Origin of the sequence: Flavobacterium rhamnosiphilum (assembly GCF_004349195.1) — a bacterium.
GTDB classification, from domain to species: domain Bacteria; phylum Bacteroidota; class Bacteroidia; order Flavobacteriales; family Flavobacteriaceae; genus Flavobacterium; species Flavobacterium rhamnosiphilum.
This window is the reverse complement of the sequence record NZ_SMLG01000001.1, coordinates 1-57,671: the sequence shown is the minus strand read 5'-3', so window position 1 is coordinate 57,671 and position 57,671 is coordinate 1. Positions and strand designations below refer to the sequence as shown.

The window sequence follows — 57,671 nt, the reverse complement described above, 5'->3', positions numbered from 1 at the left end:
TTTTTTGGAATCTACCAAAACAAAATTTTCGGTGTGAACCATATCATATAATTCACTTGGTTTTCCCAGTTTCACAGCCAAATAGGATTTTCTGGCCATTGCGTAAATTTCTTTTTTGTCTCCGGTTACTAAGTTCCATTTGGCATCATCAACATGGTGTTTTTTGGCGTAAGCCTTCAAAACGGGAACGCTGTCAGTCTCCGGAAAAACGGTATGTGATAATAATTTCACCTTTGGATTATTAGCAAAAGCTTTTTGAATATCGGATAAATTGGTGGTCATCTTTGGACAAATGGATCCGCAGGTGGTAAAGAAAAAATCAGCTACGTATATTTTGCCTTCATAATCTTTTTGGGTGATGGTTTTTCCGTTTTGGTTGACAAACGAAAAATCAGCAATCGTATGGTACTTGCTTTTGTATTGAATGGTGCTGTCCACTAATTCAGGATTTACATCCGCAGGATTATAAATGGGAAGTGTTTTTTTTGGCTTTAAAGCCGAATAAAATAAGGATAAAATGATTGCCGAAAGAACAATGAAGACCCCGAAAAAGAGTCGGTTTTTTTTGAAAAACTCTAACATAACGCTATTTTGATGCAAAAATACGAAAACGGGATTTGTTTTTAATTCAAATTAACACAATCTTATTTTGGGTAGATTCCTTCGAAATAAAGGATATGAAATTAATGTCTGTTTTGATTAAACCTTTTAGAAATTTAGAAGTCAAATAGAGATGTATTCGTAAATAATAGATTTTAACCAAAAATCAAATAATTTATTAATAGCTTTGTTAAGATAACTAAAAAACTAAAAAAAATGAAAAAAACCAGCAATAAGCAATTGCTTTTTGTGATTCCTGCAATTATGGGTTTTGCGGTGAGTCAAGCTCAGAATGCTCCGGCTGCTAAAGAACCGGGAATCAATGTTAATTACATGGATAAGGACGTAAAGCCCAGCAATGATTTCTTTCGTTATGTAAATGGAACTTGGTTGGATAATACGGAGATTCCAGCTGATAGAACCCGTTGGGGTAGTTTTGATGAATTGCGTCAAAAAACTGACGCTGATGCTTTGTCAATTCTAAAAGAAGCTACAACAAATCCAAGCTATAAATCGAATACAGATCAAGGGAAAGCGGTTAATTTATACAAATCTATTCTTGATACCGTTGGAAGAAATAAGTTAGGTATTGCGCCTTTGAAACCGTACTTGAAAAAAATAGCCGCGGTTAAAAACGCCAAAGATTTAGAAGCATTATTGATCGAAATGGAACCTATCGGTGGCATTGGATTTATGGGTGCCGGCGTAGGAACTGATGCAAAGAACAGCAGTAGAAACGTGATTAATTTAGGCCCTGGAGGCGTAGGTTTGCCAGACAGAGATTATTATGTTTCTGAGGATGCCGATTCAAAAGAAAAACGTGCTAAATATGTTTTACACGTTGCTAAAATGTTGCAATACCTAGGTGATAAACCTGCAGTTGCAAAAATAAACGCTGAAAAAATCCTGACTCTTGAAATTGCCATGTCTAAACCAAGATTAGACAGAGTGGAACGCAGAGACCGTCGTAAGTCATACAATCCAATGACATTGAGTGATTTGAGTAAATTAACTCCGTCAATCAACTGGAATAATTATTTCACAAAAATTGGGTTGGCAAAAGTAGATACAGTTATTGTATCGCAACCAAAATACATGACTGCTTTAGAAACTATTTTTAAAGAAAATAAAGTAGAAGACTGGAAAGCTTACATGCGTTGGAGTTTGTTGAACAGGGCTTCCAGCCAATTGTCAACTGAAATTGAAAACGCAAATTGGGAGTTTTACGGAAGAACGTTAACGGGTGCAGTAAGTCAAAGACCACGTGACGAAAGAGCACTTCAAACCATCAACGGAGCGGTTGGAGAAGCTTTAGGAAAATTATATGTAGAGAAAAAATTTCCGGCTGAAGCCAAAGCCAAAGCGGAGAAAATGATCAAAAATATATTTTCAGCTTTCGAAAACAGAATCAATAATTTGTCTTGGATGTCTGCAGAGACAAAGGTAAGTGCGCTTGCTAAACTGCATAAATCAAGAATTAAAATTGGTTATCCTGATAAATGGAAAGATTATTCAGCCTTGACGATTAAAAGTCCAGAAGAAGGCGGAACCTATTTTGACAATGCTAAAAGCATGTCTCAATGGCGTTTCAATGAGAATATTGCTGAGTTGAACAAACCGGTTGATAAAGATAAATGGGGAATGTCTCCACAAACGGTAAATGCCTATTACAATCCTTCAAACAACGAGATTGTATTCCCGGCAGCGATATTACAACCGCCTTTTTACAATTATCAAGCGGATGAAGCCGTAAATTATGGCGGAATTGGAGGTGTTATTGGTCATGAAATTTCACATGGTTTTGATGATTCAGGATCACGTTACAATGCTGACGGAAACTTAGTAGACTGGTGGACTGCAGAAGATTTGAAACAATTCTCTGCTTTAACGGGAGCACTTGCGGCTCAATACAGCGCTTTGCAGCCTATTCCGGGAACTTTTGTAGATGGTAAATTTACTCTTGGTGAAAACATTGGAGATTTAGGTGGAGTAAATGCTGCTTATGATGGTTTACAATTGTATTTGAAAGAAAACGGAAATCCGGGATTAATCGACGGATATACTCCAGAACAACGTTTCTTCATTTCTTGGTCGACTATCTGGCGTTCAAAAATGCGTGATGAAGCCTTGAAAAACCAAGTAAAAACAGACCCGCATTCTCCAGGAATGTACCGTGCTTATGTTCCTTTACAAAATATAGATACGTTCTATAAAGCATTCGATATTAAAGCAAATGACGGAATGTATATTGCACCTGAAAAGCGTGTAAGAATCTGGTAAGAATAAAGACAAGTATAAAAAAAGTTCCATTTGACACTGTCAGATAGGACTTTTTTTGATTTTATCAATAATTTATTTCCGTCCTTTTCTCAACGAATAATTCACCATATACAATCCAAACAACGTAACTCCACCGCCTATGGCAATGGCTGCATTGAGTACTTCACCAAAAATCACAGCGCCTAGAATCACGGCTATAATTGGGTTGATATACGCATAAATACTGCTTATTTCAGCAGGAAGATTTTGAAGTGCATAGATAAAGGCAATGAAAGTAAGTACCGAACCAAAAATAACTAAATAGGCAATCGACCACCACGAAATCGCTGGAATAGCACTCAAACTAACCGAAGTTCCTGTTGCTCCATTGTACGCAAAAAGTAAAATACTGGATATAAACATTTGCAGTCCCAAACTAAAATACGGATTAAAACTGGCTGCTTTTTTCTTCGTATATAACGAGCCAAATGCCCAAGTTAAGGTTGCGATTAATGACAGTATAATCCCAAATCTAAAATCAGGAATCATAAAATCACTCAAATGATCATAAAAGATAACGCAGACGCCACCAAAACTGATAATTAAACCAATAACCGTTAGTCTTGCCAATCGTTCTCCTCTAAAAAAAGTAATGATTACAATCCATAAAGGAACAATAGCTCCTATGATTGCTCCCAGTCCGCTGCTGATGTACTTCACACCCCAAGTGCTTAATCCGTTACTCAATACAAAATTAAGGATGCTTAAAATAACAATGGTTTTCCATTGTTTTCCTTGCGGCCAAGGTGTTTTTTTGAACAAGAAAAAGGAAATATACAGCAATCCGCCAATGAATTGTCTAATGGCAGCAAGTTGTAACGCCGGCATGTGTTTTACGCCCTCTTTTGAAGCAATCCAAGTAGTTCCCCAAAAAAAACTGACCCAGCATAAAGCCAAAATAGGTAATCCAATGGCATTAATTTTAGACGAAAAAGCATTCTTAATTTTAGTTCTCACATTATAAATTTGGTTTAGTAAAAGTATAATTTAAAACGTTTTCTAACGTATCACTCAGAATTATTTTTCCACCAGAATTATTTTTATAATTGAACTTTGGCAAAGCCAAATTCAAAGCCATAGCTTTTTGAGTATAATAAATTTCTCGAGAAGGATGGTAAGGAGTCACCGCATTAAAAGTTTGGTTCCAAGCATTCAATGCAATGATTTTTAGAATAATACCGATGCAATCTTCCTGATGAATTAAATTAATTGGTGCATCCGGATTGTCCAAATTCTCACGGCCAGCCAGAAATTTTATAGGATGACGGTCTTCGCCAATTAAACCGCCAAAACGCAATACTGTAGTTTTGAAATTACTATTGCTTAGCAAAAGCTGTTCGGTCTCCAGTAATTGTTTGCCGCTTTCAGTATCTGGTTTTGGGATTGTTTCTTCAGTAACAAAAGCTTCGTCATCATTATAAACCGATGTCGAACTGATGAAAAGCACGTTTTCAACAGACGATTTTTCTATAAACGGAATCACATTTCTGATCTTGGAAACAAAATTTTCTGTCTCTGAACTGCGAAGTTTCGGCGGAACATCGATGATTAAAATTTTAGCATTTTCCAGAAAACCAGTTAGATTTCCAGCAGTTTTATTTTCTGAAAGTGCAATTAAAAAAGGGGCAATTCCGGCATTTTCCAATACCGCTAACTTCTCTTCCGAAGTCGTCGAGCCATTTACTAAACAGTCGTTTTTCAATAAGGCTTTCGCCAAAGGCAAACCCAGCCAACCGCAACCCAGAATACTAATTTTTGTCATTTTTATTTTTTGTAACCAATTCAGTTAAATTTATATGCGGTCACAATTTGTGACCGCATATTTTTTTAAGTTATTTTAAACAAATATTCTTTAAGGTCACATTTTGTGACCTTAAAGAATATCTCATCACAATTTGTGATGACTTAGTTTCATTATAGTTTTTTCAAACTGTCTTTTACAACAGGATTTGCAATAGCAGCATCCAAAGTATTTGCAACCACTACCGGACTTGGCTTTATTTTTTGTTTGATTACCACAGCATCATTCAGTACAAAAGGCGTTGGCATCATCCAGTTTTCTCTTTTTGTTATTTCAAATAAAGGGTTCGTCAATAAATCAAAAGAGCTTTCCATTAGTTCCATATCAAAAACCGTTGAGGCATTTACGCTGAACTGCATTTCTAAAGGTGCGTTTCCAACGACATAATAACTCAATATTTTCTTTCCTTTTCGTTGGTAAAGGGAATTTTTCTGACCTAATGTGGTCACGCCATTTGCTTTGAAATTATGAATAGCCATTTTTTCATTGGCAAAAATATCATAGCGATTGACGTTTCGATTCGGGGAAATTTTTATTTTCAAATACCTTTGATTACCAACCACTCGGTCTTCCAGAAATGCTATACTTGGTTTCAGCATGTCTTTTTTAGGAGCTTCGGCAGCATAGGTAAACCCAGAATTGTATTTGCTGAACAATGGTGTTTCATTCAAAGCGGTTGCTTCTTTTGGGTTTTCACCCAAATAGCCTTTGGTCCAGGGATCAAGATTGGTGTCATACGTTGCCCAATTGGCTTTGTCCGTATCGGCATTGTAGACATACAACAAGCTGTTTGATTTGGCTTTCCCATATTCGTAACCTGATTCGGAATGTGCTTTCGCAAAAAAGCCAATGGCAAGCACAAAAAACACTAAAGACCAGATTCCCTTTTTGGCGAAAGCCCCAAAAACAGGCAACAATAGTCCAAAGGCCAAAACGGTAAGAATAGCACTTCCAAACAGCACTTTTAATCCCAAACCAATAGGGAACATCTGGATGAAAGGCGCTACGATTATCAAAGCCGGAATGCTAAAAGCAAGACTTAATATTTTACGGGATTTTTGGGTAATGATAAATGAAGCAAATAAAAATAATCCAAAATAAACCGGAATAATCAAGAATCCGGCTCCTTGTAAACTAAAAGCAATGGCTCCATTAATCACAATCCAAATAAATAATGGTGCTACATAATGGTTCATGGTCACTTTCTTGGCAGAAAAACGGTTGTAAAATGCTAACGTTATCGCTAAACCCAGAAGCACAAATGCCGCAATGTAGGCATGTCCGTTATAGGTAAATCCGTTGAGTAAATCATTGTATTGCGGGTACAAAATCAGCAATGCTTTCCAACCAAAAAAAGTAATTAATCCAGTACCGATCAAGGAACTTAAAAACGGTATAAATCCTCTTCCAATTTCGCGGAATGATAAAATACGTTTGGCTTTTCCTAAAAACAACAGGAAAATAAATAGTGCCAATGCGATTACCACCATTGGTAAAACCCAGCTAAAAGGATAGCTTATAAAAGTATACGGAATGGTAAAATACACGTAATCTTCACTGGCTTGCGTCGTATTTAAATCGGCATTTGAGAAATAATTCAACAACGGCATTAAATACATGCCTTGATGCGCAAGCGTATTTTTATTCAAATGATTGATGTCATCCTGAGCGGTATGATAGTTAAAATGATCATCGATGAAAGCAAAATTATACCCTTGAATATTGCCTTGTTCTCTGAAAACGGTCAAATCTGTGTCGTTGGGTAACATTTTATAAATGCTGTACATCAAGGAATTTGAAACTGGAAAAGTCGTTTTTGCGGCAGCAAACTCTTTTACTAATCCGGCATTTCCCTTGTTGGTTTCCATCAACATATAACTGGGTCCCGACGAACCACGCGCTTCAAAATTAAGCACCAAGCCTATTTCTTTTGCCCAATGGTGTTTGGTTACAAAAAGTGCTGCGCCATTTAATCCTAATTCTTCTGCATCTGAAAACAGAATGATAATGTCATTTTTATGAGGGGTTTTGGAATATAAAAAAGCACGAACACTCTCCAGGATTGTTGCTACACCGGAACCTGCGTCACTTGCCCCTTTGGAGTAGGAATGTGGCGCGCTATCATAATGGGAAAGCAATAACAAAGCTTTAGAGTTAGAAGTTCCTTTTATTCGAGCCAGTATGTTTTTTGATTGCACTAAATTTCCCCAATCGCTCAAGGTATATCCTTCCTGAACGGAAGTTTTCAGTCCTAACTTGTTCAGCTCTTTTACGAGATAATTAGCAACCACTTCATGTTCTTTGGAGCCTACATAATGGGGTTGTTTTGAAATGGCTTCGACTTGGGTTAAAGCTCTTTTGGTCGAAAATTCAGAAAGAGAGCCTTCTTCATCTGAAGTCCAATGCGGCATCATGGTAAAGTAAATCAGCCCTAGAATTCCTAGGAGAAATAAACTGGCAAAAATTGAGGAATAATCTTTTTTCATTTTTGGTTAGATAGGTTTGGGGTTGTGGTATTTAAATATCTTTTTTGACTAGCATATAATAATCATTGTCCAAAAGCATATAGCCTTGGTCATACAGGAAATAGTAGGTATTTCCGGTTTTGGTTTGTAAAATATTGGTAAAAAATTCAAAATCGAAACCTTTGTTCAGGAGTTTTGCCCGAGTGGTTTTTGATTTTCCTTCAACATTAAGTTCCGACAAAATACGGTAATTCTTGCGTAACTTATTGTTGATGTTGCGCATAAAATTAGTGCTGTCTTTGTTTATTTTATTATTGTAGGCATTACGGCAACCGTCACTGCAAAACTTTTTGTCCTCGCGGCCTACAATTTTCTCTCCACATTCTAAGCAGGTTTTATTCATGGATTGATTTTTTTAATTTCGTACAAATCAGTTCTGCGATCTTTTAAGATTCTGGCGCTTCCATGTTCGTGAAGCTCTTTAAGCAAATTCAAATCTACGTCTACAATCAAAGTCATTTCAGTATTAGTAGTTGCTTCCGCTTTTATTCCTGTGCTTGGAAACGCAAAATCCGAAGGTGTAAAAAGTGCGGTTTGTGCATATTGGATATCCATATTGTTTACTTTCGGAAGATTCCCGACACATCCGGCAATGGCCACATAACATTCGTTTTCTATAGCTCTGGCCTGCGCACAGTGTCTTACCCTTACATAACCACTTTGTGTATCGGTTAAAAACGGTACAAATAAAATATTCATTTCTTCATCGGCCATTAATCTCGCCATTTCCGGAAACTCAACATCATAACAAATCATGATGCCTATCTTTCCACAATCAGTATCAAAAGTTCTAATTTGTGAGCCGCCTTTCATTCCCCAATGCAAAACTTCATTTGGAGTGATGTGAATCTTATAATACATTTCAGAGGTTCCGTCTCTTTTACAAAGAAACCCAACATTGTACAACGTGCCATTTTCTAAATAAGGCATGCTTCCTGAAATGATATTAATATTATACGAGATGGCAAATTCCTGAAATTTTTTGCGAATGGGATCTGCATATTTGGCAAGCTCTCTAATGGCGTCAGGTTCAGCTAAATGATTGTAATCAGCCATAAGCGGGGCGATAAACAACTCCGGAAAAACGGCAAAATCACTTTTATAACCGGATACGGCATCAATGAAAAATTCAGCTTGTTCAAATAAAGCTTCTAAGTTTATTAAGGGACGCATTTGCCACTGAATTAATCCAAGTCTGATGATGCTTTTTTGGGTATTTATTAATTGTGGACTTTCGTCATAATAAATATTGTTCCATTCTAATAATACAGCAAATTCTTTGGAATCGATGTCTCCTGCCAGATAGTTTTTCATGATTCTCATCACGTGAAAATCATTGCTCAGCTGAAAGGAAAGAACGGGGTCGTGCAATTCTTTTAGTTTTACTTTTTCGATATACTTTTTCGGAGTCAGTTCTTGGGCGTATTTGTTATAATTTGGAATCCTTCCGGCAAAAACGATAGCTTTCAGATTCAGTTTTTCACACAATTCTTTTCGGGCATCATACAATCGTCTTCCAAGCCGTAAACCTCTATAATCCGGATGAATAAACACATCAATTCCATACAATATTTCCCCTTTTGGATTGTGCGTCGAGAAAGTATAATTTCCTGTTATTCTGGCGTAATTAGGATTTTTATCAACTAAAATTTCGGCTACAATTAATGATAGTGCAGCGCCCACCACTTTTCCGTCGGCTAAAATTACTAATTGTCCTTCTGAAAACAGACCAAGTAATCTTTCAATATCGGGTTCTTTCCAATACGAATCTGCCATTTCTGGGTAGGATTCCACCATAGATTTTTTTAACTGCTTATAGTCGTCAAATTCTAGATTTCGTAATTCTACTTTTTTTATTTTGGCTTGCATAAGAAGTTGATTTCCATCAAATATAATTAAATTTTCCCATTTACAAACGTTTACAAATAGTTACAACCGAAAGTAAACAGTTAGTAACCGAATACTTTTTGGAAGTCACCGCATCTTTGCAATGTTGATTCGAAACAATTTCAATTTCAATAAAAAATAGGAATAAAAAATTTACACACACTAACATTTAAATTTTACACGCCATGAGCACATTAAGAAACAAAGTACAGTTAATTGGACACGTAGGAAATGATCCGGAAATCAAAACTTTTGACGGAGGAAAAAAATTAGCCAATTTCACATTAGCGACAAATGAAAGCTATAAAAACGACAAAGGTGAAAAAGTAGAAGAAACCCAATGGCACAAACTTGTGGCTTGGGGAAAAACGGCTGAAATCATAGAAAAATATGTTACTAAAGGCAAAGAAATTGCCGTTGAAGGGAAATTGACCCATAGAAGTTATGATGATAAAAATGGCGAGAAACGCTATGTTACCGAAGTAGTGGTCAATGAGGTAATGCTTTTAGGGAAATAGTATTCAGTTCCCGATAGCTATCGGGACAGTCCCGGTTTTCGGTCTTAGTTTGCAGTTGTTGTAATGTTGTAAACTGTGACTGAAAACCAAACAAAAAAACCATCGATATCATCGATGGTTTTTTTTAACTAAAGTGTGGACTGCGACTAATCACTGACCACTATTTTTTTTTGCGTAAATCAAACTTAGGGCAATTTTTGCAACGCTTGTCTTCCCCTTTTTTATATTTTTCGCAACACTTTGACTTGAGGTTTTCTTTAGCAGATCCGTTTTTAAGGAGTTTTTTTTTATCCTTTTTCTTTCCCTTCTTTTTATCCTTTTTACTCAATTTCGGCAGCATTAAAATCAAGTTACACTATTTATTCTAAAGAGTGTTTCGCTATTTAGAGCCTTTAGATGTAGCACTGTTTAAAGTCAGCTGTTGAATATCTCTGTCAAATAAATACAAACCACCTTTATCATCACCAATTAGGTTTATTTTATCCAAAATAAGTTTAGCTTGAGCTTCTTCTTCGATTTGTTCGGCTACGTACCATTGTAAAAAGTTGTGTGTGGCATAATCTTTTTCAGAAAAGGAAATGTGAACCAATTCGTTAATCGAATCAGAAACAAAAATTTCATGCTTGTACAGTTCTTCAAACATTTCTTTGAAGGTTTCATAGCTCGTTTTTGGTGCTTTCAATTCAGAAACTCGAGCATGACCGCCACGCTCGTTTATATATTTCACCAACTTAAGCATGTGTGTACGCTCTTCATCAGATTGTGCATACATAAATTTTGAAATTCCTTCCAAACCATGAGTTTCGGCCCATGAAGCCATAGAAAGATAGGTTTGGGATGATTCAGCTTCAATTCGAATCTGATTGTTCAGCGCGTGTTCTATATTTTTTGATAGCATGGCAGTATGTTTTAAGTAAAGTTACAAAAAATAATTCGTTTCCTTTTTTTTGAAACCGAGAAAACATAATGCATTTGGAATAAATTTAAGCATTCTCGCTAAAAAATATTTTAATTAAGTTGATTTATATTCAATTATATCCATCTTTAAATTTACGCATAACATATTCTTTTGTGGCACTGTCGTAATAACCCAAAATAAAATAATCTTTAAATTTTATTATATTTTCTAAAGTCACTTCTTTATGCTGACTTAAAAAATAGGAAATATTATCAATAGCAAGTGGTGGTGATTCCTGATTGTTGAACTCAAAATTTTTGTCCCAGCTACTTTCAAAAAAAACAGTTTCTGTATGAATGTTTGGTGAAAAATTATTTTGCGGAAACATTTGCTCAAATTCATCATCGGATTGTCCAAAACTGACATTATTCCTTGAATAATGATCTACAAAATTATTTTTTGGAGTTCCTCCAAATGTAATTAAAGTGTGTTTTTTGTTTTTAAAAACCGATACGCCAATATCTAAATTAGACAAATACTGCAGGAATTTTTTCGTTTTGTTTAATTCTTTTGGCCTTCCATTCTCTCTTTGTATTAATAATGGGGAGTTTTTGAAAAGAATGGTATCATTTTTAGAAACAGTAATGTTTTTTATAGTCAAACCAGAATCATAGTCTTTTACATCAAATAAAAGCCCATCTGCATTGGCATTAACCTGAAATATTTTGTTTTCATAAAAAAAAGAGTTTGATGATCGAGCTGCTTTTTTTGGAATTGGTTGAGCGAAGTTTTTTTCGGTTATAGTATGATTTTTGAAATTAAGATCAAAGACTTGTGTTTTTTTAGGATTATGATCTAATGTTAGGATAATGCGCTCATCGAGCATATAAACTTTGCTTTTCTGCGTGCTTTTGAATAACGGATTGTAATCGTCAACTTCCATTTTTTCAATAGGAAAAGCTTCAATAACTTTATTAAAAGATATTCTTTGTGTGTTTTTATTTTGAAAAAGAAAGTCTGAAAAATCAAATGTTTTTTCTTCAGCTCCTCCGTTTTTAAAAGCATAAAGAGTTAAAGTTTGTTCTGATAGGTTTTTAGAAAGGATATAGAATAAATTATCCTTCTGGAAAGATGTTATAACATAATGATTTGAAGAAGGAAATCTAAATTTTAAAGCCTTAAAAGTTTTGTTTTCTAAATAATATTTGATCACTATAATTTCATTAAAATCCATTGAAGACCAATAAAGAGTTGGATTTCCATCTTCGCTAAAACTATATCCAATTATTGATTTGTTTTCTAAATTTAAGAACGAACCAGTATATTGATTGGTCAAGAACAAAGCGCTATTGTATTTTAAAATAGTAATATTTTGCGTGTTTGCTATAAAGGAAAAAACATCATGTGTTACTGTGTTTTCAGCATTTAAAATCTGACTGTTTTCTTCAGATTTCTTTAAATCTAAAGGATAGGAAGTCAATACTGTTTGACTAAACAATGCTGATTTGTAGATCAGTAGCAAGAAGAGTAAAGATTTTTTCATATAGCTTTACCTACAAAAATCATTCCGAAATTTTAACAAATAATTTTATAACGAACGATTCATCAATTCCTGAAAACAATCTACAAATTGTCCTAAATGTAAGCCATCTACTAATCCATGATGTACATGAATTGACATTGGCATGGTTCTCTTGCCGTTTTCAGCAATTTTCATTTTTCCAAAAGAAATCTTCGGACAGCTATCCGGGAAAGTATAACTTCGGGCATGCGATAACGATGTGAAATCCAGCCACGGAATCGCCGAAAAATGGATTACATTATCATCCGTAAATGTTCGGGTAAAAAGACCGGTCGTGTTTTGTATTCTTTCAATCTCCACCAATGCAGTCGCAGCAAAAACAGCAAAATCAGAGTTGTATTCGATTAAAGAAAATCCGAAACTGCCATTTTCACGGCCAATAGTTGCAGAAGCATTAATTTGGTCATAAATATATATTTGGTCATCCGAAATCCTGTAGCGAAATGATTCGGTGGTATTGACAGCAACCAACGTTTTGTGTAAATAGTAGGTAAAAAAGGATGCGTTCAGCGATTTTGCGGTAGCATAGGCTTTGGTACAATCAATTTCTACGGTTGCGCCAAAAAAAGGTTCTTCGAATTGTCTAAAAAAATGGAAATGCTCCTTTCTAGACCAGTTCTCTATATCTAAAAGTGTTTTCAAGATTTTGTAATTTTATTTAGGATTCAAAAATACAGTTATTCTTTTGAACCTTGAATTTGTTTTATTTTACTTTTGTCGTAAACAAACCAGAAAATTGATGTTTGTAATTCAGTGATATTCAAAAAAGTTTTTGATAAAACTGGGAATAACAGGCATAAAAAAAGCCCTAAAAGAAATTTCCTTTAGGGCTTTTTGAGATGAAAAAGTAGCTTATTTTACTATGAAAGTAACTCTTCTAACTAATCTTCTTGCATTTTCTGAAGTTTTATCAACTGAAGTATCTTCACCAGCAGCAATTACATTCAATCTTGATGCGTCAATTTTAGCTTTCACTAAAGTGTTTTTTACATTGTTAGCTCTTGCACTAGATAATTTATCATTGTATGCAGATCTTCCTAATTCGTCAGCATGACCACTAATATCAACTGAAGCAGATGGATTGTTTCTTAAATAGGTTAAGATAAAATCAATTCCTTCTGTAGAAACATTAGTAGGTGTAGATTTGTCAAAATCAAAATAAACCGCAACATAACCACCATTAATTAAACTTTTGATCAATTCGTTGTCGTATACAACACCAGTATCACCAGTTTTAGCAGCGTAATTTTTCAAGATGTAAGCTTCTGTTTCATCAGGAACATTATTGTTGTTTTTATCAATTGATTTTCCTTTAGTATCAACCATTGCACCTGCGGCAGTATTTGGCTCTTGATCTAAGTAATCAGCAACGCCATCATTGTCAGCATCAAGCATTTTTGTTTCGATAGCTGTAAGTCTGTTGTCGATAACATTGAATCTGTCTTCATTGTCAAGAACCCAGTCAGCATGTTTTACATTTTTACCTAAGTAAACTGTAATACCTGCAGTACCATTAAAAAGAATTCCGCCGAAACCTCTTGTACTTGATGAACTAGCGCCATCAAAAGCAAGGTTTTGTTTCGCATTAAGTATTGTAGTAAAATCTCCTGTTAAAGCAATTCTGTCAGTTAATTTGATTTGACCAGTTAAACCAGCCATGAAATTACCCACTCTGTCTTTTTTGTAAGAAGGCTCTTTTCTTTCTAACATTCCTAAACCAAAACCAGCATGACCTAACAAACCAATTCTATTGGTCCAAGTTTCAAAACTCATGATTCTTCCTAAGTTAGCAACACCCTGTAGGTTTACTCTGTAGTACTTAGTGTCGAAATCAACAGATTCCTTTTTTCCTGTGAAACTGTTTAAACCAAGATCAGCTTTCAAACCGAATTTGTTGTTAAACATGTAGCGAACTCCTAAATCAACAACGTAAGGGCTTACCAATGTTGTGTTGTAACCTGCAGTCATTGGCCTTTGAGGTTTGTTAAAACCACCAGCTAATTCAACAGACCATTTGTTAAAGTCATTTCCTGTGCTTTCTTCAGTTTCTGTTTGAGCACTCAAAGTTGTAATTGCCAAAGCAAAAACCAACGTAAGTATGATTTTTTTCATAATTTTATTGTTTTAAATTTCATGCAAAAATAAGACATATTGTTAGATAAGAAATTTTAAACAGTTAATTATGTAAGAATTAGTTTTAATTCTGTAAATCGAGTTGGGAATAGCGCTTTTAGCAATATTTTGTAATATTTTTATAGATTATATAAAAATATTAACTTTAAATTCAAGTGTTTTTGGTTGAAAATACTGTGATTAATGGTCAAAGAGGTTTAAAACAGGCCGTTTTGTTCCAAATTTTTTAAAACTTCAGTTATTTTTTCAAAAGTACTGAAGTTTTCGTGCTCCACTTTATGGTCTATTTTTTCGTGTGCCCAAGTCGTATGAAATGGAATATGAACGGCGTGTCCGCCAATGGCTAAAACGGGTAAAACATCCGATTTTAAAGAATTGCCAATCATGAAAAACTCGGAAGGTTGTATTTCCAGTCGTTTGATTAAGTCCGAATAATCAATTTCTTGCTTGTCTGACATCACTTCGATATGGTGAAAATAATGACCCAAACCTGAATTGTGTAATTTTCGGCGTTGATCCAATAAATCGCCTTTGGTGGCAACAACCAGTTTGTATTTCCCATGCAAAGCTTCCAGGGTTTCTTCTACGCCATCCAATAAAATAATCGGTTTTTCGAGTAATTCTTTTCCGTATTGAACGATTTTTTCAATGATTTCGATAGGAATTGTATTGTTCGAAATAATCATCGCCGCTTCAATCATTGAAAGAATGTAGCCTTTGATTCCGTAACCGTACAATTTAAGATTGTCGATTTCTACCTTAAAAAGCTCTTGCGATATTCCTTGATGGGACAAATAATCTTCCATCAAACCACAGAATTTTTTCTCGGTTTCATCAAAATACGTTTCGTTGATCCATAAGGTGTCATCGGCATCGAAAGCAATTACTTTTAGTTCCATTTTTATTTTATTTTGATAATAATTGAGATTTTACTTTTAATTTTCCGCTGTCTTGGAAAAAACTTTCTTCATTGAAATTGTTTTCGAATAAAAGGTAATTCGGATTCCCAAAAGTAAAATAATTCCTCCGATAATCATTTGTAGTGTGATTATTTCATCTAAAAATAACCAAGCTAAAATAGAAGTCAAAACGGCTTGGCCCAGCAAACTCAAAGACACTCGTGTGGCGCGCATGTGTTGTGTGGCATAACTGAGCGATAACCATGCTAATAGTTGGCAAACGACTGCCTGGACCAATAAGACCAGCCAGCCAGCATCGGAAAATCCAGAAAAAGGTTCTCCCAGCATTAAACAGAGAATTCCTAAATATATACTTGAAGAAATTAGGCTGATGGTCATAAACGAAAGCACATCCACTTTAGAAAGCACTTTTTTGCTGATCAGTAAGTAAATAGCATATAAAATACCCGATAATACGGCTAAAAGGAAAGCGGTGTCAAAATTCAGTTCGATGAAAAACTGGAAGCCAACCAACATAATCATTCCGAACAATGAAACTGCAGTTCCAATCCAGAAATTAGTGGCGGGTTTTGTTTTTAAGAACAGAAACGAACCAATTCCCACCCAAAGCGGCGATAAATTAGTAAGCAGTGAAGCCTGAGTGGCGCTAGATTCTTGGATGGCAATATTCCAAACGGCAACATCTGAGGCAAATAAAATTCCGCAAATTATGGCAGGAATTAATAGTTTGATTGTTGGAAGCTTGAATTTTTTTGTAATAATGACATAAGGCAATAGCAAAGTTGCTGCAATTGCCATTCTATAAAAAGCCGAAATCAGTCCGGGAGTTAACCGAAGTTTTATCAATATTGGAAAAATCGAAATGCAGAGTATTCCAACAATTAAAGCTAATTGCGGCTTTTTTATTTTCATTTTATAATTTACTTAATTGATTGTCTCTCCATTGGCAACGCCATCCGTATCCGGATTCACAAAAACCAGTTTTCCTTCGGCATTGGTGGTCATCAAAATCATTCCCTGGCTTTCTACGCCACGAAGGTTTCTTGGAGCCAAATTTACTAAAACAGTCACGCGTTTTCCAACAATGTCTTCTGGTTTAAAGCTCTCGGCAATTCCCGATACTATCGTGCGAACGTCAATTCCGGTATCTACCTTCAAAATCAAAAGCTTGTTCGCTTTTGGCATTTTTTCGGCTTCCAGGATCGTTCCTGTACGGATATCCATTTTGGCAAAATCCTCAAACTGAATTAATTCTTTCTGAGGCTCCGCTACTTTATTCTCGGCTTTGTTAGCGGTTTTAGTCGCTTCCAGTTTGTCTATTTGTTTTTGGATTTCCTCATCTTCAATTTTTGCAAACAACAATTCAGCTTCGCCAATTTGATGTCCGGCAGGAATCAAATCAGAATTTTGAGCAATAGTATTCCAGTTTAACGGACTTTCTATTTTTAGAATTCTTGACAATTTTGTAGCTGTAAATGGCAAGAACGGTTCGCAAAGTGAACTCAATGCAGCTGCAATTTGCAACGCCACATACATTTGTGTTTGTACGCGCTCCGGATTGTCTTTGATAACTTTCCAAGGTTCTTCATCCGCCAAATATTTATTTCCTAAACGCGCCACATTCATCAATTCACTCAAGGCTTCACGAAATCTGTAACGTTCCACAGAACTTGAAATCACAGCAGGATAGGCTTTCAATTCGGTTAAAGTCGCTTCGTCTACTTCCGAAAGTTCGTTCGGTTGCGGAACAATTCCGTTGTAATATTTATTAGTTAAAACCACGACACGATTAATGAAATTCCCGTAAATCGCCACCAATTCATTGTTATTTCTCGCCTGAAAATCTTTCCAGGTAAAATCATTATCCTTAGTTTCCGGCGCATTCGATGTCAACGCATAACGCAAAACATCTTGCTGATTTGGGAATTCTTCTAAATATTCGTGCAACCAAACTGCCCAGTTTTTAGAAGTCGAAAGTTTATTTCCTTCCAAGTTCAAAAACTCATTTGCAGGCACATTGTCTGGCAAAATATAACTTCCTTCGGCTTTCAACATCGCAGGAAAAATGATGCAATGGAAAACAATATTGTCTTTCCCAATAAAGTGAACCAGTTTTGTGTCTTGATCTTTCCAGTACGGCTCCCAATCTTTTCCTTCGCGCAAAGCCCACTCTTTGGTAGATGAAATATAGCCAATCGGCGCATCAAACCACACATATAATTTTTTTCCTTCGGCTCCTTCAACCGGAACATCGATTCCCCAATCGAGGTCACGAGTTACTGCACGAGGCTCTAACCCACCATCAATCCACGATTTTACTTGCCCGTAAACATTCGGTTTCCAGTCATTTTTATGTCCAACGAGAATCCATTCTTTCAAGAAATCTTCATAACGGTCCAAAGGCAAAAACCAGTGTTTCGTTGATTTCAAGATAGGAGTTTCTCCCGTAATTGTAGATTTTGGATTAATCAAATCTGTAGCATTCAGCGTAGAACCACATTTCTCGCATTGGTCACCATAGGCTTCTTCGTTGCCGCATTTTGGGCAAGTTCCCACCACAAAACGGTCTGCCAAGAATTGATCTGCTTTTGCATCATACAATTGTTCGGTCACTTCCTCGATAAAGTCACCTTTGTCATACAGTTTTCTAAAAAATTCCGAAGCCGTATCATGATGAATTTTAGCCGAAGTTCTGGAATAATTATCAAACGAAATTCCAAAATCAGAGAACGATTTACGAATGATTCCGTCATATTTATCGATTACTTCCTGTGGCGTAATGCCTTCTTTTTTGGCTTTCATCGAAATCGCCACGCCGTGTTCGTCGCTTCCGCAAACAAACAAAACGTCTCTTCCCTGCAATCTTAAATATCTGGAATATATGTCAGAAGGCACGTAAACCCCCGCCAAATGGCCAATGTGAATCGGTCCGTTCGTATAAGGCAATGCCGCAGTAATCGTATATCTTTTTGGATTCTGTATCATGATTCAATTTTATTGAGTGCAAAAATAAGCAATAGAATTTTTATTTGAAGCAATTTCCCGCTATCCGTTGCAATCTTTTACTTTTTAAAGAAAAAAGTAAAAGGATTTTCACTGTTATCGGGGCTAAGGCAATCATTTTCATAAGAACGTTTTCGTCTTGTTTGTCATTTCGAGGCTTAATTCTTTTACAAAAAAAGTCAATGGTAGGAACGAGGAATCAAAAAAGAATTCCTAAAACTTGAAAAAACAATTTAGTTTATTAGATCAGAGTATGATTTTAGTGTGGTAAAAGTTGATTATTGTCGATTTAGTAGTTATTCTTCAAATAAATCACTTCCATTAATATTTAAGGAATTGACTGTTTTCATCATTGCGCTAATCTTTATTTCTTGTTTTTCTTTGATATGTTTTTTCAAGTTTTCAACATCTAAACCTGTACCATATACGACATCACGTTGTTTAATATTCTTAAATATTTAATGATTGCTTTTATTCTGTTTCCAACTAGAACAACAATTTGTGGGATTTCTTTTTTCGCTCTACACTCATGCAATGAATTTAGTTGTAATCGATTTTTTATAAGTGATTGTAAATAGTCGGTTGTTTAAAGCTGTAAATATTCTATATTTGTAAAAAGGCAGGTTTTTCTTTAAAAGTATTTACGTAATTAACCACAATTCTATGGTTTTTAATGCTATATAACTTAAATGAATAGATAGAAAGAATTGAAAGAAATGAGATTTAAGAAGAAAAAGTCAGCAGAATTAGAAAATACAACACAATAAATATTTTAAATAAAATACCAGATTTGAAAATTCAAGTTATGATTCTTAAATACTTACAAAGAACTAAAAAAGAAAAAAAATACATGGTTATTCATGTATTTTTTTTATTAATAACAAACTTCTGTAATTCACAAACTAAATTAATATATGAAGGTAAATATTTAGGTGGTTTTGCAAAATATGAATACTTTGAAACCAATGATTATGAAAGAATTAAACAAGGGTCTTTTTTATATAATTCAACAGATAGAAAAGTTATCATTGAAGGAAACTTTAATGATAATAAATTTAATGATAATTGGACTTTTGTTTATAAAGAGAATATAGGTTATAATAAAGAATTTAGTTATATAAATGGTAAATATATAGGAGGTAAAAAAAATGGTTTGTGGACATATAAATATAATAATCCTGATAAAAAAATACATAATGTGTCATCTTTTACTTTTAAAAATGACACGTTAATAGGTGAAATAGTACTTGACGATTTTAAAATTGAATTAGATTCATTGGGGAATTTTAATGGCTTAATAAATTTTAAAGGTCGAAGTAGGTCTGGTGACAGAACAGGCTTTATAATTGAATTTTACAAAAATCACATCATCAAATATATTGAAAAAGAAGAACAAGACGGAAGAGTTTTAGAAAAATATACACCAAATAGAGATAGTATAATTAATTTTATAAACAATAAAAATAAAAATATAATTAGTTTTGATTTATCAAATAAAGACAGATATTGTAACTGTAAAATTTTTGGATATGAGGGTAAAGATTATGAATTAATTGAAAATGTGACCTATAGCTATGTAGTGAATTTTAGAGAAAATATTCAAAAAAAACAATCAATAGCTATAGGTGCTGGTTCATTTTATAATGACTTCGTTTCTTTTGTTCTGAAATCTCCTGAATTATTATTTTTTAAAAAAGAGAATGAATAAAACCTTTTCAGTAAAATAACTCACGTTACGCAAAAGCACTATGAAATTTTATAGTGCTTTTGCGTAACGTGAGTTAGTAAATTAGAATTACAAAATGAAGCAGATAAAGTTGCAAAATCATTTGTAAAACCCGATGGCACATTTGCATATAAATAAAAACTAAAAAAATGAAGAAAATTGTTAGCTTATTTATTTTATTTACGCTTTTAACAGCTTGTGGAGAACAACCTAATTGTAATAATGAAGAAATTACAAATACAGTTTTTCAAATTTTAGAAGAAAATAATGAAATCTTAATTAATGAAAATGGTAATAGAGCATTTATATACAATGTAAGTGCCAAAGACTCAAAAATAGATAATATAATGACCACTTCCTTTGATAATAGTTTGAAAATTTGTAACTGTGAAGGAAATATTAAAATTGGAGATACAATTATTTATAAGGGTTCAATTAAATATACAGCTCAAAAAAATGAAAATGATGATTTAATTGTAAAGGTAGAATCTGTAAGTCCATTATCTGAAGAATATAAGTAATCCATTAAATCAAAAACTGAATGATTGTTGTATTCCATAATTTATTATAAAAAAATGAAACCAAAAGACAAAATAAACCTATCAAAAGATCACAGTATCGAATGGGGAGAATCAAGCTGGGATAATGGAAGTGATTTTTCGATAAGAAATAGATTTGATAATAATTCAAATGGAGGATTTAATATTAGAGGATCAAGTGAACTTCCATGGCATGATTTCAATACTATGATTTTAGAAAGTATCAAAAGAAATCATTTTACTGAGTTAGATATTACAAATATATTGATTGAAATAGCAAAAAATAGAATAAAATAATCACTATATAAAGGATCTCTGTGTAGCCTTTGCGAACCTTGGTGTTATAGCTTTTATGTAAAGATTTATGAAATTTTTTATGAAAACCTTAGCGCAACTTCACGAAGTTACCTCGTAAAATAGAACCAATTTAAACTAAGGTTTCAAGTTCTAAAAACCCGATAGCGCAGATATGTAATCTGTGCCCGCAAGAGAAATTAAAACTAATTGAATTAGTAAATAATCATTTTTAGAAATAAATATTGCCTGTCTTTTTGCCTTAGTTTGTCTGCGCGGATTGCAAATCAGCACTATCGGTTGGATTTGTAATCTGTTCTTACAATCAGTTTATTTATATTTGCAAACGTAATTAAAGTAGCGTATAAATTATGGCAAAAGGACCCGAAAAAAACACCAAAAATAAGGCTTTACATACCAAATTGCTAAATCGGAAAAAGGCTAAACTTCAAGAGGAGAAAAAAGAAAAAGCCTTGCGTTTGAAAGCTTTGGTTACAAAAATGAATCAGAAAAAGAGTAGTGACGAATCTGATGTCATATAAATCACATTGTATTTCTTTCCTGTAATAATTTACCCGAAATTTGCAGCACATATTCAAACACAAAACCTATGGAATTCGGTAGAATAATTATTTCAGAAACTGCAATGAACAGTGAAAATCTCCAAGATGTAATTCACTCTAATATTTCGGTAATCAATTTAATGCGTGAGGAAGGCATAAACGATGATTTGATTCACGAAGATGCTATAATGAGTTACTATTTAGATTATTATACCTCACAATATACCGAAGGAAATTTTGCTCAGTTTGTATATAATTCGGGTTGGGATAAAGAATTAAACGAATTAATCGAAGAAGGTTTGGCATTAATTGGCGCCGAAAAACATTTGGAATTGTTCCGACAGCAATCCAAAAAAGTAAAATTAATGAGCAGTGTGAAGTTGAATAAGTTCCTGAAAGGGAAATTGGAAGGCGTAAACCCTATCAGAGATTTGCTTAACAACGACGCTTTTTTTGAAATAGAAGAAAATCTAATTACTTTGAATGCTACTTTCTTAAAAACCCACCCAGATTTCGAAGTCCTTTCTGTAGATGACATGTTTGCAGCCTTAGAAGAATTTGTGGGTCATGAGATTAAAAGAGAGTAATCTAAAGTCAAAAGTCGCAAGTTTTAAAGTCTCATTCTTAATGCGTTTAGTTGGTTACTGACTTTATTCTATTGATTGTAAATCACATGCAATAATAATCGGGCAATAATCGGTGCATTTGACTTTAAGACATTAAGACTTGCGACTTTTGGACAAACTTTCCCTCATTTCTATCAAACATTTCCTTAAATTTGCTTCCATTATTATAAAAGTTAGCGTTAAAAAAATCAAGCTATGTTACAAATCGCATTTATTAGAGAGAATCAAGAAAAAGTAATCACCGCTTTGGCAAAGAGAAACATCGATGCTACAAGTGTTGTTGAAGAAGTGGTACAACTGGACGAAAAACGTCGCGCTACGCAAGTGGAGTTAGACGGAATTTTATCCGAATCTAATAAATTATCCAAAGACATTGGCGAATTGATGAAAGGCGGAGAGAAAGCGAAAGCCGCAATTCTAAAAGAAAAAACCGTTTTAAACAAAGAGAAAAGCAAAGCTTTAGCGGAAACGGCTGATGCGCTTGCCGCAGAACTTTTAGAAAAATTATATACGTTACCCAATCTTCCTGCTGATATTGTTCCTGTTGGAAAAACACCAGAGGAAAACCTAAACGTTTTTGAAGAAGGGGAGATTCCAGTTTTGCATGAAGGAGCGCAACCGCATTGGGAATTAGTAAAAAAATACGACATCATCGATTTTGAACTTGGAGTAAAAATCACAGGCGCAGGATTTCCGGTGTATAAAGGAAAAGGAGCACGATTACAACGCGCCTTGATCAATTATTTCTTGGATAAAAATACGGCTGCAGGGTACAATGAAGTTCAGGTGCCGCACATGGTAAATGAAGCATCTGCTTATGGAACGGGACAATTGCCGGACAAAGAAGGGCAAATGTACCATGATAAAACCGATGATTTATATTTAATTCCAACGGCTGAGGTTCCGGTAACGAATTTGTTTAGAGATGTAATCTTAAACGAAAATGAATTACCCGTTTTAACAACGGCCTATACACCATGTTTCCGTAGAGAAGCAGGTTCTTATGGCGCACACGTTCGTGGATTGAACCGTTTGCATCAATTTGACAAAGTAGAAATCGTTCGTGTAGAACATCCTGATAAATCATACGAAGCTTTGGACGGAATGGTGGAACACGTTAAAAATATATTGCAGGAATTGAAATTACCATACCGAATATTGCGACTTTGTGGCGGCGATATGGGATTCACGTCGGCTCTGACGTATGATTTCGAAGTGTTTTCTACGGCGCAAGATCGTTGGTTAGAAATCAGTTCGGTTTCTAATTTTGAGACTTTTCAAGCCAATCGTTTGAAATTGCGTTTCAAAGACAAAGACGGAAAAAACCAATTGGCTCACACCTTAAACGGAAGTGCATTGGCTTTGCCAAGAGTTTTGGCAGGAATTTTAGAAAATTACCAAACTCCGGAAGGAATTGTAATTCCTGAGGTTTTGCGTCCGTATTGCGGGTTTGATATTATAAACTAAAAATTTTAACATATAAGTCATATAAGTTTTTTGCAAAATTCTAAAATGGAGATGATGCAAGTCTTATATGATTTATATGTTTAAAAAAGAGATGTTTGACGAAACAAATTGCAATTAAAACAATGAAAAAACTCTTTCTATATATTACCCTGTTTTTTTCATTGATTTGTTTTTCGCAAAACGAACAATTAGCGCAGTATTATTATGACAAAGGTGATTTTGAAAAAGCAAAAATCAGCTACGAAGAGTTACTGCAAGATATTCCATTAAATTCACAGTATTTTTTAAGAATAATAGATTGTTCTCAGCAATTACAACAGTTTGAAAGTGCCGAAAAAGCCATTCAAGAAAGATTTGACAAGTACAATCAAGGGAATCTTCTGGTGGAATTAGGGTATAATTTTCAGTTGCAAAAAAATGATGCCAAGGCCAAGATTTACTACGATCAGGCTTTAGATCGAATCAAAAAAAATCCAAATGAAGTCTACGGAATTTCAAACGCTTTTGAGAAAAAAGTGTTGCTTGAATACGCGCTGAAATCGTATCAAACCGCTACAGAATTGGAACCGAATTTTAATTTCAATTATCAAATAGGATTGCTTTACGGTCAATTGTCTAATATGGAAATGATGATTTCCACTTTTCTGGACGAAGCGTTTGCGAATCCTCAGAACTCCATTAGAATCCAAAATCAACTGGTTCGTTTTATGGTAGACGAAGGTGACGCAAACTTCAATGAAATATTACGCAAAGCATTAATTCTAAGAACCCAAAAAAATCAAGATCTCTTTTGGAATCATTATTTGAGTTGGTTTTATGTGCAGCAAAAAGAGTTCGGAAAAGCTTTTATTCAGGAAAAAGCCATTTATAAACGCAATCCGGAATCGCTTGCCAATATTGTGAATTTAGGGCAACTGGCTATTGAAGAAGAGAATCAGGAAGCGGCTAAGGAAATTTTGGGCTTTGTATTGGAAAACACACAAGATTTAGAATTGCTTATCCAAGCGAATTCTTATTTGGTAACCATGAAAATTGAAAAAGCGTCCGAAAATGACTTTGCAGCCATCAGCACAGAATTAGACGGTTTGTTGAAGCAATTTGAAATAAGTCCTTTTACCTTATCTTTGCAGCTGATTCAGGCACATTTTACGGCTTTTAATTTAAAAAAACCGGAGGAAGGAAAGGCAATAGTCAAGAGAGCGCTGGAATTGCAATTGAATGATTATGAAGTGGCTAATGCCAAAATGGAACTGGCAGATATTTTGCTGTATGAAGAAAAATTCAACCAGGCTTTAATCTATTATTCGCAGATTGAATTGGATTTGAAGAATGATGTAATGGCACATGAAGCCAGTTTGAAAGCCGCAAAAACCAGTTATTTCAAAACTGATTTTGCGTGGGCTTTGAAACAATTCAAGGAATTGAAATCAGCCAATGCGCAGTTGATTGCGAATGACGCTTTGGAATATTTTCTGTTAATTAATGACAATACCGTAGCCGATTCGACACAAACGGCTTTGAAACAATTTGCCAAAGGAGATTATCTGTTGTATCAAAACAGGAATCAGGAAGCGGTAACGCAGTTTCAGACGATTTTGAAAAACTATAAAGGACAAGAAATAGAAGCCGTGACCTTGTTGCGATTAGGGAAAATATATGAAAAGAAAGGCGATTTTGCTTTGGCTTTAAGCCAATACCAAACGATTATGGATCAGCATAGCGACGGAATTTACATCGACGAAGCGTTGTATTTTTCGGCAGAAATTTATAACAAGCAATCGCTACCTGAAAAAGCGAAACCATTATATGAAAAGGTATTGTTCAATCATCAGGACAGTATTTATTTTGTGGAAGCAAGGAAGAAATTCAGGCAATTGCGAGGAGATACTAATTTGTAAAATGGCAATATCAATGTCAATTTCAAAATGCAAAACACGATTACAAATAGAATCTGGAGAATAGAACAGATAATTTCTTTAAAGTCTTAATACTTAATTCTCTAATCTTAATACTTTTAAATAATGATATTATACAACGTTACCACAAACATACATGAAAGCGTTCACGATCAATGGATGATTTGGATGCAATACAAACATATTCCTGAAATTTTGGCTACAGGGAAATTCTCTTCGGCTAGAATGGTACGGGTTTTAATTGAAGAAGAAATGGGCGGAGTAACCTATTCGGTTCAATATGCAACGGACAGCAAAGAAACTTTGGAGAAATATTACCAGGAAGATGCACCCGCTTTTCGTGAAGAAGGATTGAAATTGTTTGGAGACAAAATGCTTGCTTTTAGAACAGAATTAGAGTTGATTGCAGATTATTAAAAAGTGTTCAGTGTTCAGTTAGAAATCTACGAATCTTGAAGTTGTAATTTGCGACTTGAAGTTGGATTGAAAATAATATAATTGGAGGTCGCAATTTGCGACCTCCGATTTAAAGAAAATATAAATACGCTTTGTGTCTTTGCACCTTAGTGGCAAAACAAAAATATAAAAACACTTTGTGCCTCAGTGCCTTCGTGGCAAAACAAAAAACATGGAAAAAGTAACAGCCAAAAAACACCTCGGACAGCACTTTCTTAAAGACGAAAGCATCGCAAAAGACATTGCCGACACGTTGAACTTAGAAGGATATGATGATGTACTGGAGATAGGCCCGGGAATGGGAGTTTTGACAAAATATTTGTTGGATAAACCGGTGAACACGTACGTTATTGAAATCGATACGGAATCAGTGACGTATTTGGACCAAAATTATCCAAAATTAAAAGATAGAATCATTTCAAAAGATTTCTTGAAATACAATATCAACGAAATTTTCGAAGGGAAGCAATTCGCTATAATTGGGAATTTCCCGTATAATATTTCGACACAAATCGTATTTCGAGCCTTGGAATACCGCGATCAGATTCCGGAATTTGCAGGAATGTTCCAGAAAGAAGTGGCGCAACGTATTTGTGAAAAAAAAGGGACAAAAGCCTATGGAATCCTATCGGTTTTAGTTCAGGCTTTTTATGATGCCGAATATTTATTTACGGTAGATGAAAATGTTTTTATTCCGCCACCAAAGGTGAAATCAGGAGTTTTACGTTTGCGCAGGAAGAAAGATTACAGTTTGCCTTGCGGCGAAAAATTGTTTTTTACGGTAGTGAAAACGGCTTTTCAACAACGACGTAAAACGTTACGAAATAGTTTAAAAACCTTAAATTTGTCGGATAGTTTGAGAGAAGATGAAATTTTCAACCTTCGACCAGAGCAATTAAATGTAGAACAGTTCATAGCACTCACCCAAAAAATAGAAGCCGATGGAGTTTAAAATCAGCAAAGAATTAATTCAGGAATTAGAGCAACTCATTCAAAGTAAAGACGACCAGCAACTGGGAGTGTTATTGAATGATATGCACCATGCTGATATTGCTGAAATTCTGGATGAGCTTGATTTTAATGAAGCGACCTATATTTTTAAAGTATTAGACAGTGAAAAAACCGCCGAAATTCTTCTGGAATTGGAAGATGATTTGCGGGAGAATATATTAAGCAGGCTTTCGGCAAAAGAGATTGCGGAAGAATTAGATGAGCTGGAAACGAATGATGCAGCTGATATTATTGCGGAGCTTTCACAAGATTTGAAAGCCGAAGTAATATCAGAGCTTCAGGATGTTGAGCACGCTAAAGATATTGTTGACTTATTGCGTTATGACGAAGATACCGCAGGTGGAATCATGCATAAGGAATTGGTTAAAGTCAACGAAAATTGGAATGTGCTAACGTGTGTAAAAGAAATGCGCATTCAGGCCGAAAATATCTCCAGAGTCCATTCTATTTATGTGGTGGATGATGAAGACCGATTGAAAGGACGTTTGTCCCTCAAGGATTTATTGACCACTTCTTCCAGAACACCGGTAAGTGATGTTTACATCCGAAAACTAAACTCAGTTAAAGTAGATACCGAAGATGTTGAGGTGGCACGAATCATGCAAAAATACGATTTAGAAGCCATTCCTGTCGTAGACGAAATGGGACGATTAGTAGGAAGAATCACCATTGATGACATTGTAGATGTAATCAAGGATGAAGCCGATGAGGATTACCAGTTGGCAGCAGGTATCTCGCAGGATGTTGAAGCAGATGACAGCATATTTGAACATACAAAAGCACGATTACCTTGGTTAGTTTTGGCTCTTTTAGGTGGTTTTATCTCCGTAAAAGTACTGGGATTATTTGAAGGCGCGATGCTGGAACATGGCAATTTGTTCTTTTTTACGCCACTTATTGCCGCAATGGCAGGAAATGTTGGGGTGCAATCATCGGCGATTATTGTGCAAGGTTTGGCTAACAATACGTTGAGCGGATCCTTGTTTAATAGATTGGTCAAGGAAGTGTCCCTGAGTTTATTAAACGGAGTCATTCTGGCGACAATATTATTTTTAGGAAGTCATTTTCTGTTGAATGTCGAATTCATCATTGGAATTATTGTCACTATAGCATTGGTTTCTGTAATTATTATTGCCTCGTTAATAGGGACTTTTATTCCGTTATTGCTGGATAAATTTGGTATCGACCCCGCTTTGGCAACCGGACCATTTATCACTACCAGTAATGATATTTGCGGAATTCTGATTTATTTTTCGATAGCAAAAATGATTTTGGGATTTTAAGAAAGAAACAAGAGTATAGAACAAAGAGTATAGAAATTGTAAGTGCAAAATTTTAAAACGTTATTTAATTTTTGTGAAGTAAAACGGAACAGAAATAAAAGAATAGACGAAAATAATTGAAAGCAAATTGGATTCAAATATTTTTAAAAGAATCTAAAATATATAATAAAAACTAACACTTTTCCATATCGGCTCCCTCTCCTTCGGAGAGGGTCGGGGAGAGGAAAACCACAACCAGCATGAAAGTACACATCATTGGCGGAGGAAACTTAGGCGTTTCTATCGCATTAGGACTATCAAAATTTTCACCAGAAAACCAGGTTACCATAACCCGAAGAAACACATCCAGTATTCTGTATCTTGAAAAATTGGGCGCTACAGTTTCCACTAATAACATCCATCAGATTCAGGAAGCCGATGTCATTATTTTGACCATAAAACCATACCAAGTAGATACCGTTTTAGCCGAAATCCTTCCTGTGATTTCCAATAAAATCATCGCTTCGGCAGTGAGTGGATTGTCCATAGAAAATTTACAAAACAAAATCGGTACTTCTAATAGTGCGATCCGAATCATGCCCAATATTGCGGCACAGTTTGGCGCATCAGCCACCTGTATTGCGTTTCACGAAAAAGATAAAGAGAAGGCGCAAGACATAGTTTCTCTTTTTCAGAGTTTGGGAACTGCTCCTATTATTGACGAAAAATTGATGGATGCAGCAACCGTTCTTGCGGCCAGCGGAACCGCTTTTGCGTTACGTTACATTCGGGCTTCAATGCAAGCCGGAATCGAAATAGGATTTGACTGGCAAACCGCATTAGCCATCTCTGCACAAACCGTAAAAGGCGCTGCCGAAATGCTGCTGGAAGAAAAAGTACATCCGGAACAATTAATTGACCGTGTCACCACACCACAAGGCTGCACCATAGCCGGATTGAACGAAATGGAAATGCACGGATTCAGTTCGTCCTTGATACGAGGAATCAAAACGTCATTGAAACAAATCAAGGGATAAGCCTCTTTTGGGCGTGCCCCCATTACAAAAAAGGGTCTTCTCAGCGCAACCGTTGAGATGACCCTTTTTTGTAATGCGGTCTGGCTATCCGCGCTACTTTGGTAGCTTGCTTTTATCCTTCACGCGGAAAGAATTGATTTGTTTACATATTTCCACATCTGAAATCAAAAATCTGCAATCATTCGTCATAGCTTTGTTTGTAAAATTATTTTAGAGAATCTATTTATTTTTAAGTAATTTAGAATCAAAATCTTAGTGTTGCTGTATTTTTAAAACTTGCGTATATTTACAGTTGTAGGAAACCAGTTGACGAAAAAAACGCTAAAAAAATAAATTGACAATATGGACATAAATGTTAGAGAAAAACTAAATGGAATATTTGGATGTTTGTTTGCAGGAATATTTTTTTTAGGATTCATAATTCTATATGTAGGGATTGATGGAAATCTATTATTTGTTGCAATTGGAACTGTAATTTTATTACCATTTTTAGTTTGGTTTTTCCTTTTAAACTTAAAAGAAAAAAAATTTGATACGGAAAAGAAAGCAGAAATTCAGAAACTAAAAAAATACGGTGAAAAAATAATTGTCAATCTTGAAAACATTAAAATAAATTCAAATTCTTGGAGACAAGAAGTTAGAAAAACATCAAAATATGAAGATGAAGTTTCTCATGTTGATATTAACTATAATTTGATTGAAATGAAAGTTCCTTATAGAAGTGAATTCATCAATTATAACTTTCACATAGATATGGATACAACAAAATTGAAAATGCATTTTGCTATTAAAAGAGAAACTATTCTATACGTAGATTTGAAAGACAAAAACAAAAATTATTTAGATTTAGAATTTCTGAATTAAATAATTCGGGCTTCCTACAACACAGGTCTCTAGTCATTTGCAAATTCAGTGGAATTATCGTTTTAAATCGTATTTTCGTTTAGCCGAAAACACTCATTTTCCAAACTTGCAAACGGTTAGAGGCATGGGGACATTGCCTGCAATGCGCATACGAACCAAAATACAATATTGTGAAACCGAAAGTAAAATGAAATTACATGAAAAAATTAATACTAATTCTCATCACATTTCTTTTTGGATCCTATACTGTTTACTCTCAAAAAGTGTTTGACACACATATCCATGGAGAGACAAATCCTGACATTCAAATGCAACAACTAGAAACTTCAGGTGTTTACAAAGCTGCAATCAGTTCTTCATGGGATTTGCAAAATACGTATCGAAATAAATTCAAAATGGAATTATTGCATGGATTAATGTTGCCATGTCCAAATGGGAAAGTACCATACAGTAACCAACTTTGCTTTTCAAACGGAAAGGAATTCCCCGATATTAAATGGGTAGAACAGCAAATTAATGATGGTAAAATTGATTTTATAGGGGAGGTATTAAGCCAGTATTATGGGATTTCACCATCGGATAAATTGTTATATCCTTATTATGCGTTAGCAGAAAAATACAATCTGCCAGTTGGCATTCATACAGGTTTAGCAGGTCCAAATCATGGATGCCCTAATTTTCGAGTGGGTTTAGGTAGCCCAATCTTAATGGAAGATTTAATACTGAAATTTCCGAAATTAAAAATTTGGATTATGCATTCTGGCTATCCTTTTATCGAGGAAACAGTTGGTATTATGAGCGTTTATTGGAATGTATACACAGATATTTCTGTTATTGCAAATCCAGACAATATCCCTTACAAAGATTTTTACACCACAATGAAAAGATTAATAGATGCCGGTTTGGAGAACAGATTGATGTTTGGATCTGATAATGGAGATATCAAACAAGTGATAGAGTCTGTAAATAAACTTGATTTCTTATCTTCTGAACAAAAGGAAAAAATATTTTATAAAAATGCGGAACAATTTTTCGGAAAACTCCCAAAAAAATAGAAAGCATTAGCATCAAAAGTTTCAATAGATTTGGGTATTAAGCTTAATTTGAAATTGATTTTAATTATATTTATTCAATGGTGTTATTTTTATTTAGCGGGTTTCAAATTAAATTTCAACCATAAAAACCCAACAGTTCCCGCAATAAAGGAAGCAATCAAAATCGCAATTTTAGAATACGTAATCACTTCTTCTCCGTCGTTTTTAAACGCAAGCAATGTGATGAAAATAGACATGGTGAACCCTATTCCGCCCAGCATTCCTGCACCAATAATACTGCTCCACTTTAGGTCTCTTGGTAGGCTGCAAATACCTAAACTAACTGCCAGTAGTGAAAACAGCCAGATTCCCAATGGTTTCCCCACAACAAGTCCCAGCATAATTCCAATCGTGTTGGGGTGATTCAATCCCTCATGCCAATCTGAATTTATGGCAATGCAGGTATTTGCTATGGCAAACAATGGAAGAATAAAAAACGCTACCGGTTTGTGTAAAAAATGCTGTAATCGATACGAAGATGTTTTTTTGCCTCCATTTCCAAACGGAATTACAAAAGCCAGTAATACTCCGGTTATTGTCGCATGAACACCTGAATTTAGCATAAAATACCACATCGCAGCACCACCAATCAAATAGGGGAAGAGACTGTGTACTTTTCTTCGGTTCAGGATAAATAAGCCACCCATAATAGCAAAAGCAATAAACAAATTCAAATAAGCAATAGTGTCCGTGTAAAATATGGCAATTACCATGATAGCACCTAAATCATCGATCACGGCAAGCGCAGTCAAGAATACTTTGAGCGATGTAGGTACGCGATTTCCTAAAAGTGATAGGATTCCAATAGCAAAAGCAATATCGGTCGCCATAGGGATTCCGGCTCCATTTTGTGTGATAGTTCCAAAATTTAACAGTAAAAAGATTCCGGCAGGAACAACCATTCCGCCCAAGGCTCCAAAAATAGGTAGAGCCGCATTTTTAATACTGGATAATTCTCCTTGGTATATTTCACGTTCTAACTCTAAACCAATTAAAAGGAAGAAAATAGCCATTAAGCCGTCATTGATCCAATGCGTTATGGAATGACTGCCAATATTGGTTTCCCAGAAGGCAATATATTCGGTTTGAATGGGTGAATTGGCTAATAAAAGAGAGAGTATTGTTACAAAAAGTAATAAGAGTCCACCGGATTTTTCGCTTTCAAAAAAAGCGTTGAAGGTTTTCGTTAATTTCATTTTTTGGTTTTCATTTATTATAATCATCCGATTTATAATAAAAATTAAGAATGCTAATTTACGATTTTAGGAGCTAATTTCCTTTGATAAAACAATAAACCGTAATTTTTTTGTTAATTTGGAGGATCAAAAATATAATAATTATGGATATCAAAATCCTTCATATCGATAGCAATAGTTCCTTACTTTGGGATCAATTGCAGTATTCCGGATTTATTAATCACAGCGATTTTACTTCGTCAAAAGAAGAAATTGAAACCAAAATTCAAGAGTATCAGGGAATTGTTATCCGAAGCCGATTCAAAATTGACAAGACTTTCTTAGACAAAGCCACTAATTTAGAATTTATTGCACGCGTTGGGGCAGGATTGGAAAGTATCGATTGCGACTATGCAGCATCCAAAAACATTACGCTAATCGCTGCTCCGGAAGGAAACCGAAATGCCGTTGCCGAACATACATTGGGAATGATTTTATCCCTTTTTAATAAATTGAACCAAGCTGATAGCGAGATACGATCAGGGCATTGGAACCGTGAAAGCAACCGCGGCCATGAACTTGACGGAAAAACAGTGGGGATTATTGGTTACGGAAACATGGGAAAATCATTCGCCAAAAAATTGCGTGGTTTTGATGTGGAAGTCCTCTGTTATGATATTCAGGAAAATGTAGGTGATGTAAATGCGAAGCAGGTTTCATTAGCAGAATTTCAGCAAAAAGTGAATGTAGTAAGTCTTCACATTCCTTGGACTCCCGAAACAGATAAAATGGTTGACAGTGATTTCATCAATGGATTTTCCAACCCCTTTTGGATCATAAATACCTCTCGGGGCAAGAATATTATCACTGCTGAAGCGGTTGCGGCCATGCAATCCGGTAAGATTCTCGGTGCTGGTTTGGATGTTTTGGAGTATGAGAAATTGTCTTTTGAAACCCTTTTTCATGATAAAAACACACCGGAGGCTTTTCAATATTTGTTGAAAGCTAAGAATGTGATTTTGAGTCCGCACATTGCCGGCTGGACATTCGAAAGCCATGAGCGATTGGCGCAAGTTATAGTTGATAAAATAAAAGCAAAGTATTTTGGTCAAGCCAAAGAAGCGGAGCCGGAGAAACGGGTTACGGGAATTGGCGGTTTCTTTTTTAAATCAAAAAATCCGAAAGAACTGGTAGCTTGGTACGGAAAACACTTGGGTCTAAAAACGGATCAATATGGTTCCACTTTTTGGTGGAAAGACAAAGATGGGAATGATTGTTCTACCCAATGGTCGCCATTTGCGGATGATACCAATTATTTTGCGCCAAGCGAGAAACAGTTCATGCAAAACTTCAGAGTGGATGATTTAGAAAAATTATTACAAAAATTATCGGATGAAGGTGTAACAATTGTGGGTGATATGGAGTCTTATGAGTATGGAAAATTTGGATGGGTTCTGGATAGCGAAGGAAATAAGATAGAACTTTGGGAACCAATCGATACAGCATTTCAATAAATTTTATATTTTTAATCACTGAAAAACAATCTTATAACAATCAACCAATCTATGGAAAACTCGAAACATGAAGAATGGAATAATCCACGACCAGTTCAACAAGACAATAAAAAAATTGCAGCAGGGTTGCTTGCTATTCTTTTGGGACCTTTAGCGATTCACAAATTTCTTTTAGGGTACACTTCAGAAGGTATCATATGGTTGGTGATTAGTTTATGCACTTGCGGAACAGTAACCGGTTTACTAGGACTTATTGAAGGTATAATATATTTAACAAAATCAGATGAAGAGTTTTACCAGACCTATCAAGTTGGTAAAAAAGGTTGGTTTTAAAACATAAAAAAATCCCGTTCTTAGAACGGGATTTCTTTTTTTTATTTCAATTTGGTATCAATCTTCTTTGTCATTTAATTTTCGTTCCAGTTCAGCCTGAAACTCTTCCATTACGGGCTTCATGGTGCTTTCCGGAATATCTGCAATTCGGATGTACATTAATCCATCAACAGCATTGTTAAACAACGGATCGACATTAAAAGCGACTACTCTTGCGTTTTGTTTGATGTATTTTTTAATCAAAACCGGTAAACGCAAACTTCCTGGCTCCAGTTCATCAATAATTTTATCAAACTTATTCAAATCCGATTCGGTTTCATTAAAAATGAAATCTTTGTCGGCATCTTTTAGTTTTACTTTATATGCTTTCTTTGGGTGTACGTATTGTGCAATGTACGGATCGTAATAATTTGACTTCATGAATTCAATCATCAGTGATTTTGAAAAATCAGAAAATTGATTGCTGATACTCACGCCGCCTAATAAAAATTTATGTTCCGGGTAACGTAACGTTGTGTGGATAATTCCTTTCCAAAGTAAGAAAAGCGGCATTGGTTTTTGTTGGTATTCTTTGATGATAAAAGCGCGACCCATTTCTATGGATTTGTGCATCATATCATGCAATTCTGGTTCAAATCGGAACAAATCATTGAGGTAAAAACCGTCCATTCCGTATTTTGGATAAATTTGTGAGCCTAATCCCATTCGGTATGCGCCGGCAATTTTCTTTGCTTCGTCATCCCATAAAAACATATGACTGTAATACTGGTCAAATTTATCTAAATCGATAGATTCGTTGGTTCCTTCTCCAACTTCGCGGAAAGTAATTTCTCGAAGTCTGCCTATTTCATGCAGGATATTTGGAATTTTAGCAGCTTCAGTAAAGAAAACTTCGTAGTTTTTGCTTTGTAAAAGACGACAATCCGTGCTTCTTAAAGCGTCTACTTCGGCAATCATTTTCTCGCTATTGGCTGGAGTAACGATTTTTTTCGGACTTTTAGGAAGTTTTAAATTCGGGGTCGTCAGTAATTTGCTTTCTTTTTCGAAAGGATTGGCCAGCATGTATGTTTTCTTTCTCAAAAACTCCGAATATTCCTCTATCGTTGCGTGTTCATTTTGTTCGTTTACGGAAATAGCTTTACCAATACGTACTTTTATCACACGATGTTTCTGGCTGAACACTTCCGAAGGCAGTTTTGCCGTTCTAAAAGTGCCGCTTATCTTAGAAAGTAGATAAAATAATCGACTGTTTTTAGCGTGGAAATAAATAGGAACAACAGGAACTTGGGCTTTTCTGATTACTTTAATAGCACCTTCTTCCCAAGGTTTATCCACCATTAATTTACCGTCTTTATACGTAGAAACTTCTCCTGCAGGAAACATCCCTAACGGTTTTCCGTCACTTAAATGACGTAACGTTTCTTTAATTCCCACCACACTTGACTTAGCATCCCTGTGATTTTCAAAAGGATTCACAGGCATGATGTATTTCTTGAGAGGCTCAATGCGATGCAAAAGGAAATTAGCGATAATTTTGAAATTAGGTTCTCTTTCGAGCATTAATTTCAATAATAACACACCGTCAATTCCTCCCAGCGGATGATTTGAAATGGTGATATAAGCACCCTCTTTTGGTAAACGTTTTAAATCCTCTTCCGGAATTTCGAATTTTATTTGTAAATCATCTAATACGCCATTTAAAAACGCAAGGTCTTTTAAATGTTTATTTCTGTCGTATACTTTGTTTAAGGTAGAAATTTTTAGCACCTTCATTAACATCCAGCCAGAAAAAGTCCCCAGAACTCCGTACTTGTCTGCATTTATTGCTTTTGCAACTTCTTTCGCGGTTACTAAACCCATGTATTTTTTGTTTTTTTAGAGCAAGAAACAAAGATAGCAAAAAACTCCATTTTCTCTATTTTTCTGAATCAAACTTCTACTTTTTTGTTACATTTGAAACCCACATACAAACAGTATAATTTTTCCGATAAAATAAAAAAGTGGGTTCCTGACAACCGCAGGCAAAAAAAAATTTTTCGGAAGAAAATCAAAAAAAAATTTAATGAGAATTATTTCATACAACGTCAACGGAATCAGAGCCGCCATTTCAAAAGGATTTATTGACTGGTTACAACACGCAAATCCGGATATTATTTGTCTTCAGGAAATTAAGGCAACCGAAGACCAAATCCCGGTCGAAGATATCGCAAAAGCGGGCTATCCATACCAATATTATTATTCAGCGACCAAAAAAGGCTATAGTGGCGTGGCTATACTTTCTAAAATCAAACCCAATAATGTGGTTCATGGAACCGGAATTCACCACATGGATTTCGAAGGAAGAAACCTTCGCGCTGATTTTGATGGGTTTTCTGTGATGAGTTTGTACCTGCCATCAGGGACAAATATCGATCGATTGGATCATAAATTCATGTTTATGGATGATTTTCAAACGTACATCAACGAACTCAAAAAAGAAACGCCAAACCTGATTATTTGTGGTGATTACAACATTTGTCATGAGGCAATCGACATTCATGATCCTATCAGAAACAAAAATGTATCCGGGTTTTTACCCCAAGAAAGAGTTTGGCTCGATGGATTCATGAAGTCCGGATTTGTCGATAGTTTTCGCCATTTCAACAGTGAGCCGCACCAATATTCGTGGTGGAGTTACCGCGCTGGAGCCAGAGGAAACAACAAGGGTTGGCGCATCGATTACAATTTAGTCAGCGATTCTTTAAAACATAAATTAAAAAGAGCCGTTATTTTATCAGATGCCGTTCATTCGGATCATTGTCCAATTTTGGTAGAAATCGAATAACGTTTTCAGGAGCTGTTTCCCGCTATCCGTTGCAATCTTGTTGTTTTTAAAGAAAAAACAACAAGGATTTTCACTTTTATCGGGGCTAGGGTATTCGAATACAATTTGAATTTTTGCTTTCAAAACAACATTAGAAACAACATAAATACAAACAAGAATGATTAAAAGAGTTTCCATCGGATTATTAGTATTGGCGCTTTCAACCTCCTGTGTATCCAAGAAAATATACAACGACTTAGAAAGTAAATTCACCGATTTAAAAAAAGAAAACAGAAGTTTGGCAGATGAAAATACCGATTTGCTAAAAGCTAAAAATCAATTGGAATTAGACCGCGACGGTTTAAAAACTGATTTGAGTAAATCCAAAGCGGAGCTGGATAAATTGAAAGCAGATTACGCAGCAGCACAAAATAAATTTAAAGTATTGCAGGATTCTTACGCCGCTTTAGAAAAAAATAGCAGCGACGCTTTGCAAAGCAACATGAAGAAAAACCGTGATTTACTGGATCAATTAGACGAGAAAGGAAAAGCATTGGCATTAGAACAAGAGCGTTTGAACAAAAGCGGACAGCGTTTGCAAGAATTGGAAGATTTGATTGCTGCCAAAGAAGCCAGCATGAAAAAACTAAAAGAAACCTTGTCTAAAGCCTTGAACAGTTTTGAAGGAAAAGGGTTGACGGTAGAACAAAAAAACGGGAAAGTGTATGTTTCTATGGAGAACAAACTACTTTTCAATTCCGGAAGTTGGGCTGTAGGTTCCGAAGGGAAAAAAGCAGTAATCGAAGTTGGTAAAGTTTTGGGTGACAACCCGGATATATCAGTTCTTATTGAAGGTCATACGGATGATGATGCTTTCACGGCTTCAGGACCCATTGCGGATAACTGGGATTTATCGACCAAAAGAGCGACAGCAATAGTTGCTATTTTGAGCGAGAACAAAAAAATCAACAAACAAAATCTAACGGCTGCGGGAAGAGGAGAATTTTCACCATTAGCGAGCAATGCAACCGCTGACGGGAAAGCGAAAAACCGTAGAATTGAAATAATTCTAACGCCAAGATTAGACGAAATTGCCGAAATGTTGAATGAGATAAATTAAGGTTCAAAGTTTAAAAGAAAAAAAGGTTCAGAGTTTATACTTTGGGCCTTTTTCTTTTGAAGCAGTCCTTTGTACCTTTGCGACTCTGTAACACTGAACCTTAGAAAATGAAATACACTACTTTACCAAATACTGACGTAAAAGTCAGCAAAATTTGCCTTGGAACCATGACTTTTGGGCAACAAAACACAGAAGCTGATGGTCATGCCCAAATGGATTTTGCTTTAGAAAACGGAGTCAATTTCTTTGATACTGCCGAGATGTATTCGATTCCATCACGTCAGGAAACCTATGGTAGTACAGAGAAAATCCTTGGAACCTGGTTCAAAAAAACAGGCAAAAGAGAAGAAATAGTTTTGGCATCCAAAATTGTCGGACCCAATCCAAATTTTGGCTATATGAGAGAGAAATTAGATTTCTCGCCAGCCAGTATCAAGTTTGCATTGGATCAAAGTTTACAACGCTTACAAACGGATTATATTGATGTGTACCAATTGCATTGGCCGGAACGCAAAACCAATTATTTTGGACAACGCGGTTTCAAAGTGCAGGATGATGCTTGGGAAGATAACATTCACAATGTGTTGGAAACGTTGGACGGTTTTATCAAAGAAGGAAAAATAAACCACATCGGACTTTCTAATGAAAATCCTTGGGGAATCATGCGTTTTCTGGAGGAAAGTAAATACAACAATCTGCCAAGAGTAAAAACGATTCAAAATCCATATTCGTTATTGAATAGACTTTTTGAAAACGGTTCCGCTGAAATTTGCCTAAGAGAAAATGTTGGTTTATTGGCGTATTCGCCGATGGCTTTTGGGGTTTTGTCTGGTAAATTCCTAACAGGGGAAGAGCATCCAAATGCCAGAATCAAGTTGTTTCCGCAGTATTCCAGATACAACAGTGCACAATGTACCGAAGCCACTCGCTTGTATCAGGAAATCGCTAAGAAAAACGGATTGACTTTAACGGAATTGTCTTTGGCATTCATAGCCCAACAGCCGTTTGTAACCAGCACGATTATTGGCGCAACAACATTGGAACAATTAAAAGAAAATATTGATACGATTCAAGTGTCACTTTCGGATGAAATTCTAAAAGCTATTGATGAAGTTCAAGCTGTGATTCCTGATCCGGCTCCGTAAATTAAGTAACCATTTTTGTGTCATTGCTTCGCCAGTTCGGGAAAATCCCTCGTGTCCGACGAAGGAGGAATCTCATTGTGTGGGATTCCTCCTTCGTCGGAATGACAATTTCTATTTATAATTTTCAATAATTAAAGATCAAATTCATCATCAACGGATAAAGAATCCACTCTTATTTGCGTTGAATCTTGTACTTTGAATTTGATAAAAGATCGTGCAGGTCCTGAAATTAATATGGGTAAGGACTTGTAAATAGTGTCTTCAGGAGTCAAAAGTCCTCTTTGAAACATGATATTTGTTAAGAACGATTCTTGTTTCACAGCAAAATCTTTCAACATCCCTTGATCGTTAAACTGATACATGAATTTTTTAGGACTTGGAATAATTCGGGCGAGATACAAGCATTCGTTCAGCGATAATTCCGAAGGTGTTTTTTGGAAATAAAACTGACTCGCTTCGCCAATTCCATATACATTTGGACCCCATTCGATAATATTAAAATACACTTCGAGCATGCGTTCCTTGCTCACAATCCTGTTGTTTTCCAGAATGTAAACCAATAAAATTTCCTCTAGTTTGCGGGATACTGTTTTCTCCCGACTCAGAAAAGCATTTTTTACTAATTGCATGCTGATGGTACTGGCGCCACGGGAGAATTTTTTGGTTCTTATGTTTTTGACTATGGATTGTTTGAATGCTTCGCTGATGAAACCACGATGCGAAAAGAAAGAAGGATCTTCAGTTGTCAAAACCGACTTTCTTAAATACGGTGAAATTTGGTCTAAAGGCGTATAATTTGGATTGGCTGCACCAACTAAAACCGGACGTTGCAACACATTTTTTATAAGTGCCCGATACACAAATTCGCCATTAAGTTTGTTGAGATTGGCTTCGCCGTATTTTGTTATTTTTAGATTTTCTTTCTTCAATTTGCTGTCAAAAACCAGCTGATTGGGTTTGTTTTGGTTGAATGCAAAATCCAATTTGTAATCAAAATTACCACTGGCTTCCATTCCTTGAAAGTGGGTAAATAAACCGTCAGGAAGCGAAGTAATAAAGTCCTGCGCTTTCATTTTTGGAATGGATACTTTGAGTTTGTAAATCGTGTCTTTTTCAGTTTCGTAAGCCACGTAGGGATGAAATTTTATTTTATTCAACTGAACCGTTGAACTGCTGTCAATAGAAATAAAATCGGAACCCAATAAGAATCGATAATCAAATTTGGCATTCTTGAGGATAACATCTTTACTGGCAATTTTCGGATGGTTGATTTTTAAATTGGCAATAGCCATAAACCCATCAATATGCAATTCGTCACCGTCTTTATCGATGTTTTGAATATTCAATCGGATAGAGTCAAAACTCGATTTCAGGTTGAAACGCTCGTCTAAATACGGCATTTGGATTGCGCCAGTATCAATATTGACGAAACGAATATCCGCTTTTTTATTTCTTGGATCGGCAAATCCTTTGATTCTCCATCGTTGCGAAATCGTATTGGTTTGAACTTGAATGGATGTTTCCAGTTGTTTATTGACCAATCGCAGTTTTTGGAAATTGATAGTTGCTTTTTTCCCGTTATCATTAAGTCGGAAAGAAAGATTGTCCAGAATCATATCTGTCGGAACTAAATTCAGTGCTTTTGAGATGATTCTATAGGCAAACTGAGCGTAATCTCTTTTCTCATCGCGTATTTCTGTTTGATTGTCTTTTTTTAGAAAAGCATCAAAATTCCTCACCTTTCCTTTTTTTACTAATTGGACAAAACCGTTCTGGACTTCTAAAGTTCCAAGCTGGACATCGCCCGTTATAAGGTGCCATAAATTAACGCTGGTTTTTAATTTTTGTATTTTAAAAAGAGTGTCTGCATTTTTTGGAACCAGTATTATTTCAGTAAAATTCAGTCCGGACAAGCCGTCAAAAGAAGCTTTTTTTATCGTAAAAGTACTGTTGTAATCCACTTGCATTTCATTGGAAACTTTCGCTATTGTTTGTTGTAAAACGGCATCTCGAAATATATAAAAAGCAATAATTAAAGTAACAAACAATACAAAAAGTATTTTTGCTGCTAGAATTAGTTTTTGTTTTCCGGTTTTCATAAACAGTTTGATAATTAATACAATCTAAAATACAATGCGCTTGGAATCTCGGCCATAAAGAAAAGGAAAATATTACTAAAGGAAAGATTTTTATGGTTTTCTTTAGCATTTTGATTGTGGAAAATGATTTTTTTAAATAAAAAAACTACAACCTGTAAAGCGTTGTAGTTTCTAAATTATGGTATAGCAGCTAAATTAGTTTTATGGCTTTGGTTCTTTATACTCAAACGGGTTATAAAATCGTCTTACTTTTTCCACAATCTGGTTTAAAGTCATTTTGTCTGCTGTTTCTACTGCTTTTAGTTTTCCGGGTTCAATTAAATGATCCGTCATTAATTTTTGTTCCAGTTTAGTTTTGGTTTGTGCCGGACCAAAAACAATAAGTTCATCCGATTTTTTCACATAGGAGAGCACTGATTTTATAAAATAATCCAGTTCTTGTTTTTTTCGATCATCAAATTTTTTGTCACTATTGCCATGATGAACCCCTGAGAAAGTTCCTTTATTACCTTCGTCATTATGATGTACACTGTTTTCGACATCAGAATCTATTTCGGTAATTTTTTCTGTATCACCATCAAGAGCAACAATTATTGCTTTTGAGGAGTCTATCCAAATGCCAGTTTGTCTTTTCATGTCTTTGCTATTTTAAATTAAAGTAGATTATTTTATTCCATTTTTATTGCAACAGAATCGTGCTCAGTTGACTTATTAGAACGTGTTCTGATTTATTTTTTCTTGAAAATGAAGAAGCTATAGCGTTGGCAGTTTTTAGAATTAAGGCATTAATCTCTGGAGTGAACAAGTGTTGATGTTCTTCTCTGAAAATTTTAAAATCTGGCATCACCTGTTCAAATTCCCATTCATTGGCGACAAGCCAGTCAAAAACAATTTCGATTTCATAAGCGGTGTCATCGCCAAATTCATTGAAGCTATTTTCCAGCGGAAGCCATTCCGTCTTTATGATTTGTTTGAGTTTTTCGATTTCTTCTTCACGAATGGTTTTGTCTGTGGCCGCAATAGAATAGAACACTTTGCCTAAATGTTCGTATAAATGAGTCATGGTTTGGTGTGATGGTTTCATTTCTATTTTCGTAAAGCGTTGTTAAACATAAATTTACGAAAAATAATGAATCTCTTTCCTGATTTGTTGTTTTTTATTTAAAATAAGAAATAAATAAGAAATAAATAAGGTGAATCATGGAAACAGAAAAAGCGCTATTTTATTTTTGCATCCAGAAAAGACAGCAGATTGTCTGTTTCCAGTTTTTGAGTTGCATATTTTAATTGAAGTTCAGAACCTTCGTCCATTCTATTGTAGTATTCCAACGCTTTTTTTGCAAAGAAGCGTTTGTGGAAATCAGTAAGCTCAGGGATTTGAGGGAATTTTTTATGAAAAAGCATTTCATAATAGGCTTGCCATTCCCTTTCATTTTTGTCTTCAATCCGATTTTCTTTCGTTTTTTGACTCACGTGAATCATTTCATGCGCCAGAAGATTGAGCATTAATTCCAGCGGATATTCGAATGTATTTTCGGGAATTCGGATGATTTGGGGTTCGCCTAAAACGCCTTCCGTTGTCATCAGGATAAATTCCGGTTTGGCTTTTTCCCTTAATTCGAAGCCTTTGAAATTTGGATTTTCTAAACCATATTCTTGTATTAAAAACTGGGCAGCAGCAATGGTTTCTCCAAGTTCATGAAAGGTATTGACGATTTGTAAGTGTTCTTGAAACGATTTCATTTTTACTTTATAATTATTCTATATTTTCTGCTCACTGTGATGGGCACGGATTGCAAATCCGCGCTATCGTTGCGGTGACATATCCGCGCGGTCGGGTTTTCACAACACCCTGAAGAGAATATAGATTCATTAAATATTATTAAGAATGAAATGGATCAACTTCAAATAGACTATAACAGTAATAAATATTTAAAAAAGGTCAAATAAACTTGATGTGTTTTGATGCTATTAGATAATTAAAAAGTAATAAAATTACGGACAGGTAAAAGAAGTTATTGCTTGTAAATAAGAGTCCAACAGATCCCCTCCTTTGTCTCTAAAATTCTTTATGCTTGGATGACAACATTTGACAGCCTCATCTATGGAAAGGAATACTAAACCGTTGTTATTGCTTACATCAAGGCAAGTGAGTTTATTAGAGTAGCAATATAGGACTGTTAAACTTCTGTTTTTGCTCACATCAAGGGTAGTAAGTTGGTTGTTGTTGCATTCAAGTCTTGTCAAATTCATGTTTATACTGATGTCAAGGTTTGTGAACTGGTTATCGTTGCAGTAAATACTTCTCAAAACATTTTTTTTTCCAAAATTAATGGTACTGAGTTGATTCTTTCCGCAATTAAGCCTTGTCAAATTCATGTTTTTACTTATATCAAGAGTAGTGAGTCGGTTATTGTAACATTCAAGGTTTGTCAAATTCACGTTCTTGCTTACATCAAGAGTAGTTAGTTGGTTGTAGCCACAATTAAGATTTGTCAAAGTTAGGTTTTTACTTATATCAAGGATAGTGAGTTGATTGTCTCTGCAATCAAGTTCTTTCAAAGAAGTAAAATGTTCTATACCAGACAAAGAAGTAATGCTTTTTTTTATAATAGTCATCCTTTTATCATAAGAAACAACAGAAGGATGATTTGAAATGAATTTATTATCGGGAGTAAAAGCCAATGGCACTATCGTTTTTAAATAGGCTTTAAAGTTAACGTCAGATATCTCTGCATAAACAGGAGGAGCATTGAATGTTTTTAAAGAATTAGAAACAGGACGAGGGATATTCTTTTCTTTTAAACAACTATAGCTTATATGACTTACTATTAGTGCTATGGATAGTAATGCGAATCGTCTCAAAATCCTTTGCTTTTTTATTTGATTACTTATCATTTTTGAATTTTTCTATTGGAAATTGTTTGTTTGGTTCTGTTTTTATGCTGTCTGTGTCCGCAAAGATTGAAAAAATTAAATTGGAAATTTCAAAACAAATCTAATAATTGAACTTCTACTTCAATTTAGATTTATAACAAATATTACCCAAACAGCTCACTCGCCACATCTTCAATTTTGGCTACCAATCGAATGTTGATTCCTGTATTTTTCAAGGCAATTTTATTGTATTTGGATACGAAAATGGTCGAAAAACCTAATTTCTCCGCTTCCTGAATGCGTTGGTCCACGCGGTTCACCGGACGTATTTCGCCTGAAAGTCCCACTTCGCCGGCAAAGCAAAAATCTTTATTGACTGCAATATCTTCATTCGAGGATAAAATGGCGGCTACAACAGCCAAATCTATCGCCGGATCATCTACCGAAATTCCTCCGGTTATGTTGAGGAAAACGTCTTTGGCGCCAAGCCTGAAACCGGCTCTTTTCTCTAAAACGGCCAAAATCATATTGAGTCTTTTGGCATTATAACCCGTGGTGCTGCGTTGTGGTGTTCCGTAAACTGCGGTGCTTACCAAGGCTTGGATTTCAATCATCAATGGGCGCATGCCTTCTAATGTTGACGCAATTGCAGTTCCGGATAATTCCTCATCTTTGTGTGAAATCAATATTTCTGAAGGATTAGAAACTTCGCGCAAACCATTGCCTAACATTTCATAAATCCCTATTTCAGCAGTAGAACCGAAACGGTTTTTTAGCGAACGTAAAATGCGGTACACGTGATTTCGGTCGCCTTCAAATTGTAAAACCGTGTCCACCATGTGTTCCAATATTTTTGGTCCTGCAATGTTTCCGTCTTTGGTAATATGACCAATCAGAATCACGGGAATATTGGTTTCTTTGGCAAATTTGATCAACTCGGCTGTGGTTTCTCTAATTTGAGAAATACTGCCGGGAGTGGATTCAATATAATCGGTATGCAATGTTTGAATGGAATCGATAATCACGATTTCCGGTTCAATAGCTTCAATTTGCTTGAATATATTTTGTGTTTTGGTTTCGGTAAGAATATAGCAATTGTCTCCGCTTGGTGTGATTCTTTCGGCACGCATTTTTATTTGTTTCTGACTTTCTTCGCCCGAAACATATAAGGTTTTATACGGTAACTTTAAGGATATTTGAAGCAAAAGCGTGCTTTTTCCAATGCCAGGTTCACCGCCCAAAAGAATCAAGGAACCAGGAACTATTCCGCCACCCAATACGCGATTGAGTTCGCCATCGGTAGTGTCCATTCGGATTTCCTGAGCAGAATCAATTTCGTTTATTCGTAACGGTTTTGGTGCTTTACTGCTGGAAGTAGTTTCGCTTTTCCAAGCCGTTTTTTCTTGTTTCTGTATGATTTCCTCTGCTATTGTATTCCATTCTTTACAAGAATTGCATTGTCCTTGCCATTTTGCGTATTGTGCGCCACAGTTTTGGCAAAAAAAAGTTGTTTTTACTTTTGACATTATTTTTTTGGTGTTTGGCTTATCATGTCATCGTATTTTTCCATCATCATGTTTTTTGTCAGATCCCCAATTTCCTCTAATTGGGATCCACTTTGATAGCGTTTCGCGGCTTTTTTCGGGTCTCCCATTTTTTCATACATTAACCCCAATTCATAATCGGCAAGCATTGATTTCGGATAATTTTTATTGGCAATTTCTGCTAATTTATCCAATTCAGGATAGGCTTTATTTTTTAGAATTGCCGCTTCAATGGCTTTGAAGTCGTTTACACGAATAGGTATTTTTAAACCCAAACTTTTGGATAAAACAGCATATTTATTGGTCAAATAATCCACATAACCGGATTGAAGCACGGCAATTTTTTCACTGTATTCAGTAGATGAAATGGGTTTGTAGGCATCGAAAAATTGGTATAACGCATTTGGAATCGAATACAGTACAAGCGAATAGTGTGATGCGCCCTTAAAATTATCGAACTTGTAATTTAATGCAGGATTAGTAACCTGTTTTATGTTTTCGTCTAGTTTTTTTATAGGCTCTTGAATTTTTTTTATGTCTCCATCTCCATTGGATTGATAATAAAAAATAGGTTGTTTTAAATTTGAAAGTTTTTCTGGAATGCGGTTTTCCATTTCAGGAGCAAGTTCCGGACTCAATGAAATATATCCATTGAATATAGGATTGTCTTTATACAGAAAAAAGTTTAGAAATCCCGCTGTAGTGTCGTGTCCTGCAATAATTCGGAATGGTGCAACTGGGTATTTTTTTTCGATGTATGGAAGTAATTCGGCGCCAATAAACTCGAAGAATTTCGCGCCTTTTCCTGAAGGAACTCCATCAGCTTCATCATAAGTACTGTCGTCAATGCGTTCGTTATTTTTGTTTTGGCTTATGCCAACGACAATCATTTCCGGTAAATCATCCCAGTAGGCACCGTAATTCAAGGCGCCGTAAAAAGGGTCAAATAAGTAATCGCCATCGAGTAAAATAAGTATAGGGTACTTTTTATTTGGGTTTTTTTCGAAAGAAGGCGGCAGGCCAATTGTAATTTCCCGGCTTTCGCCCAAAGTATTTGAATCGAATGGTATGGTGGTTTTTTGTGAAAATGCAGTGATAGAGAAGAATAAAAATAGTAGTAGTTGTTTCATAATTTGGAGTGTTTAGAAATTAAAGTACATCTAAATAAGACAGCAATATAATACTTTATTTACTTTTATTTAAAAAACAAGAAAAGTTAAGGCGCTAGAAATGCACTTGCTTTTAAGGAAAATAAATAGGATTTAGTGCGTTGAAATTGCCGCCAACAAAAAAACAACTGACTATCTGATTTTGAGTTATAAAATCAGATAGTCAGTGTCTTGTGGGGTTAAATACTTTTACTTTGAGTGATATAAAAAAAGAATTTATCTTTTTCAAAAAGCATATCAGTACGTATTTCTTCTCTAAAAAATTAGGTCAAAGAATTGTCATTTTCGTTAGGGAAAATAATCCAAGGCTTGAAGGTTTTGGCTTCTTCAAATTCTAGTAGGGCATACGAAATAATGATGATAATATCGTCTTTTTGTACTTTTCTGGCTGCTGGACCATTTAGGGTTATAATGCCTGAATTTTTTTCACCTTTGATAGCATAGGTGTCAAAGCGTTCGCCATTGTTGATGTTTACGATGAATACTCTTTCTCCTTCAATGATATTGGAGGCTTCCAGTAATGCTTCGTCTATGGTAATGCTTCCGATATAATTTAAATCGGCTCCGGTTACTTTTACTCGGTGTATTTTTGATTTTACGACTTGAATTTGCATGTTACAAAAGTAAATTAATTTAATGAAATGGTGTCAATCAATCGAATATTGTTGACTAGTACCGCAATGAAAGCACGGTATTTTTTATTTTTATTTTTTCTGGTACTAGGTAAAAGTGTTGCCTCATCAGCAATTACGAAATATTCTAATGTGAAGCGCGTGTTCTTGTTGAATGATTTTTGAACCCATTCTGAAATAGTTGCAGTACTATTGGTTGCAAATTTTTCTTTTGCCGCGGTTAGTGTTTTGTAAATAATAGCCGCTTCGTCTCTTTCTTCGGTTGATAAACGTTCGTTTCTGGAGCTCATGGCAAGATTGTTGGATTCTCTATAAATGGGACAGCCAATTACGTTTACTTTTAAGTGGTTTTTGGCGACCATTTTTTTGACAATTTGTAATTGTTGAAAATCTTTTTCGCCAAAATACGCGTTTGTTGGTTCCACTATTTCAAAAAGACGTTTTACAATGGTGCCTACGCCATTAAAATGTCCGGGTCTGAATTTGCCTTCCATTTGATTTTCTAATCCATCAAAATCGAAAGATTGAGAAAGTGGTTTTCCGTCATAAATGTCTTCAACAGATGGGGCGTATAGAATTATATTTGGATTTAAAGCAGTAAGTTTTTTTACGTCTTCTTCCAATGTTCTTGGGTATTTTGCTAAATCTTCAGGATTGTTAAACTGTGTTGGATTTACAAAAATACTCACGACAGTATTTTCATTTTCCAGTAATGATTTTTGCATTAATGCCAAATGACCTTGATGTAAAGCGCCCATGGTGGGAACAAATCCAATTGTGGACTGGACGGTTTTTATAGATTTCAAATAGTCGATTAAAGATGCTTTTCCGTAGAAAATATGCATGGCGGTATTATTAAAATTAAATGCAAACTTACTATTTTAGTTAATAACTGCATAAAATTTTGTAATTTTGCGTGGTTTTTATTGCCAATAAATTAAGTAAATTACAATATGAAAGATAAGAGGATATTATATGTATCATCTGAAGTGGTGCCTTATCTCGCTGAAAATGAGGTCTCTTTAATGTCTTACGACGTGCCGAAAATGATTAACGATCAAGGTGGACAGATAAGAATTTTTATGCCAAGGTATGGAAATATTAACGAGAGAAGACATCAATTGCACGAAGTAATTAGACTTTCGGGGATGAATTTGGTAGTAAACGACTTGGATATGCCTTTGATTATAAAAGTGGCTTCCATACCAAAAGAAAGAATACAAGTTTACTTTATCGATAATGATGAATATTTCAAAAGGAAAGCCACATTTGCTGATGAAGAAGGGGTTATGTATTCTGATAATGATGAGCGTGCCATTTTCTTTGCAAAAGGAGTTGTTGAAACCGTGAAAAAACTCAATTGGGTTCCTGATATTATTCACGTTCATGGATGGATGGCTGCTATGTTGCCAGTTTATATGAAGCATTTTTATAAAAACGAAGCTTTGTTTTCAGAAACAAAGATTGTTACTTCTGTTTACAGTCAGTCTTTTGATGGTACTTTAGATGTTGAGATGATTAATAAAGTGAAATTTGACGGTATTCCTGATGATGCAATTTCTGATCTGGAGGTTCCAAACTACGAGAATATCATTAAGACTACCATTAAACATTCCGATGCGGTAATTATTGCTTCCGAAAACCTGTCTTCAAGTTTAACAAAATATATAGAATCTTCAGGAAAACCTTTTTTACCTTTCGCACCGAAAGATGCATTCGCAGAAGCGTATACTAATTTCTATAAAAACGAGGTTCTTTAAATTAAACTTTTTTAATAAATATGTACAATAATTCTTTTTTTAAGAAAATTCTGGTAGTTGCGAGTGTTGTTTTTTTATATTCCTGTGATAAAGATTATAATGAAATAGGAGGTGATTTAATTGGTGAAAACAATTTTGACCTCAAAAAAGAAACGTACGATGTTTTAGCTTACAATCAAAAAACAGGGCCAATACAATCCAATAATCTTGAAGTAAATCCTTTGGGGATTTATAATAGTACAAATTTTGGTGAAACAACGGCCAATTTTGGAACTCAATTAACTTTAGAAGATGAGGTTACCACTGTAAGCACAAGGCCTTATGTTGAAAGTGTTGTTTTGACGATTCCATATTATTATGATGCATCAAAAACAGTTACAAAAACGGATGGTAGTCATGAGTATACACTAGATTCGATTTATGGTCCGGATAAGGCTGAGATGAAATTAAGTGTTTATGAATCGGGTTATTATATGAGAGATGCAGATCCTGTAGGTGGATTTCTACAGCCTCAAAAATATTTTACAGATCAAAATGCTGAATTTGACAATGTTAAAAAAACAAATCGTTTAAATGATGATTCAAATTTAGCTCAAAACGATAAATTTTTCTTTAATCCTGCAGAACATGTTGTGACCGTAACAGACTCGATTACAAAAGTAGTTACGACTACAAGAACACCTCCGGGAATGCAGTTGAATTTGAATAAAGGTTATTTCAAAACAAGAATAATTGATGCTGTAGCTGCCGGGAAATTGGCTTCAAATGATGTTTTCAAAGAGTACTTCAGAGGACTTTATTTTAAAATGGAAAAATCAGGAAGCAGTGACGGAAATTTAGCAATGTTGAATTTTAAAGCAGGAAAAGTTACTGTGAAATATAATGAGGATTTGTCTACAACAACTGGTGGTGTGACTACAATTACACGAGTTAAAAAAACGATAGTTCTTAATATGACAGGAAACGCCGTGAGTTTGTTGAATAACGATTTTAGTACTAATGGACTTGCTTATAATGCTTTGCCGAATACTGGAAATACAATTGAAGGTGATGATAAATTGTACTTAAAAGGTGGTGAAGGATCTGTGGCTGTGATAAGTCTTTTTAATACTCCGGGTCAGTTAGAGGCGATTAGAAATAGTGGGTGGTTGATTAATGAAGCGAATCTTGTCTTTCATATAGACGCTGCTGCTATGTCGAGCAGTTATGAGCCACAAAGAATTTATATTTATGATTTTAATAATAACCGACCTATAGTTGATTATTATATGGATTTGACAACAAATAGCGTTGATGCAAAGAAATCAAGATTTATTTTTGATGGTAATTTAACTAAAGATGCGACAACTAAAAAAGGAGTGACGTATAAAATTAGGATTACAAATCAAATAAGGAATCTTGTGAAATACGCGGATTCAACAAATGTTAAATTAGGGGTTGTAGTTACTGAAGATATTAATGCAATAGTTTCTCATAAGTTGAGAACTCCGAATGCATTTATTTCCGGGGCGCCAAAAGGATCTGTTATGAATCCTTTGGGAACTATTTTACATGGAGGGAAATCTACAGTTCCTAATGATAAGAGATTGAAACTTGAAATTTATTATACAAAACCTAATTAAAGCAAGATTATGTGTGGAATCGTTGGATATATCGGTTATAGAGAGGCTTATCCTATTGTAATAAAAGGATTAAAGAGACTCGAATATAGAGGTTATGATAGCGCCGGTGTGATGTTATATGACGGTGAGAATCTAAAACTTTGTAAAACAAAAGGTAAGGTTTCGGATCTTGAAGAGAAAGCTTCTAAAGAAATTGCAACAAACGGAACTATAGGAATTGGGCATACTCGTTGGGCTACTCATGGTGTGCCAAACGATGTTAATTCACATCCGCATCTTTCAAATTCAGGGGATTTAGCGATAATTCACAATGGTATTATAGAGAATTATGCGCCATTGAAAGCTGAATTGATAAAAAGAGGATATGTTTTTCATTCTGATACTGATACTGAGGTGTTGGTAAATCTTATCGAAGAGGTACAAACAAAAGAAAATTTAAAACTGGGAAAGGCAGTTCAGGTGGCGCTGAATCAAGTGGTAGGAGCTTATGCGATTGCAGTTTTTGATAAAAAGAATCCAAACGAAATTGTTGCTGCCAGATTAGGAAGTCCATTGGCGATAGGTGTAGGAGAAGGAGAATATTTCATCGCATCAGATGCTTCGCCTTTTATAGAATACACTTCAAATGCAATCTATCTAGAAGATGGCGAAATGGCAAATATCAGATTGCATAAAGCCATGAAAATCAGGAAAATTAAAGATGATTCTTTAGTTGATCCTTATATTCAGGAACTTCAAATGAACTTAGAGCAAATTGAAAAAGGTGGTTACGATCATTTTATGCTTAAAGAAATCTATGAGCAGCCAAGTGTCATTAAAGATACGTATCGTGGAAGACTCCATGCTAATGAAGGTATTATTCAAATGGCAGGAGTTGAGGATAATTTAGAAAAATTCCTTAATGCCGAAAGAATTATTATTGTGGCTTGTGGAACTTCATGGCATGCGGGTTTAGTTGCTGAATACATTTTTGAAGAATTTGCACGTATTCCGGTAGAAGTAGAGTATGCTTCGGAGTTTAGATATAGAAACCCAATTATAAACAGTAAAGATGTAGTTATTGCTATCTCTCAATCTGGAGAAACAGCTGATACTATGGCTGCGATAAAATTAGCCAAAGAACATGGTGCCTTTGTGTTTGGTGTTTGTAATGTAGTGGGTTCTTCTATTTCAAGAGAGACACATGCGGGTGCTTACACACATGCCGGACCAGAAATAGGTGTGGCATCGACTAAAGCTTTTACGACACAAATTACGGTGTTAACAATGATTGCTTTGCGTTTAGCAAAAGCCAAAGGAACGTTGTCAAATAGTGATTTCCATACTTATTTACAAGAATTGGAAATTATCCCTGAGAAAGTAAAAGAAGCTTTAGAAACAAATGAGAAAGCAAAAGAAATTGCTTCTGTTTTTAAAGATGCTCCAAATTGTCTTTATTTAGGAAGAGGGTATAATTTTCCTGTTGCTCTTGAAGGAGCGTTGAAACTTAAAGAGATATCTTATATTCATGCGGAAGGATATCCGGCTGCAGAAATGAAGCACGGGCCAATTGCATTAATTGATGAACATATGCCTGTAGTTGTTATTGCTCCAAAACAAGGGCACTACGACAAGATTGTAAGTAATATTCAGGAAATTAAATCCAGAAGCGGAAAAATTATTGCTGTAGTGACTAAAGGAGATACACAAGTGCGCGAATTAGCGGATTATGTTATTGAAATTCCTGAAACTTCAGATGCTTTATCACCATTGATTACCACAATTCCATTACAGCTTTTGTCTTATCATATTGCTGTTATGCGTGGTTGCAATGTAGATCAACCTCGTAATTTAGCAAAATCAGTAACGGTAGAATAAATTTATTCACGAAACAGATTTTACATCATACTATTTTATACTAAGCCTCGAAAGATTTTCTTTCGAGGCTTTTTTTTGAATGCGTATTTTTTTTCTTGTCGTAGTTGATTTTAAATGCCTAGTAAAAGTGAAAAAAACGATAAATTTTAGCTCTTTTGTTACTTTTATCAAATATCTAAAATTTAATAATTATTTTGTGATATATGTATTTTTTATATGCATGCATAATGATATTCTAGTATTATCGCCTAATTTTTAACATATAGTAAAAAAATAATAATTGTAGAATAAGTGTAAATGAAGCAAAATAACTGATAAATATGAAATTTTTTAGGGACTTTTTTATTAATATCAAAAATATTTGTATTTTGGCTTCATAAACCAACAAATTATAACCCAATGAGAGTGTATTTACTTTTTTTGTCATTGTTTTTTTGCAGCCTGACTTTTGCTCAGAATTCAATTTCAGGTATTGTTACAGATAGTAACAACCAACCTATTCCTGGAGCCAATATTAAAATCGTTGGAGACACTTCAGGTGCGATTACCGATTTTGATGGTTCTTTTACTTTGCAATCGTCTAGAAAACCGCCTTTTACAATTGAGGTTACGAGTGTAGGGTATAGTTCTCAAAAGATTAGTGTTTCTTCTAATACTCAGAAGTTAGTTGTAAAGCTTCAAGATGAAGAGACTAAACTAAACGAGATTGTAGTTTCGGCTTCAAGAACTCCGGAGAGAGTTTTAGAATCGCCAGTGACAATTGAAAGAATGGGTATAGCTGACATTAAAAAATCGGCATCTCCAACTTTTTATGATGGTTTAGAAAATTTGAAAGACGTGCAGATGAATACCAGTAGTTTGACTTTTAAATCTGTTAACACGCGTGGTTTTGCCACCGTGGCCAATACTCGTTTTATGCAATTGGTGGACGGGATGGACAATTCCTCTCCTTTGTTAAATTTTGTGATTGGAAATATGATTGGAGTTTCTGAAATTGATGTACAAAGTGTCGAGCTTTTGCCGGGGGCGTCTTCCGCATTGTATGGTGCAAACGCTTTTAATGGTATTTTATTTATGAATAGTAGAAGTCCATTTACAACCCAAGGTATTTCGGCTTATGCCAAATTCGGGCAAACTAGCCAACAAGCCGCTGGAGTCAATGATTATATTGATTATGGAGTTAGAATGGCGCATGCCTTTAATAAATATGTAGCAGGTAAAGTAAACTTTACTTATTTGCGTGGTACCGATTGGCATGCTACCAATTATGATGATAAAACCAGAGCGGGAATTGACAGAAGTGATATTAATTATGATGGAATCAATGTGTATGGTGATGAAGTTTCAACAAATATTAAAGGTGTTGGACAGTCTTTGGCTGATTTAGGTATAATTCCAGGAGGAGCGGTGAACTTACTTCCAAATACCAATGTGAGTAGAACGGGGTATAATGAAGTGCAATTGACAGATAATAAAGCCAGTAATACGAAAATTGATTTCTCATTACATCTAAGACCTTTCGGCGATGAAAAATTGGAAATTATTTGGCAAAGTAAATTTGGTTTCGGAAATGCTGTGTATCAAGGTGCTAACAGATATTATTTGAATAACTTTTTTATGCAACAACATAAAATTGAATTTAAAGGAAAGAATTTTTTCTTAAGAGGCTATACCACTACAGAAGATGGAGGAAAGTCGTATGATATGCTTTTTACAGGAATCAATATCAATAGAGAGTGGAAGGATGATAAGACTTGGTTTGGTCAATATGCTGGAGCTTATGTTCAATCAACATTGGGTGGAGCAACTCCAGAAAATGCACATATAATCGCTAGAAAAGTTGCCGATACAGGCAGATTGATTCCCGGTACTCCTGAATTTTTGGCAGCCTTTAACAAAGTAACAAATGAGGCAGATGTTACTAAAGGATCAAAATTGGTTGATAATTCAAGAGTATATCATTCTGATGCCAATTACAACTTTAAAGATATTATTAAATTTGCCGAAATTCAAGTTGGGGGATCTTACAGACAATATCAATTGAACTCTCATGGTCGAATTTATAATGATGCTTCTGGACCTATTAACTATAATGAATATGGAGTCTATACCCAATTGGCCAAAAAATTCATGGACGACCGTTTGAAATTCACTGGGTCTTTGCGTTATGATAAATCCAAAAATTTCGAAGGTAGTTACTCTCCAAGAATTTCCTTTGTGTATTCTGGTGGTGAAAGCAAAAAACACAATTTTAGAGCCTCTTACCAAACTGGTTTCAGAAACCCATCTACTCAGGATCAATACATCGCTTTTAATGTAGGAAGTGCTTTATTGCTTGGTTCTGCGCCAGACAATTTAGCTAGTTTCAACGAAACATTAGCGGTTTCTAAAGGAACCCCTGCGGTAGGTCAGATTTATGCAGGTGGTAGTCCAGCAACCCCAGCAACCCAAGCTACTCTGTATGGAATGAATGCTTATAATAACTCTTATACCTCTTCTTCTGTTCAAGCTTTTGCAGCATTTTCAAAAGCAAATCCAGGAAATACACCTGATGCAGCTGCATTATTAAGAAGAACCAATGTTAATTATGTGAAACCGGAACAAGTGAAAGCTTTTGAAATTGGTTATCGTTCATTCGTAAAAGACGTTTCTATTGATGTGAATGCCTATTACAATGTTTATAACGATTTTATCGGTAATCTGAATGTAGTTGCGCCTTTATATGGCACGGCAAGCGAAACGTTTGATTTTGCACAAGGAGCTGCAGAGCCAGTTCCGTATTTAAGTAATAAACCAGTTCAGAGTTTACATGCACTAGCCAACGGAAATTATAGAGTGTATCAATTATACACCAATACTGATGTTGAAATTAAATCGCTGGGTTTTGGACTAGGACTTTCAAAAAAAGTATATAAAGATTTTGAAGCAGGAGTAAACTACAACTATTCTCAATTTAATTTCGATCAAGATAGAGACCCTAGTTTCGAGGCGGGTTTCAATACGCCAAAACATAGAGTGAAAGCGTCTATTGGAAATGAAAAATTATTTGCCAATTTTGGTTTTAACGTGAGTGGAAGATGGAATAGTGAATACTTATGGCAATCTACCATGGCTGATGGGGTGATTGAATCGGCTACTGTAGTAGATGCGCAAATAAATTATAGCATTCCATCAATCAAATCAGTATTCAAGATAGGTGCTGCTAATATTGGTGGTAAAGAATATACACAAGTAATAGGAGCGGGGTCTATCGGACAACAATATTTTGCTTCATTCACTATTAAACCGTAACAATTAAAATAGTAATTATTTCTTTTCCCTTAGTTGTCTGTTTCGATGCATAATTTAAGGGTTAGGGATTTAAATATAAAAAAAACATAACCATGATAAAAAAATTCAAATGGCTACTGCTGGTTTCGTTAACCTTTGTAGCATGTAATAGTGATGATGAAACTATAGTAGTTTCAAATTCATCTGATGGATTGCCATTAACGGCAGGTTCGGCCGATTTTTCTAAATATGTAGCTTTAGGAGATTCCTTCGCTGCGGGTTACAGTGATGGGGCTTTGTTTGTAAAAGGGCAAGAAGGGGCTTATCCTAATGTTTTGGCGCAACAATTCGCATTAGTGGGTGGAGGAGCGTTTGTAACTCCACTTATGGCAGATAATATTGGGGGGTTTTCTTTAGCAGGAAGTCAAATTCCTCAATTTGGCAGAAGAATGTACTTTGGTAAAGCTACTAATTCAGATTTTGATGAGCCTATTGCTGTTTCTGGTGTTTCTAGTACCGATGTTTCGGCACGCTTATCTGGCGCATACAATAATTTGGGTGTGGCAGGTGCAAAATGTATTCAATTGGTTACTCCGGGCTTTGGGAGTTCGGCAGGGAATCCTTATTTTGCTCGATTTGCTTCTTCTGCCAGTACTACAGTTTTGGCTGACGCTTTAACTCAAAATCCAACATTTTTTTCATTGTGGATTGGAGGTAATGATGTTTTGGGTTATGCTCTTGCTGGTGGAGATGCAACGATTAATCCGTTAACTCCGTCTACTGGAGGTATAGGTGTGGGTTTTGATGCTTCTTATAATGAGTTAGTTAATAAATTGACTACGGGTGGAAGAAAAGGTGTGATTGCTAATCTGCCATACATTACTGCTTTACCTCAGTTTGCATATTTACAACCAAGTTTTGTTGATACGTTTAAGTATTACCCAGATGGTGATGAAAAGCTGAAAACTCGCGTGGTTAGCGCTGGTGACGTTGCTACTATTAATTCAATTAATTCAATATTAGGGTTTTTAGATCAAGTTTTAACGGCTTATGGTCAAGGAAGTAGAATCAACGTATTGTCTTCTGCTACAGGAGCGACTAATCCTGTGTTAATTAAAGACGAAACATTAGTAAATTATAGCGCTCAAATTACTGGTGCGGCAGCAGGAAGTGGAAACCCTATGTTAATGGCTTTAGCTAATTATTTGGGAGCAACTTTCGGTAAAGTAAGACAAACTGCAACTGGGGATTTAATTCCTTTAGTAAGTTCATCAGTTATTGGTACTGCTGCTACTTTGCCACCAGGGGTTCCTTCTAATTTAGGAGCATATGGGATAACCTATCCTTTAGAAGATAAACACATATTAATTCCCTCTGAAATTTCAGAAATCATTGCTGCGACAGATGCTTACAATTTAACGATTAAAGCAGTGGCTGATGCAAAAGGATTGGCATTTGTGGATACTAAAGCGATAATGAATCAATTGGTAAATGGTGGAATTTCAGCAAATGGATTTACGGTAACAGCTACTTTTGTTACAGGTGGAGGTTTTTCTCTTGATGGTATTCACCCTAGTCCAAGAGGATATGCGTTGATTGCAAATAAATTTATTGAGGCTATTAATACGACTTATGGGTCAAATTTAAAGGGAGTAGATCTAAGTAACTATAGAATTTTATTTCCAAGCACACTTTAATTTAATGATATTG

Annotated in this window: 50 protein-coding genes and 1 pseudogene (1 of these 51 running past the window's edge); 26 read left to right on the top strand and 25 right to left on the bottom strand. The window is 35.2% G+C overall.

The features are described 5' to 3' along the window. Positions 1-582: the 5' portion of an SCO family protein gene (locus E0I26_RS00245; protein WP_131914502.1), read on the bottom strand. Its footprint begins 84 nt before the window's first position; 582 of the gene's 666 nt are visible here — the first part of the coding sequence; it begins with the start codon at positions 580-582; its stop codon lies off the left edge, out of view. Between the two features lie 234 nt (positions 583-816). On the opposite strand from E0I26_RS00245, the gene E0I26_RS00240 reads away from it, so the two are divergent. Further along, complete coding sequence (locus E0I26_RS00240; RefSeq protein WP_131914501.1) at positions 817-2,880, top strand: M13 family metallopeptidase; 2,064 nt, start codon at positions 817-819, stop codon at positions 2,878-2,880. Positions 2,881-2,952: 72 nt separating this feature from the next. On the opposite strand, the gene E0I26_RS00235 is transcribed toward E0I26_RS00240, so the two are convergent. The 5 genes from E0I26_RS00235 to E0I26_RS00215 form a co-directional block, all read right to left on the bottom strand. Further along, a complete protein-coding gene (locus tag E0I26_RS00235) occupies positions 2,953-3,876 on the bottom strand; it encodes a DMT family transporter (protein ID WP_131914500.1) in 924 nt (307 codons plus the stop codon). A gap of 1 nt (position 3,877) precedes the next feature. Beyond that, on the bottom strand, positions 3,878-4,681 hold the full coding sequence (locus tag E0I26_RS00230; protein WP_131914499.1) for a Rossmann-fold NAD(P)-binding domain-containing protein: 804 nt from the start codon (positions 4,679-4,681) through the stop codon (positions 3,878-3,880). Between the two features lie 152 nt (positions 4,682-4,833). Then, complete coding sequence (locus E0I26_RS00225) at positions 4,834-7,134, bottom strand: M28 family peptidase (protein ID WP_131915125.1); 2,301 nt, start codon at positions 7,132-7,134, stop codon at positions 4,834-4,836. A 103-nt stretch (positions 7,135-7,237) separates the two neighbouring features. Beyond that, positions 7,238-7,588 carry a hypothetical protein gene (locus E0I26_RS00220; protein ID WP_131914498.1) on the bottom strand — a complete coding sequence of 117 codons (351 nt, stop codon included), beginning with the start codon at positions 7,586-7,588 and terminating at the stop codon, positions 7,238-7,240. Beyond that, entirely contained in the window at positions 7,585-9,114 is a 1,530-nt protein-coding gene (locus E0I26_RS00215) for a carbon-nitrogen hydrolase family protein (RefSeq protein WP_131914497.1), read from the bottom strand. The genes E0I26_RS00220 and E0I26_RS00215 overlap by 4 nt, the downstream gene beginning before the upstream one ends. A 203-nt stretch (positions 9,115-9,317) precedes the next feature. Between E0I26_RS00215 and E0I26_RS00210 the strand changes: the two genes are divergently transcribed. Then, positions 9,318-9,650, top strand: coding sequence for a single-stranded DNA-binding protein (locus tag E0I26_RS00210; protein ID WP_131914496.1), 333 nt, complete (start codon positions 9,318-9,320; stop codon positions 9,648-9,650). Between the two features lie 160 nt (positions 9,651-9,810). Here E0I26_RS00210 and E0I26_RS00205 read toward each other — a convergent pair whose 3' ends face one another. From E0I26_RS00205 to metG, 8 genes are all read right to left on the bottom strand, one after another. After that, a complete protein-coding gene (locus E0I26_RS00205; protein ID WP_235831690.1) occupies positions 9,811-9,978 on the bottom strand; it encodes a hypothetical protein in 168 nt (55 codons plus the stop codon). A gap of 51 nt (positions 9,979-10,029) precedes the next feature. After that, complete coding sequence (locus E0I26_RS00200; RefSeq protein WP_131914494.1) at positions 10,030-10,548, bottom strand: ferritin; 519 nt, start codon at positions 10,546-10,548, stop codon at positions 10,030-10,032. Positions 10,549-10,678: 130 nt separating this feature from the next. Continuing rightward, positions 10,679-12,091: a hypothetical protein gene (locus E0I26_RS00195; protein ID WP_131914493.1), complete on the bottom strand. Its 1,413-nt coding sequence runs from the start codon at positions 12,089-12,091 to the stop codon at positions 10,679-10,681. A 45-nt stretch (positions 12,092-12,136) separates the two neighbouring features. After that, positions 12,137-12,772 (bottom strand): chloramphenicol acetyltransferase, encoded by a 636-nt coding sequence (locus E0I26_RS00190; protein WP_131914492.1) that lies wholly within the window; start codon positions 12,770-12,772, stop codon positions 12,137-12,139. A 210-nt stretch (positions 12,773-12,982) separates the two neighbouring features. Beyond that, positions 12,983-14,242, bottom strand: coding sequence for an OmpA family protein (locus E0I26_RS00185; RefSeq protein WP_131914491.1), 1,260 nt, complete (start codon positions 14,240-14,242; stop codon positions 12,983-12,985). A gap of 218 nt (positions 14,243-14,460) precedes the next feature. Beyond that, positions 14,461-15,162, bottom strand: a complete 702-nt coding sequence (locus E0I26_RS00180; RefSeq protein WP_131914490.1) for an HAD family hydrolase — start codon at positions 15,160-15,162, stop codon at positions 14,461-14,463. Between the two features lie 36 nt (positions 15,163-15,198). Beyond that, a complete protein-coding gene (locus E0I26_RS00175; protein ID WP_131914489.1) occupies positions 15,199-16,095 on the bottom strand; it encodes a DMT family transporter in 897 nt (298 codons plus the stop codon). 12 nt (positions 16,096-16,107) lie between these two features. Next, the gene (gene metG, locus E0I26_RS00170) at positions 16,108-18,168 is read right to left on the bottom strand and encodes a methionine--tRNA ligase (RefSeq protein WP_131914488.1); all 2,061 of its coding nucleotides are present in this window, start codon (positions 18,166-18,168) and stop codon (positions 16,108-16,110) included. Between the two features lie 808 nt (positions 18,169-18,976). Between metG and E0I26_RS00165 the strand changes: the two genes are divergently transcribed. The 13 genes from E0I26_RS00165 (at position 18,977) to E0I26_RS00110 (ending at position 31,002) form a co-directional block, all read left to right on the top strand. Further along, complete coding sequence (locus tag E0I26_RS00165) at positions 18,977-19,894, top strand: hypothetical protein (protein ID WP_131914487.1); 918 nt, start codon at positions 18,977-18,979, stop codon at positions 19,892-19,894. A gap of 167 nt (positions 19,895-20,061) precedes the next feature. Continuing rightward, positions 20,062-20,433, top strand: a complete 372-nt coding sequence (locus E0I26_RS00160) for a hypothetical protein (protein WP_131914486.1) — start codon at positions 20,062-20,064, stop codon at positions 20,431-20,433. 54 nt (positions 20,434-20,487) lie between these two features. After that, positions 20,488-20,748 (top strand): hypothetical protein, encoded by a 261-nt coding sequence (locus E0I26_RS00155; RefSeq protein WP_131914485.1) that lies wholly within the window; start codon positions 20,488-20,490, stop codon positions 20,746-20,748. 368 nt (positions 20,749-21,116) lie between these two features. Then, a complete protein-coding gene (locus E0I26_RS16410) occupies positions 21,117-21,287 on the top strand; it encodes a hypothetical protein (protein ID WP_165929382.1) in 171 nt (56 codons plus the stop codon). Positions 21,288-21,355: 68 nt separating this feature from the next. Then, the gene (locus E0I26_RS00150) at positions 21,356-21,895 is read left to right on the top strand and encodes a DMP19 family protein (protein ID WP_131914484.1); all 540 of its coding nucleotides are present in this window, start codon (positions 21,356-21,358) and stop codon (positions 21,893-21,895) included. Positions 21,896-22,129: 234 nt separating this feature from the next. Continuing rightward, positions 22,130-23,401 carry a serine--tRNA ligase gene (gene serS / locus E0I26_RS00145; protein WP_131914483.1) on the top strand — a complete coding sequence of 424 codons (1,272 nt, stop codon included), beginning with the start codon at positions 22,130-22,132 and terminating at the stop codon, positions 23,399-23,401. Positions 23,402-23,523: 122 nt separating this feature from the next. Continuing rightward, positions 23,524-25,299: a tetratricopeptide repeat protein gene (locus tag E0I26_RS00140; protein ID WP_131914482.1), complete on the top strand. Its 1,776-nt coding sequence runs from the start codon at positions 23,524-23,526 to the stop codon at positions 25,297-25,299. Between the two features lie 123 nt (positions 25,300-25,422). Continuing rightward, complete coding sequence (locus E0I26_RS00135; protein ID WP_131914481.1) at positions 25,423-25,734, top strand: DUF4286 family protein; 312 nt, start codon at positions 25,423-25,425, stop codon at positions 25,732-25,734. 211 nt (positions 25,735-25,945) lie between these two features. Next, entirely contained in the window at positions 25,946-26,725 is a 780-nt protein-coding gene (gene rsmA, locus E0I26_RS00130; protein ID WP_131914480.1) for a 16S rRNA (adenine(1518)-N(6)/adenine(1519)-N(6))-dimethyltransferase RsmA, read from the top strand. Further along, a complete protein-coding gene (gene mgtE, locus E0I26_RS00125; protein ID WP_131914479.1) occupies positions 26,715-28,067 on the top strand; it encodes a magnesium transporter in 1,353 nt (450 codons plus the stop codon). Before rsmA ends, mgtE begins: the two co-directional genes overlap by 11 nt. 239 nt (positions 28,068-28,306) lie before the next feature. After that, entirely contained in the window at positions 28,307-29,083 is a 777-nt protein-coding gene (gene proC, locus E0I26_RS00120) for a pyrroline-5-carboxylate reductase (protein ID WP_131914478.1), read from the top strand. 342 nt (positions 29,084-29,425) lie between these two features. Beyond that, the gene (locus E0I26_RS00115) at positions 29,426-29,947 is read left to right on the top strand and encodes a hypothetical protein (RefSeq protein ID WP_131914477.1); all 522 of its coding nucleotides are present in this window, start codon (positions 29,426-29,428) and stop codon (positions 29,945-29,947) included. 197 nt (positions 29,948-30,144) lie between these two features. Then, entirely contained in the window at positions 30,145-31,002 is an 858-nt protein-coding gene (locus tag E0I26_RS00110) for an amidohydrolase family protein (RefSeq protein WP_131914476.1), read from the top strand. Between the two features lie 89 nt (positions 31,003-31,091). Here E0I26_RS00110 and nhaA read toward each other — a convergent pair whose 3' ends face one another. Continuing rightward, positions 31,092-32,237, bottom strand: coding sequence for a Na+/H+ antiporter NhaA (gene nhaA, locus E0I26_RS00105; RefSeq protein WP_131914475.1), 1,146 nt, complete (start codon positions 32,235-32,237; stop codon positions 31,092-31,094). A gap of 143 nt (positions 32,238-32,380) precedes the next feature. On the opposite strand from nhaA, the pseudogene E0I26_RS00100 reads away from it, so the two are divergent. The 3 genes and pseudogenes from E0I26_RS00100 to E0I26_RS00095 all read left to right on the top strand — a co-directional run. Further along, a pseudogene (locus E0I26_RS00100) lies at positions 32,381-33,319 on the top strand (2-hydroxyacid dehydrogenase); the annotation flags it as partial. Continuing rightward, positions 33,293-33,730, top strand: coding sequence for a VOC family protein (locus E0I26_RS16710; RefSeq protein WP_394346095.1), 438 nt, complete (start codon positions 33,293-33,295; stop codon positions 33,728-33,730). The pseudogene E0I26_RS00100 and the gene E0I26_RS16710, both read left to right, overlap by 27 nt. Before the next feature lie 51 nt (positions 33,731-33,781). Beyond that, a complete protein-coding gene (locus E0I26_RS00095; RefSeq protein WP_131914474.1) occupies positions 33,782-34,063 on the top strand; it encodes a TM2 domain-containing protein in 282 nt (93 codons plus the stop codon). 57 nt (positions 34,064-34,120) lie between these two features. Here E0I26_RS00095 and E0I26_RS00090 read toward each other — a convergent pair whose 3' ends face one another. After that, positions 34,121-35,923: a GNAT family N-acyltransferase gene (locus E0I26_RS00090; RefSeq protein ID WP_131914473.1), complete on the bottom strand. Its 1,803-nt coding sequence runs from the start codon at positions 35,921-35,923 to the stop codon at positions 34,121-34,123. Between the two features lie 202 nt (positions 35,924-36,125). Between E0I26_RS00090 and E0I26_RS00085 the strand changes: the two genes are divergently transcribed. From E0I26_RS00085 to E0I26_RS00075, 3 genes are all read left to right on the top strand, one after another. Continuing rightward, positions 36,126-36,887 carry an exodeoxyribonuclease III gene (locus tag E0I26_RS00085; protein ID WP_131914472.1) on the top strand — a complete coding sequence of 254 codons (762 nt, stop codon included), beginning with the start codon at positions 36,126-36,128 and terminating at the stop codon, positions 36,885-36,887. A 157-nt stretch (positions 36,888-37,044) separates the two neighbouring features. After that, on the top strand, positions 37,045-37,986 hold the full coding sequence (locus E0I26_RS00080) for an OmpA/MotB family protein (RefSeq protein WP_131914471.1): 942 nt from the start codon (positions 37,045-37,047) through the stop codon (positions 37,984-37,986). A gap of 107 nt (positions 37,987-38,093) precedes the next feature. Next, the gene (locus tag E0I26_RS00075; protein ID WP_131914470.1) at positions 38,094-39,131 is read left to right on the top strand and encodes an aldo/keto reductase; all 1,038 of its coding nucleotides are present in this window, start codon (positions 38,094-38,096) and stop codon (positions 39,129-39,131) included. 131 nt (positions 39,132-39,262) lie between these two features. Here E0I26_RS00075 and E0I26_RS00070 read toward each other — a convergent pair whose 3' ends face one another. From E0I26_RS00070 to panC, 9 genes are all read right to left on the bottom strand, one after another. Further along, positions 39,263-41,230: a transglycosylase domain-containing protein gene (locus E0I26_RS00070; protein WP_131914469.1), complete on the bottom strand. Its 1,968-nt coding sequence runs from the start codon at positions 41,228-41,230 to the stop codon at positions 39,263-39,265. A gap of 201 nt (positions 41,231-41,431) precedes the next feature. Continuing rightward, on the bottom strand, positions 41,432-41,866 hold the full coding sequence (locus E0I26_RS00065; RefSeq protein ID WP_131914468.1) for a hypothetical protein: 435 nt from the start codon (positions 41,864-41,866) through the stop codon (positions 41,432-41,434). 43 nt (positions 41,867-41,909) lie between these two features. Continuing rightward, complete coding sequence (locus tag E0I26_RS00060) at positions 41,910-42,314, bottom strand: hypothetical protein (protein ID WP_235831689.1); 405 nt, start codon at positions 42,312-42,314, stop codon at positions 41,910-41,912. A 134-nt stretch (positions 42,315-42,448) separates the two neighbouring features. Beyond that, a complete protein-coding gene (locus E0I26_RS00055; protein WP_131914467.1) occupies positions 42,449-42,973 on the bottom strand; it encodes a hypothetical protein in 525 nt (174 codons plus the stop codon). A 252-nt stretch (positions 42,974-43,225) separates the two neighbouring features. Next, complete coding sequence (locus E0I26_RS00050; protein ID WP_131914466.1) at positions 43,226-44,128, bottom strand: leucine-rich repeat domain-containing protein; 903 nt, start codon at positions 44,126-44,128, stop codon at positions 43,226-43,228. Positions 44,129-44,271: 143 nt separating this feature from the next. Further along, on the bottom strand, positions 44,272-45,633 hold the full coding sequence (radA, locus tag E0I26_RS00045) for a DNA repair protein RadA (RefSeq protein ID WP_131914465.1): 1,362 nt from the start codon (positions 45,631-45,633) through the stop codon (positions 44,272-44,274). Further along, complete coding sequence (locus tag E0I26_RS00040) at positions 45,633-46,781, bottom strand: alpha/beta hydrolase (protein WP_131914464.1); 1,149 nt, start codon at positions 46,779-46,781, stop codon at positions 45,633-45,635. Before E0I26_RS00040 ends, radA begins: the two co-directional genes overlap by 1 nt. Positions 46,782-47,083: 302 nt before the next feature. After that, a complete protein-coding gene (gene panD / locus E0I26_RS00035) occupies positions 47,084-47,434 on the bottom strand; it encodes an aspartate 1-decarboxylase (RefSeq protein WP_131914463.1) in 351 nt (116 codons plus the stop codon). Between the two features lie 14 nt (positions 47,435-47,448). Further along, positions 47,449-48,297, bottom strand: a complete 849-nt coding sequence (gene panC, locus E0I26_RS00030) for a pantoate--beta-alanine ligase (RefSeq protein WP_131914462.1) — start codon at positions 48,295-48,297, stop codon at positions 47,449-47,451. A 108-nt stretch (positions 48,298-48,405) separates the two neighbouring features. On the opposite strand from panC, the gene E0I26_RS00025 reads away from it, so the two are divergent. The 5 genes from E0I26_RS00025 (at position 48,406) to E0I26_RS00005 (ending at position 57,658) form a co-directional block, all read left to right on the top strand. After that, positions 48,406-49,212 carry a glycogen/starch synthase gene (locus tag E0I26_RS00025; RefSeq protein WP_131914461.1) on the top strand — a complete coding sequence of 269 codons (807 nt, stop codon included), beginning with the start codon at positions 48,406-48,408 and terminating at the stop codon, positions 49,210-49,212. Between the two features lie 20 nt (positions 49,213-49,232). Next, on the top strand, positions 49,233-50,834 hold the full coding sequence (locus E0I26_RS00020; protein WP_131914460.1) for a DUF4270 domain-containing protein: 1,602 nt from the start codon (positions 49,233-49,235) through the stop codon (positions 50,832-50,834). A 9-nt stretch (positions 50,835-50,843) separates the two neighbouring features. Then, positions 50,844-52,691 carry a glutamine--fructose-6-phosphate transaminase (isomerizing) gene (gene glmS / locus E0I26_RS00015; RefSeq protein ID WP_131914459.1) on the top strand — a complete coding sequence of 616 codons (1,848 nt, stop codon included), beginning with the start codon at positions 50,844-50,846 and terminating at the stop codon, positions 52,689-52,691. 399 nt (positions 52,692-53,090) lie between these two features. After that, positions 53,091-55,982, top strand: a complete 2,892-nt coding sequence (locus E0I26_RS00010; RefSeq protein ID WP_131914458.1) for a TonB-dependent receptor domain-containing protein — start codon at positions 53,091-53,093, stop codon at positions 55,980-55,982. A 92-nt stretch (positions 55,983-56,074) separates the two neighbouring features. Then, a complete protein-coding gene (locus E0I26_RS00005) occupies positions 56,075-57,658 on the top strand; it encodes a G-D-S-L family lipolytic protein (protein WP_131914457.1) in 1,584 nt (527 codons plus the stop codon). The last annotated feature ends 13 nt before the right edge of the window (positions 57,659-57,671 follow it).

What these genes read in the sequence shown, in the direction of transcription:
- E0I26_RS00060 (WP_235831689.1), bottom strand. Translation starts at nt 42,314, where the DNA reads ATGAAACCATCACACCAAACCATGACTCATTTATACGAACATTTAGGC.
- metG (WP_131914488.1), bottom strand. Translation starts at nt 18,168, where the DNA reads ATGATACAGAATCCAAAAAGATATACGATTACTGCGGCATTGCCTTAT.
- E0I26_RS00195 (WP_131914493.1), bottom strand. Translation starts at nt 12,091, where the DNA reads ATGAAAAAATCTTTACTCTTCTTGCTACTGATCTACAAATCAGCATTG.
- E0I26_RS00025 (WP_131914461.1), top strand. Translation starts at nt 48,406, where the DNA reads ATGAAAGATAAGAGGATATTATATGTATCATCTGAAGTGGTGCCTTAT.
- E0I26_RS00005 (WP_131914457.1), top strand. Translation starts at nt 56,075, where the DNA reads ATGATAAAAAAATTCAAATGGCTACTGCTGGTTTCGTTAACCTTTGTA.
- E0I26_RS00135 (WP_131914481.1), top strand. Translation starts at nt 25,423, where the DNA reads ATGATATTATACAACGTTACCACAAACATACATGAAAGCGTTCACGAT.
- E0I26_RS00055 (WP_131914467.1), bottom strand. Translation starts at nt 42,973, where the DNA reads ATGAAATCGTTTCAAGAACACTTACAAATCGTCAATACCTTTCATGAA.
- E0I26_RS00075 (WP_131914470.1), top strand. Translation starts at nt 38,094, where the DNA reads ATGAAATACACTACTTTACCAAATACTGACGTAAAAGTCAGCAAAATT.
- rsmA (WP_131914480.1), top strand. Translation starts at nt 25,946, where the DNA reads ATGGAAAAAGTAACAGCCAAAAAACACCTCGGACAGCACTTTCTTAAA.
- E0I26_RS00215 (WP_131914497.1), bottom strand. Translation starts at nt 9,114, where the DNA reads ATGCAAGCCAAAATAAAAAAAGTAGAATTACGAAATCTAGAATTTGAC.
- E0I26_RS00175 (WP_131914489.1), bottom strand. Translation starts at nt 16,095, where the DNA reads ATGAAAATAAAAAAGCCGCAATTAGCTTTAATTGTTGGAATACTCTGC.
- E0I26_RS00010 (WP_131914458.1), top strand. Translation starts at nt 53,091, where the DNA reads ATGAGAGTGTATTTACTTTTTTTGTCATTGTTTTTTTGCAGCCTGACT.
- mgtE (WP_131914479.1), top strand. Translation starts at nt 26,715, where the DNA reads ATGGAGTTTAAAATCAGCAAAGAATTAATTCAGGAATTAGAGCAACTC.
- E0I26_RS00200 (WP_131914494.1), bottom strand. Translation starts at nt 10,548, where the DNA reads ATGCTATCAAAAAATATAGAACACGCGCTGAACAATCAGATTCGAATT.
- E0I26_RS00095 (WP_131914474.1), top strand. Translation starts at nt 33,782, where the DNA reads ATGGAAAACTCGAAACATGAAGAATGGAATAATCCACGACCAGTTCAA.
- proC (WP_131914478.1), top strand. Translation starts at nt 28,307, where the DNA reads ATGAAAGTACACATCATTGGCGGAGGAAACTTAGGCGTTTCTATCGCA.
- E0I26_RS00240 (WP_131914501.1), top strand. Translation starts at nt 817, where the DNA reads ATGAAAAAAACCAGCAATAAGCAATTGCTTTTTGTGATTCCTGCAATT.
- radA (WP_131914465.1), bottom strand. Translation starts at nt 45,633, where the DNA reads ATGTCAAAAGTAAAAACAACTTTTTTTTGCCAAAACTGTGGCGCACAA.
- E0I26_RS00150 (WP_131914484.1), top strand. Translation starts at nt 21,356, where the DNA reads ATGGAATTCGGTAGAATAATTATTTCAGAAACTGCAATGAACAGTGAA.
- serS (WP_131914483.1), top strand. Translation starts at nt 22,130, where the DNA reads ATGTTACAAATCGCATTTATTAGAGAGAATCAAGAAAAAGTAATCACC.
- E0I26_RS16410 (WP_165929382.1), top strand. Translation starts at nt 21,117, where the DNA reads ATGGCAAAAGGACCCGAAAAAAACACCAAAAATAAGGCTTTACATACC.
- panD (WP_131914463.1), bottom strand. Translation starts at nt 47,434, where the DNA reads ATGCAAATTCAAGTCGTAAAATCAAAAATACACCGAGTAAAAGTAACC.
- E0I26_RS00040 (WP_131914464.1), bottom strand. Translation starts at nt 46,781, where the DNA reads ATGAAACAACTACTACTATTTTTATTCTTCTCTATCACTGCATTTTCA.
- nhaA (WP_131914475.1), bottom strand. Translation starts at nt 32,237, where the DNA reads ATGAAATTAACGAAAACCTTCAACGCTTTTTTTGAAAGCGAAAAATCC.
- E0I26_RS00115 (WP_131914477.1), top strand. Translation starts at nt 29,426, where the DNA reads ATGGACATAAATGTTAGAGAAAAACTAAATGGAATATTTGGATGTTTG.
- E0I26_RS00085 (WP_131914472.1), top strand. Translation starts at nt 36,126, where the DNA reads ATGAGAATTATTTCATACAACGTCAACGGAATCAGAGCCGCCATTTCA.
- E0I26_RS00180 (WP_131914490.1), bottom strand. Translation starts at nt 15,162, where the DNA reads ATGGAACTAAAAGTAATTGCTTTCGATGCCGATGACACCTTATGGATC.
- E0I26_RS00110 (WP_131914476.1), top strand. Translation starts at nt 30,145, where the DNA reads ATGAAAAAATTAATACTAATTCTCATCACATTTCTTTTTGGATCCTAT.
- panC (WP_131914462.1), bottom strand. Translation starts at nt 48,297, where the DNA reads ATGCATATTTTCTACGGAAAAGCATCTTTAATCGACTATTTGAAATCT.
- E0I26_RS00050 (WP_131914466.1), bottom strand. Translation starts at nt 44,128, where the DNA reads ATGATAAGTAATCAAATAAAAAAGCAAAGGATTTTGAGACGATTCGCA.
- glmS (WP_131914459.1), top strand. Translation starts at nt 50,844, where the DNA reads ATGTGTGGAATCGTTGGATATATCGGTTATAGAGAGGCTTATCCTATT.
- E0I26_RS00185 (WP_131914491.1), bottom strand. Translation starts at nt 14,242, where the DNA reads ATGAAAAAAATCATACTTACGTTGGTTTTTGCTTTGGCAATTACAACT.
- E0I26_RS00225 (WP_131915125.1), bottom strand. Translation starts at nt 7,134, where the DNA reads ATGATGCCGCATTGGACTTCAGATGAAGAAGGCTCTCTTTCTGAATTT.
- E0I26_RS00210 (WP_131914496.1), top strand. Translation starts at nt 9,318, where the DNA reads ATGAGCACATTAAGAAACAAAGTACAGTTAATTGGACACGTAGGAAAT.
- E0I26_RS00220 (WP_131914498.1), bottom strand. Translation starts at nt 7,588, where the DNA reads ATGAATAAAACCTGCTTAGAATGTGGAGAGAAAATTGTAGGCCGCGAG.
- E0I26_RS00160 (WP_131914486.1), top strand. Translation starts at nt 20,062, where the DNA reads ATGAAGAAAATTGTTAGCTTATTTATTTTATTTACGCTTTTAACAGCT.
- E0I26_RS00070 (WP_131914469.1), bottom strand. Translation starts at nt 41,230, where the DNA reads ATGAAAACCGGAAAACAAAAACTAATTCTAGCAGCAAAAATACTTTTT.
- E0I26_RS00230 (WP_131914499.1), bottom strand. Translation starts at nt 4,681, where the DNA reads ATGACAAAAATTAGTATTCTGGGTTGCGGTTGGCTGGGTTTGCCTTTG.
- E0I26_RS00080 (WP_131914471.1), top strand. Translation starts at nt 37,045, where the DNA reads ATGATTAAAAGAGTTTCCATCGGATTATTAGTATTGGCGCTTTCAACC.
- E0I26_RS00020 (WP_131914460.1), top strand. Translation starts at nt 49,233, where the DNA reads ATGTACAATAATTCTTTTTTTAAGAAAATTCTGGTAGTTGCGAGTGTT.
- E0I26_RS00065 (WP_131914468.1), bottom strand. Translation starts at nt 41,866, where the DNA reads ATGAAAAGACAAACTGGCATTTGGATAGACTCCTCAAAAGCAATAATT.
- E0I26_RS00090 (WP_131914473.1), bottom strand. Translation starts at nt 35,923, where the DNA reads ATGGGTTTAGTAACCGCGAAAGAAGTTGCAAAAGCAATAAATGCAGAC.
- E0I26_RS00155 (WP_131914485.1), top strand. Translation starts at nt 20,488, where the DNA reads ATGAAACCAAAAGACAAAATAAACCTATCAAAAGATCACAGTATCGAA.
- E0I26_RS00140 (WP_131914482.1), top strand. Translation starts at nt 23,524, where the DNA reads ATGAAAAAACTCTTTCTATATATTACCCTGTTTTTTTCATTGATTTGT.